The sequence below is a fragment of the Deinococcus metalli genome (assembly GCF_014201805.1).
Lineage (GTDB): Bacteria > Deinococcota > Deinococci > Deinococcales > Deinococcaceae > Deinococcus > Deinococcus metalli.
On the sequence record NZ_JACHFK010000003.1, the window covers coordinates 54,987 to 109,811 of the forward strand.

Here is a 54,825-nt window from a genome sequence, read left to right on the forward strand (position 1 = left end):
CGAGGTGCCCGGCGCGCACGGCGTCGTGATCCACACGCTCGACCGGGCCGCACCGGAGCTGGACATCGCGCTCACCAAGGCCCGGCCGTGGCGCGCGAGCGTGGAGACCGACCCCCGCTACGACACGCGGAAGCTGGACGACCCGCGCAGCACCGACCGGACGTGCCGCTGACTCACAGCGGTAACCACATCAGTTGAAGGGTTTCCCCCCAACTGATGTGGGGCGAGCAGAGCGAGTGGCCGCCATAGACAGCGGTCGCAGTGGAGGTGATGGGCGGCATTTGGCCCATCAACGGAACGGAGCACCGCTGTCAGATCTTCAGCTCGCCCTGCGGGGTCACGTTCAGGTCCTGCGCGAGTTCCCGCGCGACCTGCTGGCGTTCGCGGTCGAGGTAGGTCTGCGCCTGTCCGACCTCCTTGTCCAGCACCTGCATGGTGTCGCGGAAGCGCTCCAGCGCCTGCTGCCGGTACGAGCTGATGGCGTCCAGCGCGCCGTAGACCTCGCGGAAGGCGTTCTGGATGATCTGCGGATCGACGGTGGCGCTGCCGGCCTGGCGCTGGATCTCGGTGCTCTGCTCGCGCAGCAGCTTGGCGGTGGAGCCGATCATCCTGCCGGTCGTGTCGTTCAGCGCCGTGACCTGCCCCAGCACGGCCTGCTGTGTGCCCAGCGCCTGCGAGACCATCAGGGCCGTCTTCAGGGCGCTGACGGTGGTGGTCGTGGCGCGGTCCACGCCCTTGATGAGTTCCAGGTTGTTGCGCCGCACCAGATCGAGCGCGAGGTAGCCCTGGATGCTCACGGCGAGCTGGGTCAGCAGGTCGGTCACGCGCTGGCGCACCGCGAACAGCAGTTCCTCGCTGACCATGCGGGCCTTCTCGGGGTCGGTCATCTGCAGGATTGCCAGCCGGCCGGTCAGGGCCTCGTCCACCGCCTTGCCGACGTGCGCATACTGCCGGAGCTTCTGCATGGTCTCCCACAGGTGCACCTTCTCGGTCTCGATGGTGGCGTTGTCGCGGCGCAGTTCGTCCTGCCCGCGGTACAGCGCCTCCAGGATGCCGTTCAGGTGGCTCTGCGCGCTCTGGTATTTGTCCATGTGGTTCTGGACCTTCTTCCCGCCGGGCAGCATGCCCAGGAAGCGCCGGGGTGTGGGCGCGCGGCTGGGGTCGAGGCCCTCGACGGTGCGGCGCAGCTCGGTCAGACCCTTCAGGATGTCGCTGCCCTCGGCCAGGGCGCCCACGCGGGTGGCGCGCAGCGGCCGGTCGAGCATGCGGTTGCTGCTCTGCGCGGCGGCGCGCTGTTCGGGCAGGCCCAGGTCGTGCACGGCGTCCAGCTTGCGCTTGAACTCCGGGGTGTGCGTGCCGGCCGTCAGGACGTCCTCCGCGAAGGCGCGGGCCATGGTGTCCAGCCGCGCGCGGTCCTCGTCCGAGAGCGGCATCATCTCCGGGGCCTGCTGCGGCTGCACGCCCGGCACGGCGTCCGGCGCCTTCAGCATGGACTCGGGTGGGGTCAGCGGGCCGGGGGCGTCACTCATGCTCCCCATTACGCCGCGTGTTCATGAACGGTTGCATCCGAAAAAAGGCGGATCGGCAGTGGTCGGGCGGTTGGTACACGGCCGCCGTGCCACCTGCCGAACGGTGCGTGGGCCTGGGACGACCGCGCTCACCCTTCACCTGATGCCTGGCCTGCCCGGCACGGGGAAGACCATGCAGGTCAGGCGGCTGGAGCGCAACGATGACCGCGCGGAGGGACGTGAAGATCACATGCGTGCAGCTGGAGGGTTACTGGAGCGTCACCTTCAGTGTGGCCGGAGTGCTGTACGCGCCCGCACCGCTGAACACCGCGCGCAGGGTGTACGTCCCGGCGGGCAGAACCTGACCGCCCGCGCCGCGGCCGTCCCAGCGGATCTTCTGCACCTCGCTGGTCTCGCCCACGCCGACCGACGTGTTCACGATCTGCATGGTGCACAGCGTGTCCTTGGGGTCAGGCCGCACGATCTCGCCGGCCGCGCTGATCACCTCGAAGCGCACGTCGCAGGCCCCGTGGGCGAGGTTCACGGCCGCCGTGCCGGAGTTCGTCAGGGTAAAGCTCCACGTGGTCGCCTGCCCGGCGCGCAGGGTCGCCGGCCCGCTCAGGCCGGGGCGCAGGGTCGGGGCCAGCAGGGAACCCGCCGCGGGCAGCGTGGTCGCGCTGGGCAGGGTGCCGGTGGCCGGCGTGGTGGGGGCCGGGGGAGTCGCGCCGGCATCGGCGGCCGTGCCCACCTGGTAATCCACGATCCCGGTCGGCAGGTTCGCCTGACGCAGGCGCACCAGCAGCGTCAGGCGGTCCACCGCCGACAGGCCCACCGCGACCACACGGCCCTGCGTGAGGTCCAGCCTGCTGGACTGCAGGGTCTTCAGGCCGTCCAGCAGCGGCACTGCGGCGTCGAGCTGCGCGCGCGTGTACCCCGACGGATACGCGCTGGCGGCCGTGGACTGCGCGAGGACGGTGCCCGTCAGGGGCGCGGCGGCCAGGGTGAGCACGGACAGGGTCAGCAGGGCTCGCTTCATGCTTCTACCCTGACGCGCCCCGGCTGACGCTGGGTGAGGACACCTGACGGAAGAGCACATCCAGAGTGGCGCGCGGCGGTGTACCGCGCCCGCGTGGAGCCGGCCGGGCTGTGACCCCTATACTTCCCGTCATGATTGACGCGGCGCAGATCGACCACCTGGCGGCCCTGGCCCGGCTGCAACTCACCCCCGAGGAGCGGGCGGACATGCAGACGGACCTGGCCCGCATCCTGGGCTACTTCGACCTCCTGAACGGGGTGGATGTGGACGGCGTGGAGGAGATGCAGCGCCCGGTGTCCCTGGTGAACGTGCTGCGCGACGATGTGCCCGGCGAGGTCTTCCCCCGCTCGGTGGTGGAGGCCCTGGCACCCGAGATGCAGGCCGGTCAGGTGCGCGTGCCCCGCACGGTGGAGCAGGACTGATGCTCGATCTCAGGTTCATCCGGGAAAACGCCGGCGCCGTGAAGGAGGCCATCCGCGTCAAGGGCGTGCCTCTTGATCTGGACGACCTGCTGACCCTCGACCGCGACCTGCTGGGCGTCAAGCAGCGCGTCGAGGCCCTCCAGACCGAGCGCAACGCGAACGCGAAGCTGGTGCCGCGCGCCGCGCCGGACGAGCGGCCCGCCCTGATCCAGAAGGGCAAGGACCTGGCCGAGGAGATCCGCACCCTCGAACCGGCCCTGCGGGCGCACGAGGAACAGCTGCGGCAACTGCTGCTGCGCGTGCCGAACATCCCGCACCCCAGCGTGCCGGTCGGCCGCGACGACAGCGACAATGTCGAACTGCGCCGCGAGGGGACGCTGCCCACCTTCGACTTCACGCCGCTCGATCAGGTCGAGCTGCTGGAGCAGCAGGACTGGAGCGACTTCGAGCGCGTGGCGCGCGTGTCCGGCAGCCGCAGCTACCTCCTGAAGGGCGAGGGGGCGCTGCTGGAGATGGCCGTGCAGATGTTCGCCATGAGCACGCTGGCGGAGCGGGGCTTCACGCCGCTGTCGACCACCGCGCTGGTGCGCCCCGAGACGCTGGTGCACTCCGGGCACTTCCCCGGCGACGAGGAAAGCGTGTACAAGCTCGACGGCGACGAGCTGATGCTGGCCGGCACGGCCGAGGTGCCGGTCAACAGCCTGTACGCGGGCGAACAGCTGACGCTGGAGCAGCTTCCCATGACCTTCGCGGCGATCAGCGGCGCGTTCCGGCGCGAGGCGGGTTCGGCGGGCCGCGACGTGCGGGGCCTGATCCGCGTGCACGAGTTCCGCAAGGTCGAGCAGTACGTGATCTGCCGCGCGGACGAGGCCGAGGGCCTGAAGTGGTTCCACGCGCTGCTGGAGAACGCCGAGGCGATCCTGCGGGCGCTGGAGCTGCCGTACCGCGTGGTGCAGAACTGCACCGGCGACATGGGCGCCGGCAAGGTGCTGATGTACGACATCGAGACGTGGGTGCCCAGCGAGCAGGTGTACCGCGAGACGCATTCGTGCTCGTACCTGGGCGACTGGCAGGCCCGGCGCACCGGCCTGCGCTACCGCGACGAGGACGGCAAGCTGGTGTACGCGCACACCCTGAACAACACCGGAATCGCCACGCCGCGCATCCTGGTACCGTTCCTGGAAAACCACCAGCAGCACGACGGCACCATCCGCGTGCCGGCGGCGCTGCGCCCCTACCTGGGCGGCCGCGAGGTGCTGGGCACGCCGGTGCACTGACGCGGCGTCACGGGGTAAGGGCCATGGCCGGTGGGCCCTCCGGCGGCGACTGCACCTCCACGCGGTCACGTCCCGCCGCCTTGGCGCGGTACAGCGCCCGGTCCGCACGCGCCGTCAGGGTGCCCAGGTCGTCCCCGGGCTCTGCGGTGGCCACGCCGAAACTGGCCGTCACGACGCCCACGCCGGGGTGCGGGGTGCGGTGCAGGTGGGCGCGCAGGCGTTCGGCCAGCGCCGCCGCGTGCGCCGTGTCCAGGTCCGGCAGCACCACGATGAATTCCTCTCCGCCCCACCGTCCGGGTGTGTGGGTGGCGTGGAGCTGGGTCCGCAGCGCTCCGGCCACGGCGATCAGCACGTGGTCGCCGGCGTGATGCCCGTGGGTGTCGTTCACGGCCTTGAAGTGGTCCACGTCCAGCATGACCACGCTGCCCGGTCGGCCCTGCGCCGACTGCGCGAGGAGCCCCTCGATGGCGGCGTAGGTGGCGTGCCGGTTGGGCAGCCCTGTCAGCGGATCGGTCAGGGCCTGCCGGGTCAGCCGGGCGTGCTCGCCGGAGATCTTGAGGTACGAGCTGCGGTACCACGCCAGCGCGTACACCAGCAGCAGCACGGTCGCCACCGACACGTGCAGGCGCGCGGCCGTCAGCAGCAGGGCCGGGTCGTTCCGGCCCGACAGCGCCCACATGCCCACCGCCACAGCCAGCACGTAGGTGCCCAGGCTCAGGAGGGCGCCCACACGGATGGGAAAGGCGAGGTACCCGACGATGGCGTTGGCGATCAGCAGCAGGTGCGTGCTGGCGATCAGCAGGGCGGTGTCGGGCGCGCTGCCGGTGCGGGTCAGCGCGAACTGCGTCGTGACTGCCACGGTGTTGGCGGCGTACAGCGTGCGCTCGATGGCTGGCAGCGGCCAGCGCAGCCGCAACCACAGCAGTGCCAGCAGGCACACCGCGATCAGCAGCAGGTCCACGCTGCCCTGCACGCCCAGGCCGCCGCCGCGCGTCCACTCGATCACCCACAGGAAGCCGAGCACCGCCAGCCCCAGGAGCAGCGCCGCCACGTAGATCCGCCGCCGCAGCTCCTCTCTGAGCTGCCCCGGCGTCAGGGTGTGGGGAAGGTCCGGGACGTCTGTGCCCCACAGTTCCCGGTCGCCATACCCCACCGCCATGCGACCACTTTACGAGAGAGCCGCACCGCACTCACTACACTGACGCCATGACTGCCGATCAACCGTCCCGGCCCGACAAGGGCGTGCGGGGCTTTGAACTGGACATCCACGTGACCTTCGCCCGGCCCCTGCCCCGCGAGCACGCTGCCGCCGCCGTGGGCGTGCTGGACGGCCTGCGCGTGGAGCTGTACGCTCCGCACGCGTCGCCCACCCGCGCCCTGACCGGGGGAGAGGACGGCACCACCGACGCCCCAGTGCCGTCTGCCCGCCTGACCGGACCGCTGGGCGACCCCGACTCTGTGCGCGCCGGCCTGGGAGCGCTGCTGTCGGCCGACGCCCGCTACGTGGAGGTCGGGGTGCGCGGCTTCCTGCGCGGCGCGGACGGCCGCACGGAGTGGATGCCGTGGCGGCGCAACGCGGTGCTGCCGCGCGGTGACGCCGCCCGCGTGGCCTTCGAGCCGGGTGTGAAGTACGTGCTGGAGTGACGGGTGCGCGCCGGGGCGGCGCTCAGGCGCTGAGCGGCAGCACGCGGGCGCGGGCCTTGCCGCCGTCCCCGTCGGCCCGCACGGCCAGCACCATGACCTCCAGGTGCACGGGCAGCAGGTACGGCAGCCAGTGCTCGCTCAGCATCCGCAGGGCGCGCGGCGTGTCCTGGACCGGCACGTCCCGCAGCACCACCACGGCGCGCGTGCGCCCGTCGTCGGTCCACACGTCCAGCGAGCCGAGGCGGTCGGCGCCGGAGTGGGAACGGTATTCGAACGGCTGGGCGTGCGTGAGCAGCTGCATATGGGTCGGTCTCCTCCGGGCGTGGGGCTGTAGCGGCAGTGTAGGGGCCGCCGGCGTGCGGATTGTCCCGCGCGGTCCCACCGTGGCGCGGGCCGGTGAATCCGGCGTGAATGGCGGGCGGGGGACCGCTACACTGCCGGCATGGACGGCGTCCGGGAGCTGCTCGGCGAGTACCAGGAGTACGTCCTGGCTTACCGCCTGCGCGTGGCGGTGGGCGGCCGGGTCACGCCGCGCGGTCCTCGGCTGGGCGTGGGCGAGTACGCGGCGCAGCGCATGGAGCGTCAGGCCCTGGCCCGCTCGCTGACGCAGCGGGGCATGGACGCCGGGCAGATGCGCCGCCTGGACGATTTGTCCGACGAGCTGATGTTCGGCTTCTGGCTGAACCCGTCCGAGGTGGCCGCGTTCCTGCGCGCCGCGATCCGCGAGGGCGGGCATCCCGCGCTGGGCGACCCGGCCGCCTTCGCCGCGCTGCTGACGCCCGGCGAGCGCGCCCGGCTGGGCACGGCGGGCGTGCAGCGCGTATGCGCGCACTTCCTGGCGTGCTTCACGCTGGCCGCCCCGATGCTCGATCCGGACGGCCTCTCGGACGCGTTCCGGGTGATCGAGGCGACCCGCCCGCCGCTGTTCCTGGACGACCTGCCGGAGCACGGTGAGTGACGTGTACGGCGCGCTGGGCGGCTGGCTGCGCAGGCTGCTGCCACAGCCCTGTCCCGGCTGCGGCGCCCAGCTCGGCGCCGAACGTGGCCTGTGCCGGGCGTGCCGGGCTGGCCTGCGCCCGCACATCGAGAGCCACAGTCCGCTGCGCGCACAGGCGCAGCCGCACCTCGTCACGCTGGGCACGTACCACGGCGTGCGCCGCCGCGCCGTCCGGGCGCTGAAGTTTGCCGGAGCCCGGGACCTCGCCGGCGTGCTGGGCTCCGCCCTCGCGGACGGTGTGCCGGCCACGTGGGGTGTCGTGGCCGTCGTGCCGGTGCCGCTGCACGCCTCGCGCCAGCGCCAGCGCGGCTTCAACCAGGCGGCGCTGCTGGGCAGGGCGATGGCCGCGCGGCTGGGCGTGCCCTGCGTGGACGCGCTGGTCCGCACGCGCGCCACAGGGCAGCAGGCAAAACAGCACGCCGCCGGGCGGGACGCCATGCACGGCGCCTTCCGCGCGCGGCCCGGCGCGCTTCCGGCAGGCCCCGTGGTGCTGGTGGATGACGTGCTCACGTCCGGCAGCACCATGCGTGCGTGCCAGCAGGCGCTGCTGGACGTGGGCGCCGCCGAGGTCTACGCGGCCGTCGTCGCCCGCTGAGCGGCGGGTTCCGAGCTACAGCCGCGTCAGCAGCAGGATCAGCAGCGCCAGCGCCAGCAGGATCGCCCACGCTGCCAGCGGCGAGACCGTGCGCGCCGGGGGTCTGGCGTGGCCCGCGTACATCCGGGGTGCGGCGCCCCGCAGCCGCGCGCGCTCAGTCATGCCGGTGAAAGCTGCCCTGGTCGTCGAGTGTCTGCTCATCCGTTCCCCCCCGTGGCTTCCTGTCCAGTGTACCCCCACCGGGGGGGTGGACCGGTCAGTTCACGCCCTGCTGGCGCAGCCACAGCATCAGTGCCTCGGCACTCGAGGGATTCGTGGCCAGGGGAACGTCGTGCACGTCGCACAGGCGCACCAGGGCGCTCACGTCCGGCTCGTGCGGCTGGGCGGTCAGGGGATCGCGGAAGAAGAACACGGCCAGCACGCGCTCCTCGGCCAGCCGTGCGCCGATCTGCTGGTCGCCGCCCAGCGGGCCGGACAGCACCCGCTCGACCTCCAGACCCGTCTGCTTGGCGAGAATGCCGCCGGTGGTGCCGGTCGCCACCAGATGAAACTGCCGCAGCACCTCGCGGTGGCCCAGGGCGAACATCGCGAGTTCCAGCTTCTTCTTGTCGTGGGCGATCAGGGCCACCTGCCGTTTGCTGTCAGCGCCGGACGTCATGCCCACATTGTTCCATGTGCGGCGCCGGCCCTCAGCCCTCCACGCGGATACGGCGGTACACGGCCTGCACCGCGCACCACACGCCGTAGCACAGCGTGCCCAGCGCCACGGCCCCCAGCAGGAACTTGCCGGCCGGCTGCCCGTGCAGCCACGTCAGCGCGCCGGACACGCCGACGACCGTGCCCGCCGAGTGCCGCCACGCGGCCGCCAGCACGAAGCCCCCGATGATCGCGCTCAGCACCCCGCGCGACGCGATGCCCACCTGCCCAACACGCTTGAGGGTGCCCTGATACCGCGCGCCAAGGTCCGTGAAGGCCATGCGCTTCATGAACTTCGCGCCGTACGCGGTGTACAGCTGGCTGCCCGCCAGCGCGAAGAGCGCCACAGCCACCAGCCCCAGCAGCAACTGCCCGCCCGGCACGCGCAGCACGGTCTCGGCGGCGCTGGCCGTGCCGCCAGTGGAGTGCCGCGCGCCGCCGTACAGCGCCACCCGTGCGGCGAACACGGCCAGCGCGACGTTCGCGCCGCCACTCAGCAGGTATCCGGTGCGTTTGACCAGCGCGCCGGGCTTCGTGCCATGGTGTTCCGGGTCGAGGAGCGCGCGCAGCAACTGCCACAGCGCGTACCCCACGAGCCCCACGACCAGCAGCCACATCAGCGCGCTGCCGCCCGGCAGGTCCTGGAGGCGCAGCAGCGCGCCCTGCGTGTCGGTGGTCGCGCCGCCGCGCCCCACCGCCACGCTCAGGGCCAGGAAGCCCAGCATGCCGTAGACCACGCCCTTGCTGGCATATCCGACGCGGGCCAGGGCCTCCAGCGCTGGCGCGGCATGGTGCGTGGCAGTGCGGGCGGCGTCCTGGACGTGTCCCTGGAGCTGCTGCCCGGCTCGCTTGAGATCGGTCACCGCCCCAGTGTGCGCTCCGCCCCGCTGCGCAGGAAGCGGGCGGCCTTTGTGATGTCTTGTGAGCTGTCTGCTCTTCTCATGCAACTCAGGCTTACGCTGCGGAAAAATGAGGAGCATGACGGTGCCCGCTCCCGCTTCCCGCCGCCGCCGCACCTTCGGTGTGTACATCGGCCGCTTCGAGCCCCCGCACGCCGCGCACCTGGACGTGATGCTCGAGGCCCTGCGGAGCGTGCAGAAACTCATCGTCGTGATCGGCTCGGCGCGCGCCGCCCGCACGCCGAAAAATCCCTTCACCGCCGAGGAACGCCAGGAGATCATCGCCGCCATGCTTCAGGAAGCCGGCGTCCAGAAGGCCCGGCTGCTGTTCGTGCACGTCCGCGACTACTTCTACAACGAGACCCTGTGGCTCAGTGAGGTGCAGCGCGGCGTGCAGGCCCACACGCGCGGCAGCAGCGACGTCGCCCTGATCGGCCACATCAAGGACGAGAGCAGCTACTACCTGCGCTCCTTTCCCGCGTGGGAATTCATTCCCACCCACGTCGTCAGCGGCCTGTCGGCCACGGACGTTCGCCGCGCGTACTTCGAGGACCGCCCGGAGGACGTCGCCCGCATGGTGCCCCCCGCCGTGAACGCCTTCCTGAGCACCTTCCGCGCCACACCCGAATATGCCGAGCTGCGCGCCGAGTACGACTACCTGCGCGACTACCGCGCGTCGTGGCAGGGCGCCCCCTTCCCGCCCGTGTTCCTGACGGCCGACGCGGTCGTCACCCGCAGCGGCCACGTCCTGGTGGTGCGCCGCGACGGCCTGCCCGGCCGGGGCCGCCTCGCCATGCCCGGCGGCTTCGTGGGCCAGACCGAGACCCTGCTGCAGTGCGCGGTGCGCAAGGTGCGCGGCGAGAGCGGCCTGAACGCCGCGATTCCGCTCGAGACCCAGCTGCGCAGCCAGCAGGTCTTCGACTACCCGGACCGCAGCCTGCGCGGCCGCACCGTCACGCACGCCTTCCATTTCGACCTCGGCATCGGGCAGCTTCCAGTGCTCGCCGGGGACGGCGCCGCGTGGATGCCGCTGGGCGACGCCATGGCCCGCCCCGAACAGTTCTTCGAGGATCACCACGCGATCATCGAACACTTCCTGATGCGGGGGTGAGGGGAGACGGCGGGTGGATCGGGGTGGCAGGAGCGTCAATCCGCCCAGCAGCAGGTCTGGTCGATCAAGGCGAAGAGGCCAGCGCCCAATTCGTGCTCTCCAGTGTCGAGGTCGAGATCAGGGCGGCCGCGCCACCGCCGTCCACGGGCTGGAGCCAGGTGAGACCACGAACGGGAAGGGTGGTCTCAGTGCGGGCTGCGAGGTCGATCAATTCGGCGCCGGCCGAACCCGTTCCCCACAGCTTGGTGGAATCCGCATGGTCGAAGCCCGCGAAGTTCTCCACGTTCAGCGAGGAGAACGTCACGAACTGGACGCTGCCGTCCACGTTCAGGTGCCTTAGCTGATATTCCCCGCCGCTGCCGCGTGTCCAGATGCTGCCGTCATCGCTCACGGCTAGAGCCCGGACCACCTGCGAACTGCCCCCGACATCGACCGCCGTGAGCGTGGCGGTGGCGGTCGCTACTCGGAATGCGTCGCTGCTCTGACTGGACTGGATGACCAGCGTGCGCCCGTCGTTGCTCATGATCATGCGCGCAAAGGACGCGTTGCCGAAGTTGCGCGGACACGTCACGGCCGTGCCGCCGCTCCCCATCGTCCAGTAGCACAGCGACTGCGTCGGGGCCGAGCCGCTGTAGTCCAATCGCAGGAACCACACGCGTCCCTGTGCGTCCACGGTGTTAGCCGGCGTGTCCAGAGCGGTAAACGGGTGAGTGAAGGTGCTCTGGGCGCCGGCCGTGCTGATCTTCGAGCCGTCCGTGCCCTTGTCGTTCAGGGTCAGCAGGTCACCCGTGCGGGTCGTGATCAGCCGCGTGCCGGAGTTCGGCACGGTCGCCTGCGCCACCTTCGCGCCGTTCACGTACCGTCCAAACGTGGCGGTCTCGGTGCCGGTCTGCGGATCGAAGGTCGAGCCGGTCAGGAGCCACACGCCGCTGCCAGAGGAGGCATGGCCCGTCACTTTCGGGCCAACGGACGTTGACGCCGGCATGATGCTCAGCGTGCCTGTCGCGCTGGCCGGAGTGGCGGAGGACGTGACGGTAATGGGGTAGGTGCCGAGCGGCGCCGCGCTGGAGACGGTTACGGGGATGTGCGCGGTGGTCGTGTTGCCCTCAGCGAGCTGTACGGTGACTGGCTTGGCCGTGACGCCACCGGGCAGATTCCCGAGCGTGAGCGTGGTAGAGCCACTGAATCCGTACGTGCTACGCGCGGTGATAGCCACCGTGCCCGGCTGGCCGCGCGTGACCTCCGCGACTCCGTACTGAACGCCCAGTTCGATGTTCGGTTGCGGAATAGTCACATACTGCGTGAATTCCCACGACACGCCGGCGCCCGCCGCGCGCACCGTGAAGGGATAGGAGCCGGCAGGTGCAGTCGCCGCCGCACTGACCGTCAGATCGATGTTGGCCAGGCCTGTGAGGGTCACCGTGACGGGAGCCGCGCTCACACCAGTCGGCAGATTCAGCGGCGTGACGGTGACCGGGCCGTGGAACCCGTTGATGGCCTCCAGGCGGATCGGCACCTTGATGCTGGTGCCCACCAGCAGCTCCAGTCCATATCCTGGGCCAGATGCGTAGATCGCCGGCCGCATGACGTTGATCAGGACGAGGGACGAGCCCACCTGCTTGCCCGCTGAGTCCCTGACGATCAAGGTCGCATTCATGTTCCCCGTTCCGTTGCCCGTGTACCGGAACGTCAGCGGCGTGTCGAGGCGCTGCGCTTTCATGCCCAGACCGGAGAGAAACGTGGCGGCGGTCGGCCGGAGGCCCTGTCCCGATAGGGCAGGCAGGGTCAGGGTGGCCGGCTCGACGCTCAGGCCGGGGAGATCGGTGCTCAGGTGGATCTCGCCGCTGAAGCCTCCGTCTTGGTAAATCCTCGCCGCGACGACCACAGGGTCATCGTCAACGAAGGTCAGGGGCCGGCTCAGGTCATAGCTCACTCCGACCGCTGGATCGAAGCTCTTCGCGACCAGCTTCGTGCGGGCGGCCGGAGCGGGCGTATGCAGGGAAAGGGTGTAGCCGTCGTAGGCGTATTCCACGGCGTTCCAGCCGGCCCGGAGCGTCACGTCGTAATCGACGTTGCCGCCCGAACATGTGACGACGCCCTTCGCGGTCGCTGCGCCGTCGCTGTAGATTCGCGAGACCACGCTGCCGTTCAGGGCCGCGCCGCTCACGAACTGTTCCGTGATGGTGCCGTACGCGTCGGATTGTGGGCTCAGTGCGTACAGCCGGCTGAAGCGGGAAATGGTCGGGAAGCCGCTGCTGGTGCCGTCGAAACTACACCCACTGCCCGGAGGGGGAAGGAGCGTCACCTGCGGCGCGTCGGCCGGCGCTTCGGTCAGGTTCACTGTCACCTTGCCGTCTGCGCTGAGCTGACCGATATTCACGGTGCTGACGCTGGTTGTGCTGCCCAGCATGACTATCCCCGCCGCCGGAAACGTCGCGCCAGTGGTCTGTCCTGTGATCGTATCCGGATTGATCGTCTGGCCGGTTTCCGACTCGTTGGGCGGCGTAGGCGGGAGCGTTCCGCTGCCACCGGCGCAGGCGACGAGGGCAGTGGTGAGTGCAAGGCTGGCGAGAAGCCGCAGTGGTGTCTTCATGAATGCTCAAAATTCTAATGATTCTAGCGGGGTCGCTGTGCGTCACATGCGCTGATCCCCCCAACGTGACCAACCTTCCCGGCGTTCCGGTACGCGCGCCCCTACACTGAGGCCCATGCTGCTGGCCCGCTCCCCGACCGCTCACCTGGAGGGGTTCCTGCGGGACACCCTGGGGGGCGGGGCGGCGCGGCTGCACGTCGAGGAGTCCGCCGAGGCGCGCACGCTGGGCGTGGGCGAGCTGGGGTGGTCGCCGGCGGTGGCGCGCGGCTTCGGCTTCGACCGGGTGTACGCGCACCAGGCCGAGGTCTACCGCCTGATGCGTGAGGGCCGGCACGTGATCGTGACCACCCCGACCGCGAGCGGCAAGACCGGCGCGTTCTTTCCCGGCGTGTTTGAGCGCCTGGAGCAGGGCCCGCAGGCCACGGCCCTGTTCGTGTACCCGCTGGTGGCGCTGGGGCAGGACCAGCGCGACAAGCTGCTGGCGTTCCGGGAGCGCGGCGGCTTCGCGTGGGACGTGGGCGCGTTCCAGGGCGCGGCGCAGGTGCCGGACGTGTTCCGGGACGGCGTGCGGATGGTCACCGCCACGCCGGACAAGCTCCACTGGTCGCTGACGCAGCCGCGCGTGCGCGATTTTCTGTCGCGGCTGGCGTTCATCGTGCTGGACGAGGCCCACACCTACCGGGGCGGCTTCGGGTCGGAGGTCGCGGGCATGCTGCGGCGCGTGCTGGACCTCGCGCGGGCGCTGGGGGCGAACCCGCAGGTGGTGCTGAGCACCGCGACCATCGGCAACCCGGCCGAGTTCGCGCGGGAACTGGCGGGCGTGGACGCCGTGGAGGTCAGCGAGTCCGGCGCGGCGAAACCCGGCAAGCTGTACTACCTCGCGGACCACCGGGGGCAGCCGCGGCGCTTCTGGAACGCGGTCATGGATGCGAGCAGCCGCCACGGCCTGAAGGTGCTGGCGTTCTTCCGGGGGCGCTCGCGGGCGGCGCGGCTGTATTCCACGTACCGGGCTCAGCCGCAGTACGCGGGACGCGCGCACCTGTATATGGCCGGCACCAGCGACCGCGAGGGGAGACTCTCGGAGTTCCGCCGGGCCAAGAGCGGGGTGATGTTCGCCACCAACGCCCTGGAGGCCGGCGTGGACATCGGGGACCTGGAGGTCGTGATCATCGACGGGTATCCGGGCTCGCGCATGGCCTTCCGGCAGATGGCGGGCCGCGCGGGCCGGGTCGCGCCGGGGCTGGTGCTGTACCTGCCGTCCCTGAACGAGCAGGGCGTGCCGCAGCCCGCCGACGCCTTTTACAGCAACGCTGGCAATTTCCTCGACCTGCTGACCGGCCCCATCGAGAAGGCGGTGGTGGAGGCGCAGAATCCCTACCTGTCGCCCAAGCACCGCGCCCGCGCGAACGAGGAATTCCGCTCGGCGGGCCTGCCGCTGTGCTACCCCGATGCGGCGCAGCGGCCGGACGCCAGCGTGCAGAAGTACTGGAACCTGCGTGGCGAGGGCAGCCAGAAGTTCGTGGTGGTCGAGGCCGCCGACTGGGAAAAGCACGGCGTGAAGGCGCTGGATCTGCCGCTGGAATCACCCAGCCAGCACTACGCGCTGACCGAGAAGCACGAGGGCGCGGTGTTCACGCTGGACGGCCAGGGCTACAAGGTGGTGCGCTGGGAAAAGCACCCGGCCGGCACCGCGATCCTGGTCGAGCGCTTCGAGGCCGCGAACCTGTTCACGCGCGGCCTGTACGCCACCACCGTCACGCCGCGCGGCATGGGCGAGTGGCAGCGGCGCGGTCCGCTGGCCTTCCGCCACGGCGAGGTGGTGATCCGCCGCCGCTACACCGGCTACCAGATGCTGCGGCAGGTGTTCGAGCGCGTGTGCACCGGCTGCGACCGCGAGCCCGGCGAGACCGAGCGCGTGTGTGCCAAGTGCGGCGGGCGCATCCAGGACCGCATGCAGGACCACAAGCTCTCGGAGCACCTGTACGACGAGCCGGTCGAGCTGCCGCCCTTCCGCACCAGCGCCCTGGAGATCGGCATCGATGCGCGCAGCACCGAGCGCCCGACGGCGGTCGCGCATACCCTCAAGCACCTGCTCCAGAAGGTCACGCCTGAGCGCGTGGCGTGCGACGAGAACGACCTCGCAGGCGCGTTCCGCGACGGCCACGACACTTATTTCTACCTGTACGACGACTGGCTGGGCGGCCTGGGCGTGTCGCGCCGCGCGTACGAGCACCTGGACGACCTGCTGCACCGCGCGCTGCACCTGAGCGCCAAGACCTGCTGCACGTCCCCGGAGGGCTGTTACGCATGCATCGCGGTCGGCCGCTGCTCGGCGCCGTTCCTGCCCAGCGGCGAGCGGCGGCCCACCGACAAGCACGCCACGCGCGCGTTCCTGGAGGGTGTGCTGGGCGTGAGCGCCGCGCCGGATACCGGGGCAGACGTGCTGCCGGACGCCGTGCCGGACCTGCCGCCCTCGTGGCCGCTGCAGGCGCGGGAACTGCTCGATCTGCACGGGCTGTCGCTGCCGGAGGTCAGCGCCCGCCTGGGGCTGCCCAGCCGCGAGATCCAGCGCATGGTGGACACCAAGGCCCCGCTGCGCCTGAGACACCCGAAGTTCGGCGAGGGCGTGTTCATGTCGGGCTTCCACCAGGGCGAGCGGCGCGAGGTGCTGGTGTACTTTCCCGGTGTGGGCCAGAAACGGCTGCTGCTGGTGCACGCCAGCCTGACCGTGATCGAGGAATCACCCACCCCGGCCGGGGCGCCGTCAAGTTGACCCTTCTCGCCGGGCACGGCTATACTCCCGATGCGCCCGGCGCCGGCGTTCCGGCGCGGCACAGGGATATGGTGTAATGGCAGCACAACAGATTTTGGATCTGTTTGTCTAGGTTCGAATCCTAGTATCCCTGCCACCCACACGGCCTCCACATCGGGGGCCGTGTTCCGTTGGATGGGCCGCAGTGCGCGTCGACCCAGCCGATCAGGAAGGAGTCATGAGGGGAAACGTCGCCGGCCTCACGTTCCGTCAGCCACGCTTCACCGGGCGTCAGGCGCCGCGGACTACCGTGAGGGTATGAAGAAGCGCACCCTCCTGCTCGCCGTCACCGCGTCCCTGCTCGGCCTGGCTGCGCCCGCTTCCGCGGCGCCGAAGATCAGCGCGCAGAGCATCATCGTGAACCCGGTGCCCACCTCCCTCAGCGTTCAGGTGTGGGTCAACCGCGATCCCAGCGGCGCGCGCACCCCCAGCTACCGCATCGGCGAGAACATCAGCATCTCGGCCCGCGTGAGTGAAGACGCCTACGTGTACCTGTTCAACATCAACCCGGACGGCACCACCGACCAGATCCTGCCCAACCGCCTGGGCGGCAGCAACTTCGTCCGGGCGGGGCAGATCCGCACCTTCCCCAGCGCCAGCGACAACTTCCAGTTCAACATCGCGGGGCCGTACGGCCTGAACAAGGTGCTGGTCATCGCCAGCCGCACTCAGCTGAACCTCAGCGAACTCAGCTCGTACTCCAGCGGTCAGGCCTTCGCGACCGTGAAGCCCCAGAGCCCGGCCCGACTGGCGCAGGCGCTGAGCATCGTGGTCGATCCGGTCACCCAGCCCGTGCCGCAGCAGGACTGGACGAGCGACGCCGTGCAGTACAACGTCGCGTACTGATCGGCCCTATATCGGAGCGCCCGGACGACTCGCCGTCCGGGCGGTTCTCTTGTCCTGCCGAACAGGCCGCTTACGGATGCGGTCCGACCGGCACGCGCCGTGCGGGCCACTGCGCCAGCCCCGCTCCGGCGAGGATCAGGGCGCCGCCCAGCAGCGCGCCCGCGCCCACCTGCTCGCGCAGCAGCAGCGCCGCGAGCAGCACCGTGAACAGCGGCTCCAGCGTGCCCAGCAGGCTGGCGCGCGTGGCCCCCAGGCGGGCGATGGCGCCGTACAGCGCGGGCACGGCCACGATGGTCGGGATCACGGCCATACCGACGATCACGCCCCACTCGTCGGGGCGGTCCGGAACATGCAGGGTGCCGCGCACGCTCGCCAGGGCACCGAAGGTCACGCCCGCCACCAGGGCCATGTGCGCGGTCGCCGCGACGGGCGAGACGCCGCGCAGCCAGCGCTCGGACGCGCTGAGGTACAGGGCGTACAGCGCCCCGGCGGCCGCGCCGCACAGCAGGCCCACGGCGTCACGGTCGTCCGGGCCGGGCAGGCCGATCACCAGTACCAGGCCCAGCAGGGCCAGCGCGACGGCGCCCAGCTGCGTGCGGCGCGGCGCGCGGCCCTGCCCCCACGCCAGCAGCACCACGAAGGCCGGCGCGGAGTACAGCAGCAGGCTGGTGGCCCCGGCGGTGACGCGGCCCAGCGCCACGAAGTACGCCAGCGTGGCGACGGTGTACAGCAGGCCCACGCCCAGCAGCCGGGTGCGGACGGCCCACGTCAGGCGGCCGGACAGCGGCAGCAGCAGCGCGGCCACCAGCGCGAAGCGCCATGCCAGCGCGTCGTGGCTGTCCAGGCCCACCTGGGTGGCGAGCTTGCCCCACACGCCCAGCGTGGAGAACGCCACGGCCGCGACCACGCCCAGCCCTACCCCGGCGCGGGTGTCGGAGCGGAGCGGGGCGGCGGTCGTGGTCACGGGCGCCAGTGTAGGCGAGACCGGCGTGTTCGTGACGTCCGGACACCGCGATCTGCACCTGTCGCGCTAGCCTGCGGGATGTGAATCCGCCCGCCCCCACCCCCCGGCCGTGGCAGGTGGTGGTGAGCCTCCCGCTGCCCGCCCACGATTTCGGCGTGCCACACGGCTTCGCCGGGCCGGTGCCGCTGGGTTGCCGGGTGCTGGTGCCGTGGCGGGGCGAGCTGGCGGTGGGTCTGGTCGTGGGCGAGGGCGATCCGCGCGCCGGGCATCGCCTGCGCGAGGCGGTCCACGTGCTGGACGATCCGGCCCGGCCGTGGGTGATCCCCGCGACCGTCCAGGGCCTCACCGCGTGGGCGCAGGACGCGCGCATCCCCGCCGGCCTGATCTGGGGCGACCTGCTGGGCATCGGCTGGGAGGCCGCGTATACCCACACGGTCCGGGCGGTGGCGGGTGCTGACCTGAGCTCGTTCTCGCGCCGGGCCCCCACAGAGCGCTGGACGGACGCCGGCGCCTTCGCGCCCGCCCTGCTGGACGCCATCCGCGCGCAGGGCCTGCTGGACGAACGCTTCACGCCCCGTCCCCGCACCACCACCGCCGTGCAGGCGCGCGCGCTGGAGGACGTGCCGCCCGCCGCCCGGCAGAGCACGGTCATCCGCGCGGTGCCCGGCGCGGCCGCGCGCCTGACGCCGAAGCAGGCTCAGGCGGCCGCGTGGCTGGCCCAGCACGGCCCGGAGGGCACCCTGAGCGCGTGGGCCAAGGCCGCGGGGGTGAGCGCGGCCGTTGTGACCGCCGCCCTGAACGCCGGCGCGGCCGAGTACGTGCAGGTCCAGGCCCCGCCGCCCGCCGCGTGGGAGTGGCTGCGCGCCCAGGGGCCTACCGACACCTATGCCGCGTGGGCAAACCGCGCCAGTGCGGACGGCGTGCCTCTGTCGCCCACGCAGGCGGGCACCCTGGCACTGCGCGGCTGGGCCGACACCGTGGACGTGCCCGCGCCGCTCCCCGCCCTGCCGGCCCCGTGCCCGCTGGCGGCCGACCCCACCCTGCCGGACCGCCTGCCGGACGGCCCGCTGTGGCGGCTGCACGGGGGCCGCGCGGCCACGCGCTTCGGGGTGCTCGCGCCCCGGCTTGCCCGGCTGCTGGAACAGGAGCGTGGCGTGCTGGTGCTCGCGCCCGACGCCACCACCCTGCGCCGCGCGTGGGACGGCCTCTCCGGTCTGGCGGCGGCGTGTGGCACGCGCGCCGTGCAGCTCAGCGGCACCCTCTCGGAGGCGCAGCGCGAGCACACCTGGGAGCTGATCCAGTCCGGCGCGGCGCGGCTGGTGATCGGCAGTGGGCACGCCCTGAGTGCCCCGCTGCCGGGTCTGGCGCTGCTGGTGGTGCTGGAGGAGGCCAGCGACGCGCACAAGCTCCTCTCGGGCAGCCGGGCGTTCCTGCCGGACGTGGCCGCGCGAATTGCCGCCGCGCACGGGGCCGCCGTGGCGTCGGTGGGCGCGGCGCCGGCTGCCGAGAGCGTGCCGCAGCCCGGCGCGGTGCTTCCGCCGCCGCGTGCCCGCCTGCACGTCGTGGACTATGCCAGCCCGCCCGAGCAGCCGCAGCTCGGGCCGCTGTCCGGCGTGCACCTCGCGCCGGGCGACCTGGGCTATCCCCTCAGCCACGACCTGGCGCGGGTGCTGCGGCAGGTGCAGGAACGCGGCCGGCAGGCGGCGCTGCTGGCGCCCAGGCGTGGGTACTCCGCCCTGCTGCGCTGCCCGAACTGCGAACACACCCCGCACTGCCGCAACTGCGACGTGCCGCTGCGCTTTCACCAGGACACCCGGCAGCTCACGTGCCACCAGTGCGGCTACCACGAGGGCATCCCGGACCGCTGCGACCACTGCGGCGAGCGCATGTGGAAGGCCCGCGGCCCCGGCACCGAGTGGATCGCCCAGGAGGTGCAGAAACTGCTGCCGGGCTGTCCCGTGTACCGCTACGACAAGGACCGCCAGGACGACCTGGCCCCGCTGATGGCCGGCGAGAGCGGCGTGGTGGTGGGCACGCAGCTGCTGCTGTCGCAGGACGCGCCGCCCAACCTCGCCCTGATCGGAGTGACGCTGGCCGACACGTGGCTGAACGTCAGCGACTTCCGCGCCAGCGAGCGCTACCACCGCCTGCTGCGCCAGCTCGCCGAGTGGCACCCCACCCGCGCCCCCATGCTGCTGGTGCAGACCTTCCAGGCCGACCATCCCGCCCTGAAGGTCATGGTCGAGGGCCGCGACACCCTGGCGTACCCCGCCGCCGAGGAACGCGCCCGCAAAGAGCTGGGCTACCCGCCGCACGCCCGGCTGGCGCAGATCGAGGTGACGGCCCGCGAGGCCAAGCGCGCCCAGGTCGCCGCGCAGGAACTCGCGGACGCGCTGCACGGGGCCGGCGCGACCGCCCAGGAGGTGCTGGGCCCGGCCCCCAGCCCGGTGGCCCGGCTGCGCGGCGTGTACCCCTACCACCTGTTCCTGCGCGCCCGCAGCGACGCCCGGCTGGGCGAACTGCTGCGCGTGCTGGACACCCGCACGTGGAAGGCGCGCGTGCGGGTGGACGTCAATCCGCGGGGGGGGCTGTAGGCGACGGCCGGGGTGCGGCGCCTCGGTATCCTGCGGCCATGAACGACTGGGACGATCTGCTCCTCACGGGCGGGTTCGCGCCGCGCGAGGCCATCGTCGCGGGTCTGACGGTGGCCCAGGTGTCGGCGCGGCCGAACGATGTGCCGCACAGCATCTATCAGGAGCTGTGGCACGCGGCCATGGTGCTGAAGCTGTCTCTGGACGGGGGCCGCTCGGCCCTGGAACGCTGGCCGTACGAGGGGCACTTTCCCACGTCCGCCGCCCCTGCCGACCAGCAGGCGTGGGACGACCTCGTGGAGCTGTTCCTGACGTCCTCGCGGCGAGCAGTCGTCCAGGCGAGGGACGACCGCTGGCTCAACGCCCCGGAGCCCGGCTATCCGCACTCGACGTGGCGCGACGGGCTGGAGTTTCTGGCCGTCCACACCGCGTACCACCTGGGCAAGATCGTCGCGCTGAGGCAGGCCCTGAAGCTCTGGCCGTAGGTACCACGGGCGCTGCGGAGGCCCGGCCCGGGCGTCAGTCCACTGCTGCCCCGAACTCCACCCCGGCCGCCGCGCGTTCCAGCGCCGCGTACGCGCCGTCTCCGGCACGCAGTCGATCCGGCGGGCCGTCGTCCACGATGTGCCCGCCGGCCAGCACCAGCACGCGGTCGGCGGTGCGGGCGAGGCTGAGGCGGTGCGTGACGATCAATGCGGTGCGGCCCCGCATCAGGCCCTGGAGCGCGGCGACCACCTGCGTCTCGCTTTCGGCGTCCACGGCGCTGGTGGGCTCGTCCAGCAGCAGGATGGTGGGCTGGGCCAGCAGCGTCCGGGCGATGGACAGGCGCTGGCGCTGTCCGCCGGAGAGCTTCACGCCGCGCTCGCCCACGACGGTGTCCAGACCCTGCGGCAACGCCTCCACGAAGGCCAGGGCATGGGCCGCGCTCAGGGCGGCGCGCACCTCGTCGTCGTCAGCGTCCGGGCGGGCGTAACGGACGTTGTTGCCGACCGTGTCGTGGAACAGGAAGGTGTCCTGCGCCATGCCGACTGCCGCGGCGCGCAGACTGTGCAGCGTCAGGTCGCGCACGTCCACGCCGTCCACCCGCACGACCCCCGCCTGCGGGTCAAAGGTGCGCGTCACCAGGCCCAGCAGCGTGCTCTTGCCCGCGCCGGACTCGCCCAGCACGGCGACGCGCTGCCCGGCCGGGATATGCAGCGTGACGTTCCGCAGGATCGGCCGCGCGGCGTCGTAGCCGAAGGTCACGTCATCGAGGTCGATGTGGCCGTGGGCGGGGACTGGCAGGGGCCGGGCACCGGGGCGCTCCTGGACGCTCACGGGGGCGTCCAGCACCTCGAACACGCGCCGCCCGCTGGCCTCGGCGCGTTGCAGCAGGTCGCCGATGTTCACGAGGTCGTCGATGGGGCCGTAGAAGTAGCGGCCGTAGCCCCGGTACGCCAGCAGGCCGCCCAGCGTGAACTGTCCGGCGAGGATCAGCCACGCGCCGCCGCCCAGCATGATCACGTTCCCCAAGTTCCCCACGAAGCGCGCCAGCGGGAAGGCGCGGTTGCGGATCATCACGGCCTCCACCCCCACCCCGTACAGGTCGCGGCCCAGCGCCTCGATGCGGGCCGTCTCGGCGTCCTCGCGCGCGAAGCCCTGCACCACCCGGATACCGCTGAGGCGATCCGAGATCAGCGCGCTCAGGTCGCCCAGGCGAGTGCGGGCAGCGCGGTACGCGGGCCGCACCGTCTGCGCGTAGCGGCGCAGCATCAGCCCCACCGCGATCATCGGCAGGGTGGTCAGCACGCCCAGCAGCGGTTGCAGCCAGATGAAGATGCCCACCACGCCCACGAGGCGCAGCGCGTTCGCCAGCACCGCGTCGGTGCCGCGCACCAGCACGTCCTGAAGGGCGTCCACGTCGCCGGTCACGCGGGCGATCAGGTCGCCGGTGCGCTGCGACTCGAAGTACGCCGCCGACTGCCCCTGCAGGGCGCGGTACAGCGCCAGGCGGATGTCCAGCGTGAACGCCTGCCCCGCGCGCTCCAGCAGCACGCCGCGCCACGCGGACAGCAGCTGCTGCACGGCGAACACGCCCACCAGCAGCGCCAGTTGCCCGCCGATGAACGCCCAGTCGCGCTGCGCGATGCCGTGGTCCACCACCCTGATCCACACCAGCGGCGGGTACAGCTCGGCCACCACGCTGCCCAGCAGCAGCGCCAGCCCCAGCCCCACGGTGCGCCGGTAGGGCGTGAGCAGGCCGTACAGGCGGCGCAGGACGGTGGGGGGAGGCGTGGTCATGGGGGCGAGGATACGCGGCTGCTCTCAGGTCATCCGCGCTGCTTCTCGCACTTCCAGCCAAGACAGAAGTTTCCACGTATGATGCGCTGGGAGAATCCTTCAAATCGTTATTGCTCGCGGCCAAAATCAGCACCTGTTCCTCGGCTAACAAACAGTCAACCGGCGCGGCAGCGCGGCTTATAGGAACGGGGCTCCGGTCTCTTCGTCCAGATTCCGCGCGGTAATAGCGTGTGCCGAGATAAATAATAAGTCTGTTGTCGTTTTATAGGCCGGCAATAGGGCTATTCGGGTGGATTTGCCCGGTCATTGAGTTGATACTGGATGTATGGGATTTCTCGAAAGTCGCCCTGATCTGACCAGCACTGTCTTCTCCAGCCAAGACCTTGCGACGGCAAAAGAGGTACTCGTATCGCTGATCTCGAGTTTAGACGCAGATTGGCTCGAGACCCCAACGGGTCCACTGGGATTGCAATGGCTCGGCGAGGGGTTGTATTCGGCAACCTTCCTCATTCATGTTGCCCAGATTGTGTATGTTCTAGACAGAAACGTGACGCAACGGTCTGTTCCAATTTTTCGAGATAAGTTGAAACAAATACTGCGTCCGCCTCGGCGCGAGGGCTCTTTTGAAGAGTTGCTTAGCGAACTGGAGGCCGCTGCACTGCTGGCTCATCGTGTGAGTCCGATCTCATTTGAACCACTGGTTCCAGAAAGCGCAATCTTTGCGCCCAACAAGCCACGTTCTCCAGATTACGGTGTCCGCCTACCTGATGGCGACGTATGCTTTGAGGTGACCAATGTGCATATTGAGCTACTGGAATCCTGGGACATTGCTGCACAGCACATGGGCGACTTGATCAACAGACAGGTGTTGAAAAAAGGGCTACGCCGAGAGGTTTCAGTATCGGCATCGGTACGCGCAAGCCGTACCGACCTCGCCGACCTCTCCAAGATCGCACTCCCTCGAATTCTTGGTGAAGCTGCTGGCGAAATGGTCGTAGTGCTTGGTGCACATGGAAACGCAAAAGTGCATTGGAAATCGATTCCTCATCTGTGGGTGGAGCCAGGTAGGATGCCGCATTTTCCGGTTGATATTCAACTCGGCTCGAATACTGTGGCGACGTTCGGCGGCGCGCCCAGTCCAGCCTCGTCTGTACTCTGGAATCCAGTGATCAACGGCGAGGAGATCAACGAAAACGTTATCAATTCGATAAGAAACTCACTGAGATCTAAGCGGAAGCAGATGAAGGTTTCAATGCCCTATATTTTGATTGTTCGACTGGCTCATCGTAGGATGGATAGGCTATTGATCAGTCATTTTATTCATAACCGCTTGTTCCCAAACCCTGAGTACTCCTGGATGACTGGCATCGCGCTTTTTGTGCCTCGAAGAAACTGGGAGTCGATTAGCGAGGAAGCCTCTCTTCTTCTTCACATCAATGAGAACTCACGTTTCCCCCCTCAAAGTCTCTCATGCAGCTCTTTGATGGGACTGAGCAGTTCCACACTTAGACCATCTGCGCGCCCTTTGATTTGTGTTGGCGAAGCAAATCATTATTCCCTGGGCGCTGCTTCATGTTTTCTGAGGGCTAGTTGATCTAGGCAAGTCGGGGAAATCGTCTCCACCTGGGTTAACCAACTCGATCCAGTTGATCGCTTCTATACACGGCTGGCCTTCCTAACGTGCCCGTGCATAGGTCTTGCCCAGACGTGAAGAACGTAGTTCACCCAAACCTGCTGTCCATCTTGGATGGCAGACGTCATTGTCTGAGCTTCGGAGCGTAGCGCCGCGTCATCCACAGAACGACTGTACGGGATGCCTCTGCACGGATCAGCGTCGTAAACACCTGCATCCACTATCCTTCCCTCATGACCGCGCCCGAGCCCCATGATCAGCGCATTCCCGTGGTCGTCGTGGGCGGCTTCCTGGGAGCCGGCAAGACCACGCTGGTCAACCACGTGATCCGCTCGCTGCCGCACCGCCTGGGCGTGATCGTGAACGAGTTCGGGCAGGCGGGCGTGGACGGCAGCCTCATCGAGCGCCTGCAGGACGACGTGACCGAACTGACTGCCGGGTGCCTGTGCTGCACCGGCCGGGACGACCTGCTGCGGGCGCTGGTGACCATCGCCATGCGCGAGCACCGGCCCGACGCCGTGGTGGTGGAGCTGTCGGGCGTGGCCGACCCGACCCCGGTGCTGACCACGCTGCTGGAGCGCTCGGTGCGCGCGGCCTTCCGCGTGACCACCCTGGTGGCCGTGGTGGACGCCAGATACGCCCTGCAAACCCTGCGCGAGCACCCGGAGGCGGCGCGGCAGCTCGCCTACGCGAACGTGGTGGTGCTGAACAAGACCGACCTCGCCGATCCGGCGCTGCTGGACCACGCCGAGGACGTGCTGCGCGGCGTGAACCCGCTGGCAGAGATCCGGCGCGTGGAGCGCGGGCAGATCGACGCCGCCGCGCTGCTCGCCCGCGACGACTTCGACCCGCGCGTGTTGGCCGGCGTGGACGACCGCGCGGTGCACACGCCGGGCCTGAAGGCCTTCACGCTGCGCGCGGAGCGGCCGCTCGACCCCTACGCGTGGCAGCGCTTCATGACGGACTTCCTGCTGTCGCGCCCGGCCGAGGTGCTGCGCGCCAAGGGTTTCCTCGATCTGCACGGGTACCCGCAGCGCATCCTGTTCCAGGCGGTGCGCGACCTGTTCACGGCCGACGCGTGGGACGCCGGCGACGGCACCTCGGAACTCGTGGTGATCGGACGCGGGCTGGACCGCGCCGAGTTCCAGGCCGGCTGGGACGCGTGCGTGATTCCCGACCCGGCCGACCTCATCCCGGACTGAGGGTCTAAATCCGTCTGAACCCGCTTCCCACACCGGCGCGGAACGCGGCGTCTAGGGTGACTCCAGCACAGGAGGTCCGTCATGTTCAGCCTGCCCACCCGCAAGCAGCCGCCCGCGTACGTCGTCGAGGACGCCGTGAGCAACCATGACGCGCTGGAGACCGCGGCCGACGCCCTCCAGACGCTCCTGAAGGGTGCCGAGGCTGTGGTGCCCGACGCCGTGCTCGACCTGCTGCACGGCGAGAGCGTCGGGCACCCGGTCCATCCGCTGCTGGTGCACCTCCCGCTGGGCGGCTGGGTGATCGCGGCGGTGCTCGATCACCTGCCCGCGAAGTCGCCGGGCGCCAACGACCACGCCGCCGATGTGGCCCTGACGCTGGGCACGCTGGGCGCCGTGCCCACCATCGCGACCGGCTGGCTCGACTGGAGTAACACGCGCGGCGAGGCCCGCCGCACCGGCCTGATCCACGGCGCGCTGAACGAGACGGCGTTCCTGCTGAACGTCGGCTCGCTCGTGGCGCGCCGCCGGGGAAGGCGCGGGCTGGGCAAGGCGCTGTCGGGCGCGGCGCTGGGTCTCGCCGTGGCGGGCGGTTTCCTGGGCGGGGAACTCGTGTACCGGCACGGCCTGGGCGTCGGGCGCACGCTGGCGCACCGGCAGGGCTAGGAGCGACGGCGCCACCGGGCACGCTCGCCGGTGACGCCGTGCCGGGACGGCCTAGCGCCGCAGCGCGCGCGCGAAACTCTCGGACGCGCGGAGCTTCATGTCCTCGATGGCGCTCCAGTCGGGGGCGGCGCGGCGCAGCGCCTCATCGCTCACAGCCGAGGCGTCGAGCGCCGTCGGGTGCGTGGGGGCGCCGGCGTCGTCCGCGAAGCCCTGCACCTTGGGGTCGTACGCGACCGCGCTGAAGGGCGTGCCGGCGGCGGCCGCCAGGATGACGGCGTGCAGCCGCACCCCGATCACGTACCCGCTCTGCGCGATGGTGTCGAGCGCCAGCTGCGGATCGCGGGTGCTGATCACCTCGTCGGCGCCCAGGGCGTGCGCGGCCGCGTCGTCGTGGTCCGGCATGAAGCTCAGGGCGGTCACGGTGCGCCCGCTCGCCTGCAGGCGGCGCGTGACGTCTTTCAGGCGCTCGGTCGCGTCGGTCACGTCGCCGCGCGGCGCGATCACCACGCGGTGCACGTCGCGCGGCAGGCCCGGCGTGGGTTCCAGCAGCAGCGCGGGGTCGCCTCCGATCTCGGCGCGGACGTCCAGGGCGCCCAGGGTGTCCAGGCTGCCGTGGTCGCGCACGAGCACGCGCAGGCCGCGCAGGACGCCGGCCACCTTCCGTCCGCCCGCGGGCGTGAGCGGCCCGATACTCTGGTTGAACACCACCACGCGCTTGCCCAGCGCGCGCGCGGCGCGGATCACGCCCAGGTAATACGCCAGGGTGCGCGCGCTGGTCTTGTCCTGCAGCAGCCCGCCCCCGCCGGACAGCACCACCGGCGAGCGCAGCAGCGCCCACAGCAGCGGCCCCGGACTCATGCGCGCGGCGCTCTCGCAGCCGTACAGCGCGGCGCTCTCGGCGGGGGTGTTCGACAGCAGCACGGGCGTGTGCCCCAGCTTCTTCAGTTCCCGCGTGATCGCCAGGGCGATCGCCTCGTCCCCGGTGTTCCCGAAGCCGTAGTACCCGCTGACCGCGACCCTCATGCGCGCACGGGGGCCCGCTGGGGCGCGGCCCACGCCCGCAGCACGAAGCGCAGCAGGGCGGTCAGGACCACGCCCAGCGCCAGGCCCAGGCCCAGCCCGATGAAGCAGCGCGCGGCGCTGACCAGCAGCGGCGTGTGGAAGTGGCTGAAGGTGTTCAGGATGCTCGACTGGCCCACCACGCCCGCCAGGATCAGCAGGCCGCTGAAGTAGCCGGGCAGCGTGCCGGTCAGGCCCAGCAGGCCCAGAGGGTGAGCGAAGACTTCCTTGAAGCGCGGCCGGATGATCGAGTCCTGCACGTCGCGGCGCAGCGAGGCCTCGAAGTCGCTGACCGAGCCGCCGGTCGCGTTGCCGCGCCGTTCATACACCGTCGCGAGCAGCACGAATCCGAGCGCCATCACGGCCACGTCGCCCAGGCGGATCGGCGCGGCGTAGATGTCTCCCAGCGTCTTGCGGATGTCCTGGCGCGGCAGAAAGCTCAGCGCGACCAGCGTCAGCGGCAGCAGCAGCGTCAGGCCCACGCCGCGGAAGGGTTCCAGGCCCAGCGTGCTCTCGCGGCTCGCGCCCAGCGCCGAGACGAACAGCACGCCCACCAGGCTCAGGCCGGTGGCGATGAACCAGTCCGTGACCCTGGCCCGGCGCAGGATCAGGCCCAGGGCCGGGAAGGTCACGGCCGCGACCAGCGCCGCGCTCTCGAAGGGATGCAGGGTGTTCAGGCCGAAGGCCAGCACGGCGGTCACGCCGGCCGCGATCATGCCCAGGCGCGCCAGCGGGAAGCTCAGGCCCAGCAGCAGCAGCGCCGCCAGCGGCCCGATCATGCTCAGGGCCTTCAGGAGCGGGCTGGGCGTGAAGAACTGCACCGTGGGCGTGCCGACCGTCACGCCGGACTTCTTCAGCAGCTCCGAGGCGCGGGTCAGCATCGTCTCGGTCTCGCCGATGGTCGGGTAGGGACGGAGGTACATCAGGCGCATGCCGCGCTCGCGTCCGGCCAGGTTGTACTTGCTGGCCACGTCCAGCGGATCGAGCTGGTTCTGCCAGCTGGGGGCCAGCGCGAACAGCCGCGCGCCGCCGTGGGTGATGACCAGGTCCTCCAGGCCCTTCTGGATGTTGCCCTCGATGATGGCGGGCATGCGCGTGCCGATGGCCTTGTCCACCTGCGAGAGCAGGTCCGGCGTGCGTGCCCCGATCACCTCGTCGCCGGTAAAGGCGATGAAGGGCACGTCCGGCCAGTCCGCGCCGACCTTCTGGATGGGCACCGCCTCGTCCTGGTACGGGCGGTACACCAGCACCAGGCCCTGCGCCTTCAGCTCGGCCACCCGCTGCGTGTCCGGCCCGGCGGGCAGGTAACGCGGATCGCTGGGCCACTCCACCCAGGTCTTGCCGTCCACCGTCACGTCCCGCGTGGGAATGGTGTAGCGCGCTCTCAGCGCCTCGGCGATCTGCGGCGTGGCGGCGCGCATGTACACGGCGTTGGTCTTCACGCCCTGGTTCGGGAAGTCGGCGGCCAGGTCCGAGCCGTTTTTCAGGTACACCTCGCCGCGCTGCTCCAGGCTGGCAATCGTGTCCTCGTACAGCGCCACGCCGTTCACGCCCAGCGCCTTGTACTTGTCCAGCAGCGCCTGCGGCTCCAGGCCGTAGCGCCGCGCCTGCGTGACCAGCGCCGGGTAATCCATGACCAGCGCGGTGGTCTTCTGCGCCTGCTCGTACTGCACGCGCTGCACGGCCAGGATCAGCGCCGGAATCAGCGACAGGGCGATCACGATCAGCAGCGCGGGCGTCCACGGATGACGCGGCGCGGTCGGCAGGCCGGCGGGCGTCAGGGCTCCCGGCGGACGGGTGGGCGTGGAGGGATCAGTCACAGGGCACATCCTAAAGGCGAGAACTCGGAGCGGAGATGGAAGGCGGGCCGGGCACGCCAGCCGGTCATGATAGCCGGCGGCCGTCGCCGGTCACGTCCGCCCAAAGGTGGCGGAGTCCAGGCGACGTGCGGTTCAGACCGTGGCGCGGATGCGGGCGGTGAGCATGTCCAGCGCGGGCTCGTTCATGCCGCCGTGCGGGATGATCACGTCCGCGTAGCGCTTGGTGGGCTCCACGAAACTCAGGTGCATGGGCCGCACGAACTCCAGGTACTGCGCGATCACGCTCTCGGGCGTGCGCCCGCGCTCCTGGGTGTCGCGCTGGAGCCGTCTGATGAAGCGCACGTCCGCGTCGGCGTCCACGAACACCTTCAGGTGCATGCGGCCCCGCAGCGCCTCGTCGTACAGCGCGAAGAACCCCTCCAGCACGACCACGCTGCCCGGCAGGACCGTGGTGCTCTGCAGGGAGCGCGTGTGGTTCGTGAAGTCGTACTCGGGCATGTCGATGGGCACGCCGGCCAGCAGGGCATCGAGGTGGGCGCGCAGCAGCGTCCAGTCGAAGGCGGCCGGGTGGTCGTAGTTGGTCTTCAGCCGCGTCTCGAAGGGAATGTCCGACTGGTCGCGGTAGTAGTTGTCCTGGTTCAGCACCGCCACGCCCGCGCGGCCCACCGTCTCGATCACGCGCCGCGTCACGGTGGTCTTGCCGCTGCCCGAGCCGCCCGCCACGCCGATCACGAAGGGCTGACCGTGCCCGCCGGGCGCACTCACACGCGCCCCAGGCCGCCGATCAGGTCGATGCGCCGCTCGGCCATGCGGCGCGCCACGAGGTGCGGGGCCTTGTCGTACTGCTCGGCCACCTGTGTGATCCGCGTGACGATCTGGTACACCCGCTCGGCCGCGTGGTTCATGTCCGCGCCGGTCGCGGCGGCGATCAGTCCGGCCGCGTTGATCGCGAAGTCCGGCATGTACACGATGCCGGCCTCCTTCACGGCGGCCTCGCCCCGCCGGGTCAGCGGGTGGTGCTCGCCGCCCGCGATCAGGCGGCACTGCAACCGGGGCACGTCCACGCTGTGGATCGAGTGCCCGTACGCGCACGGCGACACGATGTCGCACGGCACGTCCAGCAGCGCGTCGCAGCCCACCGCGCGGGTGCCGTCCAGCTCGCCCGCCAGCGCCTCGGCCTTCTCCAGCCGGGCGTCCGCAACGGTCAGCTTCGCGCCCTCGCGGTGCAGGTACTGCGCGAGCGTCCGGCCCACCGCGCCCACCCCCAGGATCGCCACGCGCACCCCGCGCAGGCTCTCGGAACCCAGCGCGAAGCGCGCGGCGGCCTTCATGCCGCGGTACACGCCGTAGCCGGTCACGGCGCTGGTGTCGGTGTTCATGCCCAGCGTGGCCGGCGTTTCCTGCGCCACGAAGGCGATGTCGGCGGGCGTCACGCCGATGTCCTCGGTGAGCACCACCCGGCTCGCCAGGGGCCGCAACTGCCGGCCCAGCGCGCGGAACAGCGCCTCGCGCGCGTGCGGGTCGTCCACGCCGGCCTCCGGCATCAGCAGCACGCACGCGCCCCCGCCGTAGTTCAGGCCCGCGAGCGCGGTCTTGAGGGTCAGGCTCTCCGAGAGCGCCAGAGCGCCGCGCACGGCGAGCTGCTCGTCCTGCTCGCGCAGCCGCACGCCCGCGATGGCCGGGCCCAGCACCGTGGAATGCACCGCCAGCGCGGCCCGCAGGCCGCTGGGGGCGTGGTTCAGCAGCGACAGGGACTCGTGCCCGCGCGACTGCATCTCCTCGAGTATCAACATCATGGCTCCTGTCGCCCACGCCGCGGCGGGGCGAAACGCCGCAGGCTACCACCGCCCGGTCCGTCAGCACCGTCACATCCGGGCCGCGCCCTGAAAGAACGCTGTCAGACCCCGCCCGGCACGCTGACCGTGGACACGGCCGTGCCCGGCGCCCCAGCAGCGGCCCGGCGCCCACGCCATCCACGAGTACAATGACGTCACACTCACCATCGGGCGCGACAAAGGGGAACAGGTATGGAACGGATTGCTCCGCTGGCCAAGATTCTGGCTGAGGCGAACGGGATTGACTGGCAGCAGCTCAAGGGCACCGGTGACGGTGGCATGATCGTGGAGCAGGACATCCTGAATTACCTGTCGCGCATCATGAGCGGAGAGGAAGAGCCGCCCGCCACCCCGGTCGACCTGCCGCCGCCCGACTGGAACGGCGACGTGAACAGCATGCCGGACCTGAGCGGGGTCAGCGCCGATCAGATGGCCCGTGCCGGTGTGGAGGCCGACCTCACCGCGCTGCTCGGCAAGGCCCCGGTGACGCCGCCCTCGCCCGAGGTGCCGGCCACCGCGCCCGCCGCGCTGGACGACGATCTGGAATTCGAGCTGGACGACGCCGAGCCCAGCGCTCCGGTGCCGGCGCCGCCCGCCGTGCCCGCCACGCCCTCGCTGGGCGGGTGGGAGTGGAGCGCGGCCACGCCGGCGGCCCCGGCCGCCGTCCCGACCGTCGAGGTGCCCGCCGTGCAGGTGCCGGACGTCGCGGCGCCCGCCGTCAGCGCCCCGGCCTTCCACTTCGATGCGCCGGTCGCGTCCGTGCCGGCCCCCGCCGTGCCGGCCCCCGCCGTGGCGGCCCCGGTGCCCGCTGCGCCGGTGGCAGCCGAACCCGCGCTGGCCGCGCCCTCCGTGGGCCTGGGCGGCCTGCTGTCGCGCCTGTACCAGCAGCCCACCCCGGCTGCCCCGGCACCGGCCCCCGCCCCGGTGCCCGTCGCCAGCCCGGCCGTCTCGCCGCCCATGGACACCACCGAGGACCACAGCGGTCCCGAGCTGGACACCGGCGTCCCGGCGCCCATGCCCGCAGCGGCCGAACCGGCGCCCGCTCACCACGTTCCCGCGCCCGACATCCTCCCCGCGGTCGCGGCCGACGAGCCTGCCCTGGTCGCGGCGCCCCACATCGAGGCGCCGGCACCCGAGCCCGAACCGGTGGCCGCCGCGCCGGACCCCGAGCCCCAGCCCGAAGTGGCCGCGCCCGACGTTGTTCCCACCCTGGACGCGGCGCCGGTCGCCGTGCCGGCCGCGCCGGAGCACGCCGCCGCCCAGCCCACCGGGAACGCGGTGTGGTTCGGCACGTACCTGCGCCGCGACAGCGACGTGGGCGCGCTGAGCGACCTGCACGGCCAGCTCGTCGCCGCGCTCGGGCGGGAGCTGCCGCTGGGCCTGCTGGTCGCCCGCGCCGCGCAGCGCCACGCGGCCGACCTGGGCCTGACCACCGTCGCCCTGCACGGCCAGGACGGCGCCCGCAGCGTCGCCGGCGACACCCTGCGCGCCGCGGCGGACGCCGCCGCCTATGCGTACGAGGGCACGCCGGACCTGCTGATCGTGGACGCCGGCGCGCACGACCTGGACGACCTGCACTTCCCCCAGACCACCACGCTGTCGTTGGGCCGCGTGCAGGACGGCCGCGCCGCCCTGAGCCTCAACGGCGATGTGGACGCCGCCCGCGGCGCCGCGTTCCTGACGGCGGTCGCGCAGACCCTCGGCCAGCCCGTCCTGCTGCTGCTGTAATTCCGCGCGTCACGGCGAGCGGGGCACCCAGGTCGGGTGCCCCGCTTCGCCGCGTGCCCTAGCTCAGGCGTCGGTGCCGAGGTGCTCCCTGGCCCACGCGTAGAATTCGGGCTTGTAGAACTCCAGCCGGATCTTCTTGTACTCCTTGGTCGAGTACAGGATGGCGTGGTTTACGCCGGGCGCGACCTCGTCCTCGATGGCGCGGATCTTGCCGAAGGCCTCGTCCTTGCTGCGGCCGTGCACCATGGTGAAGATCGTGTAAGGCCACTCCGGGTACGTGGGCCGCAGGTAACAGTGCGACACGGCCTTGAATTCCGCCATCTTGCGCCCGACAGCCGCGACATCGTCCTGCGGCACCGCCCACACGCCCATGGCGTTGAAGGTGAAGCCCGCCTTCTGGTGGCGGAACACCGCCGACACGCGCCGCAGGGCGCCGGCCGCCTTCATCTTCTCGGCGTGCGCGGCGACCTCGTCGATGTCCAGGCCCAGGGCGGCGCAGGCGTCCGCGTAGGGCTCCTCGGTCACGGGCAGGTCCTTCTGGAACTCCACCACAAAGGCCCGGTCGAGGTCCGTCACGGCGTAGCCGATGTTGCGCTGCGCGCTGGTGTACTGCGGCGTGGCCTTGGCGTTCCAGTCCTCGGTGCCGGTCATGTCGAACTCCACCCCGATCTTGAACAGGTGCAGGGTGGGCATCAGGCGCGTGAGGGTGGCGCCGCTCAGCTCGTGCAGCTTCTGGACGTGCGCTTCCAGGTCGCTCTCGGGCGGCACGGCAATCGTGTACCACAGGTTGAAATCGTGGTTGCGGCGGTAGTTGTGGCTCACGCCGGGGTGCCCGTTCACGATCTCGGCACCGGCGTCCAGCTCGTCCTTGCCGTACACGGCGGCCACCAGGCTGCTCTGGTAGCCCAGGGTGCGCGTATCGAAGATGGCGCTCACCTGCCGCAGCACGCCCTCCTGCTTGACCTCGCGCAGGATCTCCAGCGCCTCGTGCTCCGTCAGGCCGACCTCGCGGGCCAGCACGGCGTAGGGACGCCGCACGATCGGAATGTCGCGCTGGATGCGGTTCAGGAGCTGCTCGCGCGGCGTGGGTGGACTGAGCGGAGCGGGCGGAACGGTGGCGGTCATGCTCCGCACCATACGCCCCCTGAGCGCGGCAGAACGTCCCCGAACGAACGGTCAGACCGGCGCGGCGCCGACCACCCGGCGCGCGGCGCACAATGGAGCGCATGGTGACCGCGATCGTGATGGTTCAGGCCGAACGCCACAGCATCCAGGAGACGGCCGAGGCCCTGGCCGGCGTCTCGGGCGTCCGCGAGGTGTACTCCGTGACCGGCGAGTGGGACATCGTCGCCATCCTGAAACTGTCCCGCTACGAGGACCTGGACGACGTCGTGACCGGCGGGCTGCGCCGGGTGCCGGGCATCGCCCGCACGCAGACCATGCTGGCGTTCCGCACGTACAGCGAGGACCTGCTGGACCAGGGCTTCGGCGTGGGGCTCGACGAGGGCCAGCAGCCGTAAGCGCGGGGCGCGTCTCCGCCCGATCCGGTGGAGGAACGCACGGACAGAGCGGCCGAACGAAAGGGGCCAGCCGTTGTTCCTAGAGCCGGCCCAGATTCCGTGTGATCCCACCCAGACAGCATGGTGTGGGCACAGGGCGCGGCGTGTTATGGGTCATGGTCCCATGCCACTAGAAGATGGCCGTTCCAGTCAGGTCCGGCGCAGTTGTGGAGGGGGACACGCGCATTCACCATGATCCGTGCGGAAGACGTGAAGTGCGCATCAAAGCGGCCGGGACTTCTCGCTTTCCGGAGCCCTCTCTTTACAGACGCCGCGCCATGTGACCATACTCTGCTACGGAGGATGGACAACATGGCGTACCGGAAACTCAGTGAGCAGGTGCATAAACTCAGCAATACCCAACGCAGTGATTCGTTCGTGAAACTGTTCCGCGACGCGGTGCGTGACGGGCAGTTCGAGGCGGCCTACATGCCCGAACGCTTCACGCTGCCCAAGCAGTTCAGCCGCCGCGGCGCCGAGGGCACGTACCAGCGCGACGCCAAGGAGATGCTGTTCGACGCCACGCCCGCGTTCGAGAAGTGGTTCGAGCAGACCAACCGCGATCTGGCCGCCGCGCGCCGGGGCGGCACCGTCAAGCCCACGCTGGAGAACATCGAGGCCGGGCTGGTGGACTTCCGGGCGATGGCCGCCGAGACCCGCAAGAAGATGCAGGCCAGCTACACCAAGGGCCAGGCCCTCGGCAAGAGCCGTGCCAAGGGCGGCGCCACCAAGGGCAAGCGCAAGTAAGCGGGCCGGGCGGGCGGGGTGGCGTGGACGCCGCTCCGCCTGTTCTCATTTCCGGCCGGGGCGGGTATTGTTCCGGGAATGATGTCCGACCCGACCACCACGCCGCTGCACCACACCGCCCGCCGGGGCCTGCTGATCGTCATGACGGGCGCGTCCGGCGTGGGCAAGGGCACCCTGCGCGAGCAGTGGCTGGCCGGGCAGGACGTGTTCTACTCGACGTCCTGGACCACCCGTGGAGCGCGGCCCGGCGAGCGCGACGGCCTCGACTACGTGTTCGTGTCTCCGGAGGCCTTCGAGGCCAAGGCGCTGGCCGACGGCTTCCTGGAGCATGCGTCCTTTGTCGGGAACCGCTACGGCACGCCCATCGAGCCGATCGAGGCGGCCCTGAGCCGCGGGCAGGACGTGGTGCTGGAGATCGAGGTCGAGGGCGCGATGCAGGTCAAGGCGCGCATGGGCGACGAGGCCATCCTGGTGTTCATCATGCCGCCCAGCCTGACCGAACTGCGCCGCCGCCTGGAGGGCCGCGCCACCGAGACGCCCGAGCGCATCGAGAAACGCCTCGCGCGGGCCCGCGAGGAGATCCGCGAGGCGCACGAGTTCCGCTACGTGGTCGTGAACGACGATCTCGACAAGGCCGTGGAGGGCCTGCACGCCATTCAGGTGGCCGAACGCGCCCGGCAGGTCCCGGAGAACGAGTGGACGGCCGAAGACCGCGCCGCGCGCCTGCGGGCGGACACGCTGCGCTCCTACGCCCTGAGCGACGCTGACCTGCACCGCGTCGTGGAGTCCTGAGGCCCCGGCCGTGCCGCTGACCCTGATGCAGGGCGACATCGCCGCGCAGCGCGCAGACGTGATCGTCACGGCCGCCAACGCGCAGCTTGCAGGGGGCGGGGGCGTGGACGGCGTGATCCACCGCGCCGCCGGGCCGGACCTGCTGCGCGCCATCCGCGCGCTGGGCGGAACGCCCACCGGCACGGCCGTGCTCACCCCGGCGTTCGGGCTGGAGCGTCAGGGCGTGCGGGCCGTGGTCCACGCGGTCGGGCCGATCTGGCGCGGTGGACACGCCGGCGAGGCCGATCTGCTGGCGGGCGCGTACCGCCGCAGCGTGGAACTCGCCGTGCAGGCCGGCCACCACTCCATCGCCTTCCCGGCGATCAGCACCGGCGTGTACGGCTACCCGCTGGAGCGGGCGGCCGACGTGACCCTGCGCACCCTGCGCGCCGCCGTGGCCGAGCATCCGGAACTGGACATCCGCGTCGTGCTGTATGACCGCGGCACGCTGAACGTCTTTGAGCGCGCGCTGGTACGGCTGGACTCCGGTCCGGGTGCATAAGTTGACGGGAGCGCATATCGCGCTATCTTCTTTGCATCACCGCCCGGAAGGGCGGATTTTTTTGTGCCATGACCTCCGGCCGCCCATGTATGCAGCCCCCTTTCGGACGGAGCCGCCGCGAAGCTGTCCAGAACGCTGTTTTCTGCGTTCCCTGCATGACATTGACATCGCCCGCATTCCACGCTATCTTTTCCCTATCACCGCCGAAGAGGGCGGGTTTTTTCTTTTGGGTCTCCGGCGTCAGCGTTAAGGCGTCCTGAGATGGCCACCATCCACCGCACGCTCCCCGCGCGCAAGCTGGAGCCATGAGCGACGACCAGAAGACCGGCTATGATCCCGCCAATACCTCGCCCGCCGAGGGGCAGAGCCGGCCCATCCCCGAGGCGGACCGCGGCAAGGACCCGAACATCGACCCCGCCGCGAAATCGGAACCGGCCGAGGGCGGCCGCGACGAGGTCGAGGACACCCAGACCGGGCACTGAGGCGTGACGGCCGACGTGGCGCTGAACGTGGCCCGCCCGGAGCCGGAGCGGGCCGACCTGCTCGTGTGGGTGAAGAACACGCTGCGCCCCGAGTACGGCGAGCGGCCGCTGTCTCCGCGCCGTGACCCGATGCACGAGCTGGTCAGCACCATCCTGTCGCAGCGCACCACCCACGCCGACGAGGAGGCCGCGTACCACGAGCTGCGCGGGCTGGGCGACTGGGACGCGATCATCGCCGCGCCGGTGGAGACGGTCGCTCACGCGATCCGCCGCAGCAACTACCCCGAGAGCAAGGCCCCGCGCATCCAGCAGGCCCTGGTGGCCCTGCGCGACTCGCCCGGCGGCTACGACCTGGATTTCCTGCGCGAGCTCCCGGTCAAGGACGCCCTGAAGTTCCTGACGGACCTGCCCGGCGTGGGGATCAAGACCGCAAGTTTGGTGTTGCTGTTCAACTACGCGCGGCCGGTGTTCCCGGTGGACACGCACGTCCACCGCGTCACCACCCGCGTGGGCGCCATCCCGAAGATGGGCGAGCAGGCCGCGCACCGCGCGCTGCTGAAGCTGCTCCCGCCCGATCCGCCCTTCCTGTACGAGCTGCACGTCAACCTGCTGCGGCACGGGCAGAGGGTGTGCTCGTGGACAGCCCCGAAATGTGGCGTGTGCGTGCTGCGGGAGCGCTGCGACGCCTACGCCGTTTACGACGGCCGGGTGCCGAGCTGGAAGGCCTGAGGAACGCTCAGCCCCGTTCGCGTTCGCGCAGCACGAGCTGGATCAGGCCCAGGAGCACGAGTTCGTCGTCGGCGTCCTGCCGGGGCGACAGTTCCTCAATGGTGAAGCGCCGCGAGAAGACCGAGCGCTTCTTGTGCACCCGGTACGCGGGCTGCCCGGCCCCGTCCGTGACGGTGTACGTGGGATTCACCAGATAGTCGAAGCCCATGGCGATGAAGTCCCCGACGAACGGAATGACGTCCAGCAGCCCCTCGATCACGCCCAGCCACGGATGGTCGTCGCGGACGGTGAAGCGCACCTCGTCCGCCGGGCCCAGCAGGTCGTAGGCTGCGCCCCACAGCGTCCGCAGACCCTGGGCGCGCAGTGACCCGACGGCCGCGCCGTCCGCTCGGGTGATGAAGCGCTGCGCCTTCCAGTCGAGCGCTCCGGCGAGCAGACCACGCGCCTTCATGGTGTGCGTCTGCGTGCGGCGGGCCTCGTCGGCGTAGACGCGCACCTCGTCGCGGACGCTGAAGGTCTTCTCCTTCACCACCGCGACCAGCGTGTCGTGGGCGTCGTGGACGCGCAGTTCGGTGAGCAGGCTGAACCGGAAATCCAGTGTCAGGGGGAAGGAAAGGGGCATGGGGCCTGGTACGGGCTCAGGTCGGATCCGGTTCCCACACATCCAGCCGCGTGCCCGGTGTGACGCCCGCCCCCTGGGCCCATACCTGCGCGGGCTGCACCCGGCGCGCCTCGGGCTGCACGGTTCGGACGCGCACGGCGCCGCTCCGGGCGGCCACCGTCAGGCCCGCGTCGTCCACGTGCAGCACCTCGCCAGGGGTGCCCGCGCCGTCCACGGCGTCCAGCCCACCCAGCTTCAGTCGGGCGCCGTTCAGGAATGCGGTCGTCTGCGGCCACGCGGCCACACCCCGCGCGCGGTTCACGATCTGCGGTGCGCTGTCGGTCCAGCGCACGAACCCGTCTTCCTTGACCAGCATGGGCGCGTGGGTGGCCCGCGCGTCGTCCTGCGGGGTGGGCGTCAGGGCATCCAGCCGCGACAGGGCGTCCACGATCAGGCGCGCAGCCTGAACGCCCAGCGCGTCCGCGAGTTCCACGCTCGTCCACGCGGGGTCGATGGGCAGTTCCTCCTGCAAGAGGATCGGGCCGGTGTCCATGCCGGGATCGGTCTGCATGATGGTCGTCCCGGTGACCGTCTCGCCGCCGATCAGCGCCCACTGGATCGGCGCGGCGCCCCGGTACGCGGGCAGCAGGCTGGTGTGCGTGTTCAGGAAGCCGTACTCCGGCACGGCCAGCAGGGACGCCGGCAGGATCTTGCCGTAGGCGCAGGTCACGGCCACGTCCGCGCCGCAGTCCCGCAGGGTGGCCTCGAACGCCACGTTGCCGCGCAGCTTCCGCGGCTGGGCCAGGGGCAGGCCGAGCGCCGCCGCGTGCGCCGCGACGGGCGGCGGCGTGAGCTTCAGGCCGCGGCCCACCGGCTTGTCCGGCTGCGCCACGACCAGCACCACCTCGAAGGCCGCGCGGACCGCGTCCAGCACCGGCAGCGCGAAGGCGGGCGACCCGAAGAACGCGACCGTCGGGCGCGGGGCGGTCAAAGGTTCTCTTCGACGCTGTGCGCCTGCTCGCGCCGCACGAGTTCGTTCAGGAACGCCTTGGACTTCTGCTGGATGGCCAGCAGTTCCTTGCGGTAGTCCTCCGTGACCTCGGCGGGCAGGCGGTCGAGGAACAGCACGCCGTCCAGGTGGTCGGTCTCGTGCTGGAACACCCGCGCCAGGTAATCGTCGGCCTCCAGCACCCTGGCTGCGCCGTCCAGGTCGGTGTAGCTGACCTGCACCGCCCGGGCGCGCGCCACTCCTTCCTCGTAGATGCCGGGAATGCTCAGGCAGCCCTCCTGATACGACTTGTCCTTCTTCTTGTCGATGACCTTCAGCACCGGATTGATCATCACGAAGTCCCGCAGCACCCGCGAGCGCAGCGGCCGCTCCTGGCCCTCGTTCTCTTCCTCGTCGTCCTCGTACTCCACGGCGACGAACATCCGCACTGGCAGCCCGATCTGCGGCGCGGCCAGACCCACGCCGCGCGCCTCGAACATCGTCTCCAGCATGGTCTGAGCCACCTGACGCACCTCCTGCGGGCCGAACCCGGGTACGGTCAGCGTGTCGGTCACGCGCAGGGGCTTGGCTTTGCGGCGCAGCACGGGATCACCGTACAGGCGCAGCGGATACACGCGGGGGGCAGGGTCACTCACACTGTCCCCAGTTTTACCAGACCCCGACCGGAACGCCCAGGAGCCTTCGCGCCATTCTCACGTCCGCCGCACGGCGCCCCCGTAGGGTCGAAGCACATCAGGAGGACACCGATGCCCACAGCCCGCCTTGCCCTGCTCGTGACCGCCGCTCTGCTCCTCGCCCCGGCCGCCGCCGCCCAGAGCACCACGCCCGCCCCGCCGGACCCGGCCGCCACGCCCGCACCCAGTCCCGACGCCGCCACCGCCGCGTCGCAGGCCCGCACCCTGGCGCAGCAGGCGCGCGCCGCGTACCCCAAGGGCAGCGCGAACATCGACCAGACGCTGTGGAAACAGGCCGCCGCCGCCGCCGAGGCTGCCGTGGCCGCCGCCCCGCAGAACACCGAGTACCTGCGCCTGCGCGCTCAGATCTACACCGAGGTCAGTTTCTGGAAGCAGGCCGAGCGCGCGTGGAACGCCCTGTTCGTGGTGCAGGCCCCCACGCCCGGCGGGGACGACGTGAAGGCCGCCGCGACCGTGCAGTACAACCTGGGGTACAGCGCGTACACCCTGAACCAGCCCGCGCAGGCCGCCGCCGCCTTCAAGACCTGCCTGGAGTACGACCCGCAGAACCTGCCGTGCCTCACGTGGAGCGCCCGCACCGCGCTCGAGGGCGGCAACTACACCCAGGCGACCGCGCTGTACGACCGCGCGCTGGCCCTCGCCCCGGCCGACAAGACGCTGTCGTACTTCCGTGGACTGGCCCAGGGCGCCGGGCGCTACGGCCCCGCGGCCGTCCGCGCCTTCAGCCGCGCGTACGGCGACCGCGACAACGGCCGCAAGCCCGAGGCCCTTGCCGGTTTCCAGGAGGCCGCCCGCAACGCCCCGAACTTCACCGAGGCGTGGCGCGAGGCCGGCCGCCTGGCGCTGGACCTGAACGACGCGCCCGCCGCCCTGGCCGCCTTCCAGGGGGCCGCCGCCCTGCCCGGCGCGAGCGCCGCGGACAAGTACAACCTCGCCCTGGCGCAGGAGGCGGCGCAGTACGGCCTCGGCGCGGTGCAGGCCTTCCGCGCCGCGTACGCGAAATACACGGCGGGTGACAAGACGGCGGCCGCCACCGGCTTCCAGGACGCGGCGACTCAGAACCCCCAGTACGCCAAGGCCTGGTCCTGGCTGGGCCGCGTGCGATACGAGGCGAAGGACTACCCCGGCGCGGTGGAGGCCTACGGCAAGGCGGTCGCCCTCGACCCGAACGACAAGTCCAGCGCGTATTACCTGCGTCTCGCCCAGGCCGGTAAGTAGGCGCGGTCGCCCGACGGGGCGTGCTGTTCCAGCCGCCCACGCCACGGAACAGGAGTTATCCACACCCCGGTGCAGGAAGGGGTGTGGATAACTCTGCGGGGGTGTGGATAAGTCCGCGAGCTGGAGCCGATGATGGGCTGGGATTGCCCTCAATATCCTGTCCGGCACGTCAAAAACCGAAGAACTGACGTCGCTCTGACAGACCGAGCTGAGAACGGGACTTATCCACAGCCGCTTGTGGATAAGTCCCGGCCGTCCTTCTTTATGGCTGCCGCGCGCTTACTCCGGCCCGACGGTCACGCCGTTCGACCCGAGCAGGCCCTCCCAGTCCGTCACCGCCTGGGTGATGATGTCCGGGTTGCTGCGGGTGATGCTCTCGTCAAGCGGTGCGATCCGCGTGTTGCCGGACTGCTGGGCCAGCGGCTTGCCCTGCGACGTCGTGGCGATGTACAGGTCGCTGCGCTGGTCCGGGCGGCCCGGCGTGGGCTGCCCGAAGCCCACCGTGTTGCCCGTCACCGTGTTGCTGTTCAGGTTCACGCCGAGCTGGCTGCAGTTCCTGGCCCAGCGGACATAGATTCCGTTGTCTGCGCCGCCTGCGTGCCGGCCGTCCGGCAGCAGGCCGGTGCCCAGTACGCGGTTGTCGTGGATGGCGACCGCCTCGCCGTTCGCGATGGCGATGCCGTGGTTGCTGGTCTCCAGCACCGTGTTGTTGCCGATGTCCACGTGGCGGGACACGCACCCGTCCGTGATGATTCCGCCGCCGCTGTAGCCCTCCAGATCCGCCGGGTACGCATACGCGCCGCGGATCAGATTGTGGTGGATGCGGATCGGGTGGCCGGGCGTGCCGCTGGACTCGTAGATGCTGATGTTGTCCTCCACGCGGCTGTAGCCGGGCTCGTTCTCCACGCGGTTCCACGCGATCTCGGCGTCCGGGGTGCTCCGCACGGCGTTGAGCTGCACGAACTGCACCCGGAAGAACTTGTCCTGCGTGTCGGACGGCCCGGGAATCAGCCAGCCGCCCTTGCCGTCGCTGCGCCGCCCGTCGATGTTCAGGGCGCGGTTGCGCACGATGCTCAGGCGTCCCAGCGTGCCGTTCTCCCCACCCTGGATGTAGATGCCGCTGGTGCCCTTCATGAAGTCGTTCTGGACGGTCAGGCTGGCAGGGGCCTGGATGTGCAGGAACCGGCCCGGCACGCCCATGCGCTCGTCCGGGTTCAGGCCGTAGCCGCGGCAGTTCTGCACGGTCACGTTCGACCCAACTGTGAATTCCCCGTTCATGCGGGTGCTGATCAGGTGACCGCGCCCGGCCACCACACAGTTCTTGATCACGACCGGCTGTGTGGTGCTGATCTTGATGGCTGGGACGTCCAGGGCGTCGCTGCGGTAATTGCCGGTGATGGTCAGCGTGCCGCTGCCGTACGGCATGACCTCGATAGGCGCCTGGTACACCACGCAGCCGTCCACCTTCGCGTCCGCCCAGTCGGCGTGGGTCCCGCCGGCCCCCTCCGCGACCAGCTGGAGGGTCTCGCCGCCCTCCACGTTCACGTTCACGGCTTTCGACGCCCCGGCGCGCAGCGAACCGGAATCGAACATCGGGCGGCCGTCCACGAACACCTTGAAGGTGGCTGCACCGCTCGCGCCGGAATCGTCGTCGATGCCCACCTGCGCCGTGAACGAGCGGCACTGCGCGCCGAGGTTGTACTCCAGCGTGGAGGGTGCGCTCACGCCCAGGCCGCGCGGGTACGCCACGCCGGCCACCGTCAGGCCCGCTCCGCCGGCGCTGCGGTCCTTGCCGAAGGTGGCCCTGCCGGTGGGTTTCACGCTGCTCAGGACGGTCGTTCCGGCCGTCATGGACTGGGAGGTCAGGAAGCCGTCGGCGCTGCCGCTGCGGCCTCCGTTCAGGGTGCACGCGGTCAGGGTCAGGAGCAGCGCGCTGCCGGGAGCCAGCAGCGCTGGGTGGGGGAGTGCAGAGCGTGTCTTCATGCAGAGACCTCGAAAGGCACGGTAGAGGTGGGAGGGACGTGGTCCGGCCGCCCAGAACGCCCGCGGGTGGCTGGGCCCAGGGTAGGGAAGTGCCGCCGGTTGTGCTGGAGAACCGTACTTTATGGCCCGCAGATCAAGGAACCATGAGCCCCTTTGGCCGCGCCGGGCCATGGCGTGTGCAGCGGGTGAGGCCGGCTGATCGCGGGCCGGTCATACCGGGAGGCCACTAACGCGGGGGCGCTACCTTGACGGCATGACGACTTCCCGGAGAACCATCCTCGTCGCCAACGACGACGGCATCTTCAGCCCCGGCATCAAGGCGCTGGGCCTCGCCATGGCCGCCCTGCCCGATGTGGACGTGGTGGTGGTCGCTCCGGACGTCGAGCAGTCCGCCGTCGGGCACGGCATCACCATCCGCCGCCCGCTGCGCTTCAAGCACACTGCCAGCGCGGGCTTCGGCGACATTCCCGCGTACCGGGTGGACGGCACCCCTGCCGACTGCGTGGTGCTGGCCGTGCATCTGCTCGGACGCCCCGACCTGATCGTGAGCGGCATCAACCTCGGTCCCAATCTGGGAGACGACCTCACGCATTCCGGGACGGTCGCGGCGGCCATCGAGGGTCTCGCGCTGGGCATTCCTGCCATCGCCCTGAGCCAGCAGGGGAGCCAGGACGGCGAGTACGCCTTCGCCGCGAGCGCTGCGTACGCCGCCCGTCTGGCCGCCGAGGTGCTGGAACGCGGCCTGCCGCCCCGCACGCTCCTGAACGTCAACTTTCCCCGCTCTGCACCCACCGGCGTGCGCGTCACGCGGGTGGGTGAGCACCGCTGGGAGGACACCATCGTCACCCGCCACGACCCCGAGGGCCGCGAGTACCACTGGGTGGCCGGCACCAGCACCGCTCCGGACCGCGACGACCCGGACACCGATTACGGCGCCGTGCAGGCCGGCATGATCAGCGTCACGCCCGTGCGTCTCGACCTGACCGCCCGCGACCTGATGGGCGAGGTCAATTCCTACCTGCCCGGCGTGTAATCAGGGCTGCACGACCTTCACCTGGTCGGCGGGAATGGGCGTCAGGGTCAGGCGGCGCAGGTCGCTGCCGTCAATGCGTGAGATCAGGATGGCCCGCTGACGCTGCTGAGTGGCCCGGTGCAGCTCAGACACGCTGGCCACGATCACTGGGACGCCCTGACCCTCACCGGACAGGACAGTCGTGGGCACCCGCCCATGGACTGTGGTCTGTACGGACAACAGATAGCGCGGTGCTAGTCCACCGAGCATGCAATCGCAGAAAAAGTTGCGGTTATCGAGGACCGCGTAGCGAGTGCCGTCCGTCGCGCCTGTCTCAAAGGCGAGGTAAGAATTGGGATCTTTCAGGTTCGAGGACGTGAACGACAGCTCGTGACCGACAGCCTGCGTGACCGGTGCCACCAGCGCGGCCGTGTACAGGTCGTTGGCGGCCACGGGAGCAGATGGTGTGCCCAGGGTCAGGGAGGCTGGGCCAACCCTGAGCACAGGCTGGAGCGTGCCGGACAGTCGAAGTGGCGTATCTGTACTGTTGTCCAGAATCATCAGCAGTGAGAAGACGTCCACGTACTTCTCGCCCTTCACCCACCGGGCACTCTGGGTGAAATCAACAAGCTGAGCGTCCGTGTGACCTGGGAATGTCAGGTGATACAGGCTCCCTGGGAGCTGCTCCACTTTCACGCCACCGGCGCGAAGGGACACCCAGATATCCGCCACGCGCAGAAGCTGATTGCCGGGTGTGGGCGAACGTTTCAGGCAGTCCGCGATCAACTTTCCGCGTTCGCCCGGATGTGAGAGCTGCTGCCGAACCTGCTGGGCAGACGTCTGCGGGAGGAGCTTCAGGTAATCCTCGTCGAATGCGCAGAGTCGAAGCTGAGGATCGGGAATGGCCCGAATGCCGTTCACCTGCGCGACTGCCTGCAAGCCGAGCAGACCTGCCACCCCAAGGAGCAGCGTCGTACGCACCACCTGCGGCCCCGTATGGACGATCCCCAACTCGCGGGCTATGACGGCGGGACTGCCGAGGTCACGCAGCGCGGCGCGCTCCGCTTCTATCTCACTCAGTCCGCACAGCCGGTGGCGGTAGACCTTATCCTCGATGGCGCCGCGCAGCTCGGTCATGACGTCTCGCCTCTTCTGGCCCCAGAGCCCACGGGTGGCCCGTCTCAGGTAGCGCTCGGTAGGGTTCATCGGTTCCCCTTTGCCAGGAACGCCAACTGCGCGGCGGGCACCTGGACCAGCGTCACGTGGCGCAGGTCATCGGCATTCACGCGGTACACCATCACGGCGTTCTCCTTGCGTGCCGTTGCGGCATTGAGTTCCGCGAGCGTCGTGACCAGTCGGGGGGCCGGTGTGATGGTCTGGAAGGCGATGGGAACACTGCCGTTCACGCGTGCCCGCACCATGAGCCATTCCGCCGAGTTGCCCTTGATGCGCTCGAAGTTCTGGATCACCGCAAACAGCTCCCCATCCCGGCCGCGCACGGTCAAGCGCGGCGCCGAGGTGGGCGCCGTGGGTGAGTCAGGGGCATAGGCCAGTTCAGCTGGTCGGGGCAGGTTGATGCCCCCCAGTCTGCGCAGGATCACGCCGGCCACCACATTGGTCGCGGTGATCGGAGCCTCCTCCGACCCGAGCCGGAGCTTGACGGCACCCACCTGCAAGACCGGATTCCGGGTACCAGTGAGGTGCAGTGGCTCTCTGGTGGCGAAGCTCAGGAATGCGATCAGGTCACCCAAGCCGATATACCGCTCCCCACCGATGTCGGTCGTCTGATACAGCGCGCCTTGGGTCAGGCCTGTGTGGACGATCAGCGGCGTGGTCGAGGTCGCCGAGGTGTAGTCCGTCTGATCCCCGACATTGATGCTGCCCGCTGTCAGGGCGGCCAGAACATCCTTGACCCTGAGCACGGTATGGGCACCAGACTGGGCGGCATCTCGTCGGCACGAGGTCAGGAACCCGGCGGGGCCACCCTTCCGGGCCACGATGCGCTGGAATCTGGAGCGGTCGGCCGCACTGAGGGTCTGCAGGTCAGCGCCGCTGGGATAACTGCAGATGTCACGAAACGCCTGGGGCAGGACGGTCGAACGGATGGGGGTGGTCTGCGCGACGGCCTGGAGACCCAACAGGCCAGCGATGCCGAGCAGGAGGGTCATCCGGGCAACTTGAGGCGCCGTGTGCACTGCAGTCAGATCACGGGCGATCACGACCGGATTTCCGAGATCACGCAGCGCGGCGCGCTCCGCTTCGCTCTCACTCAGGCCCCACAGCCGGTGGCGGTAGATCTTGTCCTCGATGGCGCCGCGCAGTTCGGTCATGACGTCGCGCTTCTTCTGGCCCCACAGCCCACGGGTCGCCTGCCGCAGGTACCGCTCGGTGGCCTTCACGCCTTCCCGCCGATCACGCCCCGCACGGCTCCGCTGAACTGCTCATACCGCTCGCGCTGCACCCTCAGTTCTTCCTTGCCACTGGGCGTCAGGGTGTACACCTTCACCGGGCTGCCTCCACGGGGCAGGAGCTGGAACTCGCCGGTGATGAAGCCCTGCTTTTCCAGGCGGTGGAGGGCCGGGTAGAGGGTGCCTTCGCGCAGGGCGAAGTAGCCGTCCGTGGCGGCCTGGACGTCGGCGATGATCTGGCCGCCGTAGCGGGGGCCGGTGTCGAGGGTGGCGAGCAGGAGGAGGTCAAGGTGGCCTTTGAGCTGCTGGGCATCCATGGCAGAGCCTTTGCGGCCGTGCGAGTGTCACAGCCTTGCTTTCCGAGGTAGGAGCATCGTAAGGCAAGGGGCATCGGATTGCAAGGTCGCTCGGAGGGGAGCCTGGTGCTGTGCATCCCATCTGTTCAAGACTCCTGACCACCGCAGGTGTGGTGCACGTCAGATGAGGCCGGCCCTCAGCGGCTGTCCACCGTCTCGAAGGTCCAGCCGCGCAGGCCCGGCGCGAGGTCGAGGGAAGGCACGCGGCCCTCCCAGCGGCTCATGACCAGGTACAGGCCAGGCTGCGCCTCGGACCACAGCAGTTCGGCGCTGACGAAGCCCGGCTGGCGCGGCAGGGTGTCCAGGAAGCGGCGCAGGGTCGCCAGGGCGTCGTCGCCCCGGCCCTCGGCATAGTGCACGTGGGAAGCCATGCGGGGCAGGCTAGTGCACCGGCCCGCGCGCGGCGCTCAGTACAGGCTCAGGGGATCTTTCGGATCCCAGCGCAGGTACGTGCCGAAGTGCAGGTGCGGCCCGGTGCTGCGCCCGGTGTTGCCCACGCGCCCGATGGGCTGCCCGCGCACGACCAGTTCACCGGCCTTCACAAGGTTCGCGCTGAGGTGGGCATAGCGCGTGATCCACCCGTCCGGATGCTCCATCACGACGGTCCAGCCCCAGCCGCGCTCGAAGTCCGGCCGCGACTCCAGCACGCGCCCCGAGCGTGCCGCGCGCACCACGGTGCCCACCGGCGCGACGATGTCCACGCCGTAGTGCGTTTCCTCGTGGCCCTCCAGGGTGCGCTCGCCGAAGCCGCTGCTGACCACGTGGTAGCCCTCCAGCGGCCACAGCCACCCGCCGCGTCCCTGGAGCGGACTGGCGGTGCTGGCCGTGCGGACCGTCACGCGGTTTGCCGCGGGCTGCGCGGGCGCTGCGCCGGCATGCGCCACGCGGGGCGGAATGGTCAGCACCGCACCCACCCACACGGCCTTCCCGCCCCGGTACTGCGGGTTGGCGTCCGCGAGCTGCGTCAGCGTGATGCCGTACTTGCGGGCGATCACCGTCAGGTTCTGCCCCTCTGTGACGGTGTGCGCCGTGGCGGGCAGCTTGCGGTCCGGGATGGTCAGCACCCACCCGGCCTGCACGGCGGTGCCGGTCTTCAGGCGGGTGTTCGCGGCGCGGATGGCGGCCATGCCCACGCCGGTGCTCGCGGCAATGCCGCTGAGGGTGTCGCCGGGCTTCACGCGGTACGAGGAATCGGCGCCCGCCCCGCTCCACAGCACGGCCGCCGCCAGCAGCGCCCAGGAATGACGTCTCACAGGGGGAATCATATCTGCTTGTCTGCACGTGCCGTGAGAACCGCGCTCCATACCGCCGCGCTACCCTGCACCCGTGAGCGCCGACCGCCCCGCCTACCGCCCCCCCGACGGGTACCGGCGCCTGCGCCTGACCGCCGCGTGGGACGGCGGCTCCTACGCCGGGTGGCAGGCGCAGCCGGACATGGCCAGTGTGCAGGACACGCTCCACGCTGCCCTTGCCCGATTGACCCCCGGAGCGTTTCGCGCGGTCGCCGCCGGCCGCACCGATGCGGGCGTGCACGCCGAGGCGATGCCCGTGCACGTGGACGTCCCGGCGGCCTTCGGGGTGCCCGTGGACCGGCTGGCCCGCGCGCTGAACGCGCACCTGCCGCCCACCATCGCCGTCCTGCACGCCATGGAGGCGGCGCCGGGCTTCCACGCGCGCTTTTCCTGCACCGGACGCCGGTACGTGTACCGCGTGCTGGCCAGTCCGCAGCGGCACCCGCTGTGGCACGGACGGGCGCTGCACGTGCCGCAGCGGCTGGACGCCCCGGCCATGAACGCTGCCGCCACCCACCTGCTGGGCACGCACGACTTCGCGGCCTTCGCCACGCAGGAGGAACGCCACACGGTGCGCGACCTGCGCGCGCTGCACGTCGTGCCCGGCCCGCTGGTGTGGGAGGTGCACGTGCACGGCGAGAGTTTTCTGCGTCATATGGTGCGTGGCCTGGTCGGCACGCTTCTGCTCGTCGGACTGGGTCGCCTCGAGCCGGACGGCGTCAGAGACATTCTGCGCGGCCTCGACCGCTCCCGTGCCGGCGCAAACGTCCCTGCTCACGGGCTGTACTTCGCCGGTGCGGAGTACGCGGATCTCGGCGACTAGGGGAGCATGACGGGTCGCCCACGGTCCTGCTTCCGCGCCGGAGGGCCTACCGCAGCAGGTCGCCCGCGATGATCACCTTCTGGATCTCGCTGGTGCCCTCGTAGATGCGCAGCAGCCGCTGGTCGCGGTAGAAGCGTTCCACCGGCGAGTCCTTCATGTAGCCCATGCCGCCGGCGACCTGCACGGCCTTGTCCGCCACCTGCGACAGCATCTCGGTGGCGTGGTACTTCGCGACGCTCGCCATGCGCCGCACGTCCTCGCCGTGATCGACCATCCACGCGACTTTCTGCCACAGCACGCGGCTGGTCTGCACCGCGATCTCCATCTCCGCGAGCATGAACTGCACGGCCTGGAACGCGGCGATGGGCTGCCCGAACTGCTCGCGTGTCTTGGCGTGCGCCACCGAGAGGTCCAGCAGGCGCTGCATGGCCCCGGTGGAGCGCGCCGCGATGCCCACCCGGCCGCTGGTCAGGATGCCCAGCGCCTCGCGGTACCCGAGGTGCTCGGGGCCCAGCAGGTTCGCGGCGGGCACCTCGGCGTCGTCGAAGATCACCTCGGCGCTGAGTGCCCCCTTCTGGCCCATCTTCTCGTCAATCTTGCCGATGCTCACGCCAGGCGTGCCCTGCGGCTCGACCAGAAAGGCGCTCATGCCCTTGGTGCCCCGGCTGGCGTCCGTGACCGCGATGACTGTGAGCAGTCCGGCGATGGGCGCGTTGCTAATGTAGTGCTTGGTGCCGTTCAGGACATACACGTCGCCGCGCTTTTCGGCTTTCGTGCGGATGTTCGCGGCGTCCGAGCCGCTGCTGGGTTCGGTGATCGCGAAGCCCGCGATGCACTCGCCGGCGGCCATGCGCGGCAGGAAGCGGGCTTTTTGCTCGTCTGTGCCCAGCTTGACCAGCCCCGACGTGCCGATGCTGGCGTGCGCGCTGATCACCCCGCCGAAGCCCATGTGGCCGTGGCCCAGCGCCTCGTACGCGGCGCAGCGGCCCAGCATGCCCAGGCCGACGCCGCCGTACTCCTCGGGGATGCTCAGGCCGAACAGGCCCAGAGCGGCGGCCTCCGCCATCAGTTCCGGCGGAATGCGGTTGGTGGCCTCGATGTCGTGGGCGCGGGCCTCCACGCGGCCCAGCATGAACTCGCGGATGGTCGCCTGCACGCCGCGCAGGTCCTCGGGTAGTTGGAAATCCATGTGGGGTCAGAGTACGCCCTGCGCCGCAGGAAGGATTGACACCTCGGCCCGGCGCCACTAGGATGTGTGGGCCTGCGAAGGCATGGTGGCTTTAGCTCAGTTGGTTAGAGCGCCGCTCTGTGGAAGCGGAGGCCGGGGGTTCAAGTCCCCTAAGCCACCCCAGTCCATGCCGGCCTCGAGCATATGCCCGGGGCCGGTTCACTTTTGATGCAGAGGTGTTGGTTTACGGGCGTGCGGGGATGGCGGAACTGGTAGACGCACCAGACTTAGGATCTGGTTCCCGTAGGGAGTGAGGGTTCAAGTCCCTTTCCTCGCACCACAACGCACAGGGCGGCGCTGCTTCATGGGGTGCCGCCCTGTGTCGTCTGAAAGTCCGGACGTCGAACAGTCTGCTTTAAGCGCGCGCCGCGCCCGCACCTCTCGTCAGGAGCAGCGTGCCCGCGCCCCACGCGCCGCCGACCAGGGCCACGCTCAGGGCCAGGGGCGGCTCGCCCAGCGTGGCCGCCACGGCGCTCAGGCCCAGCAGGGCGCCCACAGCGTCCGGCACAGGGAGGTTCAGGCGGCGGGCCAGCGTACGCCCGGCGTCGTAGGCGCTGACGCTCAGGCCCAGGGCGAGCAGCACGCCGGCCAGCGCGCATGCGACCAGGGCAGGCCCCAGCAGGCCCGCCACGGCCAGCAGGAACGCGGGGAGCAGCAGCGCGGAGAGCACCAGCACGCCCAGCGCCAGCGCCCGCACCGGCGCGTGCCGTTGCCGGCGGGCGAGCATGGGAGCCAGACCCGCCACGAACAGCAGCAGCAGCGCGCCGCCGGTCAGGGTGATGAACACCTGCGGCCACGCGGCGCTGCCGAGCCAGCCGAGCACCGGGCGGAACGCGGCGGCGGTCGCCATGCCGATGCCGTCCGGCGGGGCGGTCTGCACGGCCGTGGGGTCGCTCGGCACGCGGCCCAGCAGGGCGCTGACGTGCCCGGCCACCTGCGCGCCGGGCGTGCGGTGCACGTCGCCCAGCAGCGTGACGACCTCGCCGCCCACCCGGGCGCCGGGCCCCAGGTCGATGTTGCCGCCCACGGCGATCACGTTGCCCTCCACGGGACCCTGCACGGTCACGCTGCGCCCGAAGTGCACGTCGCCCCGCGCCGCGACGTCCGCCAGGGCGGGCAGGGTCAGCAGGGCGCTCACGGCGAAGGCGCCCGCGCCGGCCCACTGCATGGCGGGGCGGGGCCGCCATGTGACCAGCGCGGCCGTGAGCAGCAGCAGCGCCAGGCCCAGGCCCGCCAGCGGGGAGACCTGCGCGATCAGGGTCCGCAGCACCAGCGCGCCCGCCGCAAGGTTCGGCCACGCGGTCGTGACGGCCAGCAGCGTCAGCCCGACCATCAGGGCCACGACCAGCGTCAGCGGCGCGGAGTTGCGCCGGTGCACCAGCGGCGACTGCCACGGCTGGGCCGTGAAGGCGGTCGCGGCCGGCGAGGGGGCAGAGAGCGGAGGCGGAGCCAGCGGCGACGGGGCGTCCTGTGCCCGCATCCTCGACAGCACACTGCCCGCCACGGACCGGGGCAGGGATGGAGGCGCCGCCAGCCGCGCGGCCCACGCCACGTCGGACGCGGTGGCCGCCGCGACGCTGCCGGGCAGGGGAGGGGCGCCCACGTGGCCCAGCAGGCCCGCGCCTTGAATCTCGGTCAGGACGGCGGGCGCGACCGAGCGGGGTGGGGCGGGCGGGGCCAGCCGCGTGGCGAGCGCCACGGCCGACGCGACCTCGCCGGCCACGCTGCGCGGCAGGGGCGGGCGGGTCAGGCGGGCGGCCACGGCGATGTCGGCGGCCACGCCGGGCGCCACGGTCCCGGGTGGGTCGAGCGGCGGCAGGGCGCGCAGCAGCGCGGTGGCGTGGGCCAGGGCGCGGCGCTGGGCGTCCACGCCGACCTGATCCGGCAGGGCGTCCAGCGCCGAGCGGTCCTCTGGACCCAGGTCGCCGTCGGCCTCGCGGTGCAGCAGCTCTAGCGACAACACGTGCAGACGGGCGTCGCCGCCCGTGCCGTCTGCGCTGTCCCGACGCTCCACGCCCATACGGTTTCCTTTACGTCAAAGCGTCACCGGGAGTTCCCGGCGGCTGTCTAGCCCGTCGCGCCCGTGTCCGGACGGCTCCCAGCATGGGCGGCGTTCCCTGACGCGCTCCTGTCCGGTGGTGTCTGCGGCCCGCTTCCCTGGACGCGGGCCTACCCGGCCCGGTAGTCGCCGCTCTTGCCGCCGGTCTTCGAGAGCAGGCGCACGCCCGTGATCTCGATGGCCTTGCTGGCCGCCTTGAGCATGTCGTACACGTTCAGGGCGGCCACCGTGGCGGCCGTCAGGGCCTCCATCTCCACGCCGGTGGGCGCCGTGGTGCGGACGGTCGCCTGCACCCGCACGCCCGCGTCCTCCAGCGTCACCTCGACGTCCGCGCCCGTCACGGGGATCGGGTGACACAGCAGGATCAGGTCGGCGGTGCGCTTGCTGCCGGCCAGGCCGCCCAGCCGGGCCACCACCAGCGGGTCGCCCTTGGGGTTCGTGCCGGCCGTGAGCGCCGCGCGGGCCTCCGGCGGCAGACGCACCCACGCCTCGGCGGTCGCGCTGCGGGTGGTGGGCGCCTTGTCCGTCACGTCCACCATGCGCGGCTGGCCGTCCCGGAAGTGCGTGAGTTCCGGCGCGGCGTCGGTCATCAGTCCTCCGGGAGCTTCAGGTCCGCCAGGGACGCGAAGGGGGTCTGCTTGGCGTGCGCGCTGCCCTCCGGGATGCCCAGGTCGTCGTCGATTTCCTCGACCGGCACCTGCGCCATGTGCTCGCACGGCCCGTCGTTCAGGTCGTGGCCGCACACCTGGCACAGGCCCTTACACGCCGGGTCATGCAGCACGCTCAGCGGCGCGGCCAGGAGCGTCGTCTCGGCCAGGTACGCGCTGAGGTCCAGGTCCGGATTCCCGAAGACCAGCACCTCCTCGCCGGACTCGGCTTCCTCCAGGTACGGCGCGTCGGCCGACGGCTCGTAGCGCATCAGGGTGCCGAGCGTGATCTCCAGCGGCACGTCCACCGGGCGCAGGCAGCGGGCGCACTCCATGGTCAGGGTCGGCTCGAAGCTGCCCTGCAGGTACATCTCGTGGCCGTCCAGGGCGTTGACGTCCACGTCGTAGGGAGCGGGTTCCGCAAAGGTCAGGGTCTGCATCTGCCCGCCCTGCTCGTACCGGAGGTGATCCAGGGTGCCCTCGGCGTGCGCGTCCTCGGAGGCGCGCAGCAGGGAACCCAGATGAATGTGGGGCGAATCGGTCATCTGGACATGATAGGACGCGCCCGGCACCATGACCGTGCCGGGCGCGGATTGAGGATGGGCTCAGACCAGTTCGACGACGCTGGCGTCCGAGATGGTCAGCTTGTGCGTGCGCGGCATGGTGCGGTCACCGCGCACCTGCGCCCGCACACCGATCAGGCAGTCCTGCAGGCGGCGGTGCACGCTCTCCACGCTGGCGCCCTCGTCCAGCACCGAGTGCTCGACCTCGGCGTTGCGCACCACGCTGCCCTTGCCGATGCTGGTGAAGGGTCCGATGTACGCGTCCTCGATCACCACGCCCTCGGCCAGCAGCACCGGCCCCACGATCTTGCTGTTCTTCACGCGCGCCGAGGGCGGCACCACCACGCGCCCGGTCAGCACCGAGTCCTCGACCGTGCCGCGGATGTCGGTCTCGATGCGCTCCAGCAGCAGGCGGTTGGCGTCGAGCAGGTCCGCCGGGCGGCCGGTGTCCTTCCACCAGCCCCTGACCGGCTGCCCCACCACCGCGCGGCCGCGCTCGATCAGGCCCTGGATGCCGTCGGTGATCTCGTACTCGCCGCGCGCCGAGGGGGCCATGCCGTCGAGCACCGTGAAGATCTCCGGCGTGAAGCAGTACAGCCCGGCGACCGCCATGTTGCTGGGCGGGTTCTTGGGCTTCTCGACCAGGCGGGTGATGCGCTCGCCGTCCATCTCGGCCACCCCGAAGGACGACGGATCGGCCACCTCGACCAGCGCGATCAGCGCGGCCGGGCGCTCCTCCTGAAAGTGGTCCACGAAGGGCTTGGCGCCGAACTCGAAGAGGTTGTCGCCCAGGTACACGCAGAAGTCCGAGTCGGCCACCCACTCCCGGGCCGTGAGGACCGCGTGGCCCAGGCCGAGCTGTTCGTGCTGGTTGATCAGCGTGATCTCCACGCCGGTGACGTTGCGCAGGGCGTGCTGGATCTCCTCGCGCGTGATGTCCGACACGACCACGCCGATGTCGGTGATGCCGGCGTCCTGCAGGGTGCGGATGGCGTGGCGGATGATGGGCTGCCCGGCGACCCGCAGAACGGGCTTGGGACGCGTGAAGGTCAGGGGGCGCAGCCGCGTTCCCAGGCCTGCTGCAGGAATGATCGCTTTCATGCCGCGAGTGTAGTGGACAGGCCCTGACAATGTGCTTAATCCCCCCGCTCCGGCTGACCGAGCGTGCAGAAAGTCACAAGGGAACGCCCTGCCCCCTCACCGCGTTCTCGTGCCTGCCTGCTGAGATGGACGCATGAGTGACCACACCCCGGAGATCACCCTGCGCGGCGCGTGGAGAGGACAGCCGGGCGATCCGGACCGCGTGTTCCACGGCACGGTCGTGCACTCCGACCACCCGGACTCGCCCGTCGGCGGACCCTGCCGCGTGACCTACGAGGCCAGCCTCCAGCGTGTGACAGCGCCCGGCGACCACGGCCGCTACGTGCTGCACATCGGAGACACGGAGCGCGGGATCGTCCTCGCCCGCTTCACCAGCGCCGCGGCCTCCAGCGCGCATGCCCACGACGAGGCGCTCGACGACGACTGGTACGCCCTGCCGGCCCACACCTGACCGGAGCGCGGCCCGGGTCTGAAGTCCGTCTGAACGTCCGTCGCACGTCCGGCCCCCCGCCGCGTGACACGCTCGGGTATGGACAACCAACAGCTGCTGGAGTGTATCGACGCGTGTCTGGCCTGCGTGGATGCCTGTGAACGCTGCGCGGCGGCGTGCCTGGACGAGCCGGACATCGCGATGATGCGCGAGTGTATCCGCCTGGACCGCGACTGCGCCGACGTGTGCGCCGTGACGGCCCGCCTGCTGATGCGCGACAGCGCCCTGCACGCGGCGGCCTGTGCGCTGTGCGCAGACGCCTGCGCGGCCTGCGCCGCC

55 protein-coding genes and 3 tRNA genes (2 of these 58 running past the window's edge) are annotated in these 54,825 nt (G+C 70.6%); 29 read left to right on the forward strand and 29 right to left on the reverse strand.

Translation table 11 applies throughout. From position 1 onward, the window contains the following. On the forward strand, positions 1-172 hold the final stretch of the coding sequence (locus tag HNQ07_RS07285) for a carbon-nitrogen hydrolase family protein (protein WP_184110305.1). Its footprint begins 668 nt before the window's first position; 172 of the gene's 840 nt are visible here — the last part of the coding sequence; the start codon falls outside the window, past its left edge; the stop codon is at positions 170-172. Between the two features lie 139 nt (positions 173-311). On the opposite strand, the gene HNQ07_RS07290 is transcribed toward HNQ07_RS07285, so the two are convergent. Continuing rightward, a complete protein-coding gene (locus HNQ07_RS07290) occupies positions 312-1,529 on the reverse strand; it encodes a toxic anion resistance protein (protein WP_184110306.1) in 1,218 nt (405 codons plus the stop codon). Between the two features lie 247 nt (positions 1,530-1,776). Next, positions 1,777-2,544, reverse strand: coding sequence for a flagellar hook assembly protein FlgD (locus tag HNQ07_RS07295; protein ID WP_184110307.1), 768 nt, complete (start codon positions 2,542-2,544; stop codon positions 1,777-1,779). 131 nt (positions 2,545-2,675) lie between these two features. Between HNQ07_RS07295 and gatC the strand changes: the two genes are divergently transcribed. Both gatC and serS read left to right on the forward strand, forming a co-directional pair. Next, positions 2,676-2,966: an Asp-tRNA(Asn)/Glu-tRNA(Gln) amidotransferase subunit GatC gene (gene gatC, locus HNQ07_RS07300; RefSeq protein ID WP_184110308.1), complete on the forward strand. Its 291-nt coding sequence runs from the start codon at positions 2,676-2,678 to the stop codon at positions 2,964-2,966. Beyond that, positions 2,966-4,243, forward strand: a complete 1,278-nt coding sequence (gene serS / locus HNQ07_RS07305; protein ID WP_184110309.1) for a serine--tRNA ligase — start codon at positions 2,966-2,968, stop codon at positions 4,241-4,243. Before gatC ends, serS begins: the two co-directional genes overlap by 1 nt. Positions 4,244-4,250: 7 nt before the next feature. Here serS and HNQ07_RS07310 read toward each other — a convergent pair whose 3' ends face one another. Further along, a complete protein-coding gene (locus HNQ07_RS07310; RefSeq protein ID WP_184110310.1) occupies positions 4,251-5,402 on the reverse strand; it encodes a GGDEF domain-containing protein in 1,152 nt (383 codons plus the stop codon). 47 nt (positions 5,403-5,449) lie between these two features. Here HNQ07_RS07310 and HNQ07_RS07315 point away from each other — a divergent pair, with 47 nt between their 5' ends. Further along, complete coding sequence (locus HNQ07_RS07315; protein WP_184110311.1) at positions 5,450-5,887, forward strand: hypothetical protein; 438 nt, start codon at positions 5,450-5,452, stop codon at positions 5,885-5,887. A 22-nt stretch (positions 5,888-5,909) separates the two neighbouring features. Here the strand turns inward: HNQ07_RS07315 and HNQ07_RS07320 are convergent, their stop codons facing one another. After that, the gene (locus tag HNQ07_RS07320) at positions 5,910-6,188 is read right to left on the reverse strand and encodes a hypothetical protein (protein WP_184110312.1); all 279 of its coding nucleotides are present in this window, start codon (positions 6,186-6,188) and stop codon (positions 5,910-5,912) included. 141 nt (positions 6,189-6,329) lie between these two features. Between HNQ07_RS07320 and HNQ07_RS07325 the strand changes: the two genes are divergently transcribed. Further along, positions 6,330-6,845 carry a hypothetical protein gene (locus HNQ07_RS07325; RefSeq protein ID WP_184110313.1) on the forward strand — a complete coding sequence of 172 codons (516 nt, stop codon included), beginning with the start codon at positions 6,330-6,332 and terminating at the stop codon, positions 6,843-6,845. After that, a complete protein-coding gene (locus HNQ07_RS07330) occupies positions 6,838-7,479 on the forward strand; it encodes a ComF family protein (protein WP_229831906.1) in 642 nt (213 codons plus the stop codon). Before HNQ07_RS07325 ends, HNQ07_RS07330 begins: the two co-directional genes overlap by 8 nt. 15 nt (positions 7,480-7,494) lie before the next feature. On the opposite strand, the gene HNQ07_RS07335 is transcribed toward HNQ07_RS07330, so the two are convergent. The 3 genes from HNQ07_RS07335 to HNQ07_RS07345 form a co-directional block, all read right to left on the reverse strand. Further along, complete coding sequence (locus HNQ07_RS07335; protein ID WP_184110314.1) at positions 7,495-7,641, reverse strand: hypothetical protein; 147 nt, start codon at positions 7,639-7,641, stop codon at positions 7,495-7,497. A 94-nt stretch (positions 7,642-7,735) separates the two neighbouring features. Next, positions 7,736-8,137, reverse strand: a complete 402-nt coding sequence (locus HNQ07_RS07340) for a methylglyoxal synthase (RefSeq protein WP_184110315.1) — start codon at positions 8,135-8,137, stop codon at positions 7,736-7,738. Between the two features lie 31 nt (positions 8,138-8,168). After that, positions 8,169-9,038, reverse strand: coding sequence for a DUF1206 domain-containing protein (locus tag HNQ07_RS07345; RefSeq protein ID WP_229831905.1), 870 nt, complete (start codon positions 9,036-9,038; stop codon positions 8,169-8,171). Positions 9,039-9,153: 115 nt separating this feature from the next. Here HNQ07_RS07345 and HNQ07_RS07350 point away from each other — a divergent pair, with 115 nt between their 5' ends. Beyond that, on the forward strand, positions 9,154-10,185 hold the full coding sequence (locus HNQ07_RS07350) for a bifunctional nicotinamide-nucleotide adenylyltransferase/Nudix hydroxylase (RefSeq protein ID WP_184110317.1): 1,032 nt from the start codon (positions 9,154-9,156) through the stop codon (positions 10,183-10,185). Between the two features lie 64 nt (positions 10,186-10,249). On the opposite strand, the gene HNQ07_RS07355 is transcribed toward HNQ07_RS07350, so the two are convergent. Next, positions 10,250-12,595 (reverse strand): COG1470 family protein, encoded by a 2,346-nt coding sequence (locus HNQ07_RS07355; RefSeq protein WP_184110318.1) that lies wholly within the window; start codon positions 12,593-12,595, stop codon positions 10,250-10,252. A 298-nt stretch (positions 12,596-12,893) separates the two neighbouring features. On the opposite strand from HNQ07_RS07355, the gene HNQ07_RS07360 reads away from it, so the two are divergent. The 3 genes from HNQ07_RS07360 to HNQ07_RS07370 all read left to right on the forward strand — a co-directional run bounded on the left by HNQ07_RS07360 (position 12,894) and on the right by HNQ07_RS07370 (position 16,436). Further along, positions 12,894-15,551 carry a DEAD/DEAH box helicase gene (locus HNQ07_RS07360; RefSeq protein ID WP_184110319.1) on the forward strand — a complete coding sequence of 886 codons (2,658 nt, stop codon included), beginning with the start codon at positions 12,894-12,896 and terminating at the stop codon, positions 15,549-15,551. Between the two features lie 62 nt (positions 15,552-15,613). After that, positions 15,614-15,687 (forward strand) — tRNA-Gln (locus tag HNQ07_RS07365). Positions 15,688-15,848: 161 nt separating this feature from the next. Beyond that, the gene (locus HNQ07_RS07370) at positions 15,849-16,436 is read left to right on the forward strand and encodes a DUF4384 domain-containing protein (protein ID WP_184110320.1); all 588 of its coding nucleotides are present in this window, start codon (positions 15,849-15,851) and stop codon (positions 16,434-16,436) included. Positions 16,437-16,506: 70 nt separating this feature from the next. Here HNQ07_RS07370 and HNQ07_RS07375 read toward each other — a convergent pair whose 3' ends face one another. Then, positions 16,507-17,400: a DMT family transporter gene (locus HNQ07_RS07375; RefSeq protein WP_184110321.1), complete on the reverse strand. Its 894-nt coding sequence runs from the start codon at positions 17,398-17,400 to the stop codon at positions 16,507-16,509. Positions 17,401-17,480: 80 nt separating this feature from the next. Here HNQ07_RS07375 and priA point away from each other — a divergent pair, with 80 nt between their 5' ends. Then, positions 17,481-19,994, forward strand: a complete 2,514-nt coding sequence (gene priA, locus HNQ07_RS07380) for a replication restart helicase PriA (protein WP_229831904.1) — start codon at positions 17,481-17,483, stop codon at positions 19,992-19,994. A gap of 38 nt (positions 19,995-20,032) precedes the next feature. Further along, positions 20,033-20,476 (forward strand): DinB family protein, encoded by a 444-nt coding sequence (locus HNQ07_RS07385; RefSeq protein ID WP_184110322.1) that lies wholly within the window; start codon positions 20,033-20,035, stop codon positions 20,474-20,476. A gap of 34 nt (positions 20,477-20,510) precedes the next feature. Here HNQ07_RS07385 and HNQ07_RS07390 read toward each other — a convergent pair whose 3' ends face one another. Then, complete coding sequence (locus tag HNQ07_RS07390; protein WP_184110323.1) at positions 20,511-22,271, reverse strand: ABC transporter ATP-binding protein; 1,761 nt, start codon at positions 22,269-22,271, stop codon at positions 20,511-20,513. A 325-nt stretch (positions 22,272-22,596) separates the two neighbouring features. Here HNQ07_RS07390 and HNQ07_RS07395 point away from each other — a divergent pair, with 325 nt between their 5' ends. The 3 genes from HNQ07_RS07395 (at position 22,597) to HNQ07_RS07405 (ending at position 25,769) form a co-directional block, all read left to right on the forward strand. Continuing rightward, the gene (locus HNQ07_RS07395; protein ID WP_184110324.1) at positions 22,597-23,865 is read left to right on the forward strand and encodes a hypothetical protein; all 1,269 of its coding nucleotides are present in this window, start codon (positions 22,597-22,599) and stop codon (positions 23,863-23,865) included. Positions 23,866-24,137: 272 nt separating this feature from the next. Continuing rightward, positions 24,138-25,106: a CobW family GTP-binding protein gene (locus HNQ07_RS07400; RefSeq protein WP_184110325.1), complete on the forward strand. Its 969-nt coding sequence runs from the start codon at positions 24,138-24,140 to the stop codon at positions 25,104-25,106. Positions 25,107-25,187: 81 nt separating this feature from the next. Then, a complete protein-coding gene (locus HNQ07_RS07405; protein WP_184110326.1) occupies positions 25,188-25,769 on the forward strand; it encodes a DUF2231 domain-containing protein in 582 nt (193 codons plus the stop codon). A 51-nt stretch (positions 25,770-25,820) separates the two neighbouring features. On the opposite strand, the gene csaB is transcribed toward HNQ07_RS07405, so the two are convergent. The 4 genes from csaB to HNQ07_RS07425 form a co-directional block, all read right to left on the reverse strand. Beyond that, entirely contained in the window at positions 25,821-26,792 is a 972-nt protein-coding gene (gene csaB, locus HNQ07_RS07410; protein WP_184110327.1) for a polysaccharide pyruvyl transferase CsaB, read from the reverse strand. Beyond that, the gene (locus HNQ07_RS07415) at positions 26,789-28,648 is read right to left on the reverse strand and encodes a DUF5693 family protein (RefSeq protein WP_373297973.1); all 1,860 of its coding nucleotides are present in this window, start codon (positions 28,646-28,648) and stop codon (positions 26,789-26,791) included. The genes csaB and HNQ07_RS07415 overlap by 4 nt, the downstream gene beginning before the upstream one ends. 132 nt (positions 28,649-28,780) lie before the next feature. Next, complete coding sequence (udk, locus tag HNQ07_RS07420) at positions 28,781-29,413, reverse strand: uridine kinase (protein ID WP_184110328.1); 633 nt, start codon at positions 29,411-29,413, stop codon at positions 28,781-28,783. Further along, complete coding sequence (locus HNQ07_RS07425; RefSeq protein WP_184110887.1) at positions 29,410-30,441, reverse strand: Glu/Leu/Phe/Val dehydrogenase family protein; 1,032 nt, start codon at positions 30,439-30,441, stop codon at positions 29,410-29,412. The genes udk and HNQ07_RS07425 overlap by 4 nt, the downstream gene beginning before the upstream one ends. A gap of 234 nt (positions 30,442-30,675) precedes the next feature. On the opposite strand from HNQ07_RS07425, the gene HNQ07_RS07430 reads away from it, so the two are divergent. Continuing rightward, the gene (locus HNQ07_RS07430) at positions 30,676-32,211 is read left to right on the forward strand and encodes an E3 binding domain-containing protein (RefSeq protein ID WP_184110329.1); all 1,536 of its coding nucleotides are present in this window, start codon (positions 30,676-30,678) and stop codon (positions 32,209-32,211) included. A 63-nt stretch (positions 32,212-32,274) separates the two neighbouring features. Here HNQ07_RS07430 and ahbA read toward each other — a convergent pair whose 3' ends face one another. After that, entirely contained in the window at positions 32,275-33,336 is a 1,062-nt protein-coding gene (gene ahbA, locus HNQ07_RS07435; RefSeq protein ID WP_184110330.1) for a siroheme decarboxylase subunit alpha, read from the reverse strand. Between the two features lie 101 nt (positions 33,337-33,437). Here ahbA and HNQ07_RS07440 point away from each other — a divergent pair, with 101 nt between their 5' ends. From HNQ07_RS07440 to HNQ07_RS07465, 6 genes are all read left to right on the forward strand, one after another. Beyond that, on the forward strand, positions 33,438-33,731 hold the full coding sequence (locus HNQ07_RS07440; protein ID WP_184110331.1) for an Lrp/AsnC ligand binding domain-containing protein: 294 nt from the start codon (positions 33,438-33,440) through the stop codon (positions 33,729-33,731). Between the two features lie 351 nt (positions 33,732-34,082). Continuing rightward, positions 34,083-34,517 carry a hypothetical protein gene (locus tag HNQ07_RS07445; protein WP_184110332.1) on the forward strand — a complete coding sequence of 145 codons (435 nt, stop codon included), beginning with the start codon at positions 34,083-34,085 and terminating at the stop codon, positions 34,515-34,517. Between the two features lie 81 nt (positions 34,518-34,598). Continuing rightward, positions 34,599-35,309: a guanylate kinase gene (gene gmk / locus HNQ07_RS07450; protein ID WP_184110889.1), complete on the forward strand. Its 711-nt coding sequence runs from the start codon at positions 34,599-34,601 to the stop codon at positions 35,307-35,309. A 10-nt stretch (positions 35,310-35,319) separates the two neighbouring features. Beyond that, positions 35,320-35,850 carry a macro domain-containing protein gene (locus HNQ07_RS07455; RefSeq protein WP_184110333.1) on the forward strand — a complete coding sequence of 177 codons (531 nt, stop codon included), beginning with the start codon at positions 35,320-35,322 and terminating at the stop codon, positions 35,848-35,850. A 305-nt stretch (positions 35,851-36,155) separates the two neighbouring features. Then, entirely contained in the window at positions 36,156-36,332 is a 177-nt protein-coding gene (locus tag HNQ07_RS07460) for a hypothetical protein (protein WP_184110334.1), read from the forward strand. A gap of 3 nt (positions 36,333-36,335) precedes the next feature. After that, the gene (locus HNQ07_RS07465) at positions 36,336-37,061 is read left to right on the forward strand and encodes a monofunctional DNA glycosylase (protein ID WP_229831903.1); all 726 of its coding nucleotides are present in this window, start codon (positions 36,336-36,338) and stop codon (positions 37,059-37,061) included. A gap of 7 nt (positions 37,062-37,068) precedes the next feature. On the opposite strand, the gene HNQ07_RS07470 is transcribed toward HNQ07_RS07465, so the two are convergent. From HNQ07_RS07470 to def, 3 genes are read right to left on the reverse strand one after another with little or no spacing between them, the layout of a single operon-like run. Continuing rightward, positions 37,069-37,683 carry a hypothetical protein gene (locus tag HNQ07_RS07470; RefSeq protein WP_184110335.1) on the reverse strand — a complete coding sequence of 205 codons (615 nt, stop codon included), beginning with the start codon at positions 37,681-37,683 and terminating at the stop codon, positions 37,069-37,071. A 16-nt stretch (positions 37,684-37,699) separates the two neighbouring features. Further along, the gene (gene fmt / locus HNQ07_RS07475; protein ID WP_184110336.1) at positions 37,700-38,653 is read right to left on the reverse strand and encodes a methionyl-tRNA formyltransferase; all 954 of its coding nucleotides are present in this window, start codon (positions 38,651-38,653) and stop codon (positions 37,700-37,702) included. Beyond that, positions 38,650-39,306, reverse strand: coding sequence for a peptide deformylase (def, locus tag HNQ07_RS07480; protein ID WP_229831902.1), 657 nt, complete (start codon positions 39,304-39,306; stop codon positions 38,650-38,652). Before def ends, fmt begins: the two co-directional genes overlap by 4 nt. Positions 39,307-39,417: 111 nt before the next feature. On the opposite strand from def, the gene HNQ07_RS07485 reads away from it, so the two are divergent. Further along, on the forward strand, positions 39,418-40,584 hold the full coding sequence (locus HNQ07_RS07485; protein WP_184110337.1) for a tetratricopeptide repeat protein: 1,167 nt from the start codon (positions 39,418-39,420) through the stop codon (positions 40,582-40,584). A gap of 279 nt (positions 40,585-40,863) precedes the next feature. Here the strand turns inward: HNQ07_RS07485 and HNQ07_RS07490 are convergent, their stop codons facing one another. Continuing rightward, positions 40,864-42,567, reverse strand: a complete 1,704-nt coding sequence (locus HNQ07_RS07490) for an NPCBM/NEW2 domain-containing protein (RefSeq protein ID WP_184110338.1) — start codon at positions 42,565-42,567, stop codon at positions 40,864-40,866. 253 nt (positions 42,568-42,820) lie between these two features. On the opposite strand from HNQ07_RS07490, the gene surE reads away from it, so the two are divergent. Continuing rightward, entirely contained in the window at positions 42,821-43,600 is a 780-nt protein-coding gene (gene surE / locus HNQ07_RS07495) for a 5'/3'-nucleotidase SurE (RefSeq protein WP_184110339.1), read from the forward strand. On the opposite strand, the gene HNQ07_RS07500 is transcribed toward surE, so the two are convergent. The 5 genes from HNQ07_RS07500 to HNQ07_RS07520 all read right to left on the reverse strand — a co-directional run bounded on the left by HNQ07_RS07500 (position 43,601) and on the right by HNQ07_RS07520 (position 47,596). After that, entirely contained in the window at positions 43,601-44,785 is a 1,185-nt protein-coding gene (locus tag HNQ07_RS07500; protein WP_260322815.1) for a permease prefix domain 1-containing protein, read from the reverse strand. Next, positions 44,782-45,978, reverse strand: coding sequence for a permease prefix domain 1-containing protein (locus tag HNQ07_RS07505; protein ID WP_184110341.1), 1,197 nt, complete (start codon positions 45,976-45,978; stop codon positions 44,782-44,784). Before HNQ07_RS07505 ends, HNQ07_RS07500 begins: the two co-directional genes overlap by 4 nt. Beyond that, positions 45,975-46,304, reverse strand: coding sequence for a PadR family transcriptional regulator (locus HNQ07_RS07510; RefSeq protein ID WP_184110342.1), 330 nt, complete (start codon positions 46,302-46,304; stop codon positions 45,975-45,977). Before HNQ07_RS07510 ends, HNQ07_RS07505 begins: the two co-directional genes overlap by 4 nt. A 176-nt stretch (positions 46,305-46,480) precedes the next feature. After that, positions 46,481-46,714, reverse strand: coding sequence for an antibiotic biosynthesis monooxygenase family protein (locus HNQ07_RS07515; RefSeq protein ID WP_184110343.1), 234 nt, complete (start codon positions 46,712-46,714; stop codon positions 46,481-46,483). A 36-nt stretch (positions 46,715-46,750) separates the two neighbouring features. Then, positions 46,751-47,596 (reverse strand): LysM peptidoglycan-binding domain-containing M23 family metallopeptidase, encoded by an 846-nt coding sequence (locus tag HNQ07_RS07520; protein WP_229831901.1) that lies wholly within the window; start codon positions 47,594-47,596, stop codon positions 46,751-46,753. Positions 47,597-47,669: 73 nt separating this feature from the next. Between HNQ07_RS07520 and truA the strand changes: the two genes are divergently transcribed. Next, positions 47,670-48,458 (forward strand): tRNA pseudouridine(38-40) synthase TruA, encoded by a 789-nt coding sequence (gene truA / locus HNQ07_RS07525; protein ID WP_184110345.1) that lies wholly within the window; start codon positions 47,670-47,672, stop codon positions 48,456-48,458. Between the two features lie 46 nt (positions 48,459-48,504). Here truA and HNQ07_RS07530 read toward each other — a convergent pair whose 3' ends face one another. Then, positions 48,505-49,647 (reverse strand): acyl-CoA dehydrogenase family protein, encoded by a 1,143-nt coding sequence (locus HNQ07_RS07530; protein ID WP_184110346.1) that lies wholly within the window; start codon positions 49,645-49,647, stop codon positions 48,505-48,507. Between the two features lie 85 nt (positions 49,648-49,732). On the opposite strand from HNQ07_RS07530, the gene HNQ07_RS07535 reads away from it, so the two are divergent. Both HNQ07_RS07535 and HNQ07_RS07540 read left to right on the forward strand, forming a co-directional pair. Further along, positions 49,733-49,809, forward strand: a tRNA-His gene (locus HNQ07_RS07535). A 71-nt stretch (positions 49,810-49,880) separates the two neighbouring features. Continuing rightward, positions 49,881-49,966, forward strand: a tRNA-Leu gene (locus tag HNQ07_RS07540). 75 nt (positions 49,967-50,041) lie between these two features. Here HNQ07_RS07540 and HNQ07_RS07545 read toward each other — a convergent pair. The 4 genes from HNQ07_RS07545 to HNQ07_RS07560 all read right to left on the reverse strand — a co-directional run bounded on the left by HNQ07_RS07545 (position 50,042) and on the right by HNQ07_RS07560 (position 54,056). Next, positions 50,042-51,706 carry a polymer-forming cytoskeletal protein gene (locus HNQ07_RS07545; RefSeq protein WP_229831900.1) on the reverse strand — a complete coding sequence of 555 codons (1,665 nt, stop codon included), beginning with the start codon at positions 51,704-51,706 and terminating at the stop codon, positions 50,042-50,044. Positions 51,707-51,855: 149 nt separating this feature from the next. Then, positions 51,856-52,335 carry a cyclic pyranopterin monophosphate synthase MoaC gene (gene moaC, locus HNQ07_RS07550; RefSeq protein ID WP_184110347.1) on the reverse strand — a complete coding sequence of 160 codons (480 nt, stop codon included), beginning with the start codon at positions 52,333-52,335 and terminating at the stop codon, positions 51,856-51,858. Beyond that, a complete protein-coding gene (locus tag HNQ07_RS07555; RefSeq protein WP_184110348.1) occupies positions 52,335-52,937 on the reverse strand; it encodes a YceD family protein in 603 nt (200 codons plus the stop codon). The genes moaC and HNQ07_RS07555 overlap by 1 nt, the downstream gene beginning before the upstream one ends. Positions 52,938-52,997: 60 nt before the next feature. After that, the gene (locus tag HNQ07_RS07560) at positions 52,998-54,056 is read right to left on the reverse strand and encodes a glucose-1-phosphate thymidylyltransferase (protein WP_184110349.1); all 1,059 of its coding nucleotides are present in this window, start codon (positions 54,054-54,056) and stop codon (positions 52,998-53,000) included. Positions 54,057-54,189: 133 nt separating this feature from the next. On the opposite strand from HNQ07_RS07560, the gene HNQ07_RS07565 reads away from it, so the two are divergent. Together HNQ07_RS07565 and HNQ07_RS07570 are read left to right on the forward strand one after the other, a co-directional pair. Beyond that, a complete protein-coding gene (locus HNQ07_RS07565) occupies positions 54,190-54,507 on the forward strand; it encodes a hypothetical protein (protein ID WP_184110350.1) in 318 nt (105 codons plus the stop codon). A 78-nt stretch (positions 54,508-54,585) separates the two neighbouring features. Next, positions 54,586-54,825, forward strand: the 5' portion of a protein-coding gene (locus tag HNQ07_RS07570) for a four-helix bundle copper-binding protein (protein WP_184110351.1). Its footprint extends 90 nt past the window's final position; the window shows 240 of its 330 coding nt (coding positions 1-240); it begins with the start codon at positions 54,586-54,588; its stop codon lies beyond the right edge, outside the window.

Bases quoted from the DNA above. Each gene is read 5' to 3' on its own strand.
- HNQ07_RS07560 (WP_184110349.1), bottom strand. From the start codon at position 54,056: ATGAAAGCGATCATTCCTGCAGCAGGCCTGGGAACGCGGCTGCGCCCC.
- HNQ07_RS07310 (WP_184110310.1), bottom strand. From the start codon at position 5,402: ATGGCGGTGGGGTATGGCGACCGGGAACTGTGGGGCACAGACGTCCCG.
- HNQ07_RS07390 (WP_184110323.1), bottom strand. From the start codon at position 22,271: ATGACCACGCCTCCCCCCACCGTCCTGCGCCGCCTGTACGGCCTGCTC.
- HNQ07_RS07515 (WP_184110343.1), bottom strand. From the start codon at position 46,714: ATGGCTTCCCACGTGCACTATGCCGAGGGCCGGGGCGACGACGCCCTG.
- HNQ07_RS07565 (WP_184110350.1), top strand. From the start codon at position 54,190: ATGAGTGACCACACCCCGGAGATCACCCTGCGCGGCGCGTGGAGAGGA.
- gatC (WP_184110308.1), top strand. From the start codon at position 2,676: ATGATTGACGCGGCGCAGATCGACCACCTGGCGGCCCTGGCCCGGCTG.
- HNQ07_RS07430 (WP_184110329.1), top strand. From the start codon at position 30,676: ATGGAACGGATTGCTCCGCTGGCCAAGATTCTGGCTGAGGCGAACGGG.
- HNQ07_RS07445 (WP_184110332.1), top strand. From the start codon at position 34,083: ATGGCGTACCGGAAACTCAGTGAGCAGGTGCATAAACTCAGCAATACC.
- HNQ07_RS07335 (WP_184110314.1), bottom strand. From the start codon at position 7,641: ATGACTGAGCGCGCGCGGCTGCGGGGCGCCGCACCCCGGATGTACGCG.
- HNQ07_RS07500 (WP_260322815.1), bottom strand. From the start codon at position 44,785: ATGAACCCTACCGAGCGCTACCTGAGACGGGCCACCCGTGGGCTCTGG.
- HNQ07_RS07530 (WP_184110346.1), bottom strand. From the start codon at position 49,647: ATGGATTTCCAACTACCCGAGGACCTGCGCGGCGTGCAGGCGACCATC.
- HNQ07_RS07315 (WP_184110311.1), top strand. From the start codon at position 5,450: ATGACTGCCGATCAACCGTCCCGGCCCGACAAGGGCGTGCGGGGCTTT.
- surE (WP_184110339.1), top strand. From the start codon at position 42,821: ATGACGACTTCCCGGAGAACCATCCTCGTCGCCAACGACGACGGCATC.
- gmk (WP_184110889.1), top strand. From the start codon at position 34,599: ATGTCCGACCCGACCACCACGCCGCTGCACCACACCGCCCGCCGGGGC.
- HNQ07_RS07295 (WP_184110307.1), bottom strand. From the start codon at position 2,544: ATGAAGCGAGCCCTGCTGACCCTGTCCGTGCTCACCCTGGCCGCCGCG.
- csaB (WP_184110327.1), bottom strand. From the start codon at position 26,792: ATGAGGGTCGCGGTCAGCGGGTACTACGGCTTCGGGAACACCGGGGAC.
- HNQ07_RS07545 (WP_229831900.1), bottom strand. From the start codon at position 51,706: ATGGGCGTGGAGCGTCGGGACAGCGCAGACGGCACGGGCGGCGACGCC.
- HNQ07_RS07340 (WP_184110315.1), bottom strand. From the start codon at position 8,137: ATGACGTCCGGCGCTGACAGCAAACGGCAGGTGGCCCTGATCGCCCAC.
- HNQ07_RS07440 (WP_184110331.1), top strand. From the start codon at position 33,438: ATGGTGACCGCGATCGTGATGGTTCAGGCCGAACGCCACAGCATCCAG.
- HNQ07_RS07555 (WP_184110348.1), bottom strand. From the start codon at position 52,937: ATGACCGATTCGCCCCACATTCATCTGGGTTCCCTGCTGCGCGCCTCC.
- HNQ07_RS07320 (WP_184110312.1), bottom strand. From the start codon at position 6,188: ATGCAGCTGCTCACGCACGCCCAGCCGTTCGAATACCGTTCCCACTCC.
- HNQ07_RS07510 (WP_184110342.1), bottom strand. From the start codon at position 46,304: ATGGATGCCCAGCAGCTCAAAGGCCACCTTGACCTCCTCCTGCTCGCC.
- HNQ07_RS07325 (WP_184110313.1), top strand. From the start codon at position 6,330: ATGGACGGCGTCCGGGAGCTGCTCGGCGAGTACCAGGAGTACGTCCTG.
- serS (WP_184110309.1), top strand. From the start codon at position 2,966: ATGCTCGATCTCAGGTTCATCCGGGAAAACGCCGGCGCCGTGAAGGAG.
- HNQ07_RS07360 (WP_184110319.1), top strand. From the start codon at position 12,894: ATGCTGCTGGCCCGCTCCCCGACCGCTCACCTGGAGGGGTTCCTGCGG.
- HNQ07_RS07485 (WP_184110337.1), top strand. From the start codon at position 39,418: ATGCCCACAGCCCGCCTTGCCCTGCTCGTGACCGCCGCTCTGCTCCTC.
- HNQ07_RS07355 (WP_184110318.1), bottom strand. From the start codon at position 12,595: ATGCTGGGCAGCACAACCAGCGTCAGCACCGTGAATATCGGTCAGCTC.
- HNQ07_RS07385 (WP_184110322.1), top strand. From the start codon at position 20,033: ATGAACGACTGGGACGATCTGCTCCTCACGGGCGGGTTCGCGCCGCGC.
- ahbA (WP_184110330.1), bottom strand. From the start codon at position 33,336: ATGACCGCCACCGTTCCGCCCGCTCCGCTCAGTCCACCCACGCCGCGC.
- moaC (WP_184110347.1), bottom strand. From the start codon at position 52,335: ATGACCGACGCCGCGCCGGAACTCACGCACTTCCGGGACGGCCAGCCG.
- HNQ07_RS07405 (WP_184110326.1), top strand. From the start codon at position 25,188: ATGTTCAGCCTGCCCACCCGCAAGCAGCCGCCCGCGTACGTCGTCGAG.
- HNQ07_RS07425 (WP_184110887.1), bottom strand. From the start codon at position 30,441: ATGTTGATACTCGAGGAGATGCAGTCGCGCGGGCACGAGTCCCTGTCG.
- HNQ07_RS07400 (WP_184110325.1), top strand. From the start codon at position 24,138: ATGACCGCGCCCGAGCCCCATGATCAGCGCATTCCCGTGGTCGTCGTG.
- HNQ07_RS07395 (WP_184110324.1), top strand. From the start codon at position 22,597: ATGGGATTTCTCGAAAGTCGCCCTGATCTGACCAGCACTGTCTTCTCC.
- HNQ07_RS07470 (WP_184110335.1), bottom strand. From the start codon at position 37,683: ATGCCCCTTTCCTTCCCCCTGACACTGGATTTCCGGTTCAGCCTGCTC.
- HNQ07_RS07290 (WP_184110306.1), bottom strand. From the start codon at position 1,529: ATGAGTGACGCCCCCGGCCCGCTGACCCCACCCGAGTCCATGCTGAAG.
- HNQ07_RS07460 (WP_184110334.1), top strand. From the start codon at position 36,156: ATGAGCGACGACCAGAAGACCGGCTATGATCCCGCCAATACCTCGCCC.
- HNQ07_RS07370 (WP_184110320.1), top strand. From the start codon at position 15,849: ATGAAGAAGCGCACCCTCCTGCTCGCCGTCACCGCGTCCCTGCTCGGC.
- HNQ07_RS07350 (WP_184110317.1), top strand. From the start codon at position 9,154: ATGACGGTGCCCGCTCCCGCTTCCCGCCGCCGCCGCACCTTCGGTGTG.
- HNQ07_RS07490 (WP_184110338.1), bottom strand. From the start codon at position 42,567: ATGAAGACACGCTCTGCACTCCCCCACCCAGCGCTGCTGGCTCCCGGC.